This window comes from Ruegeria sp. SAZD011, assembly GCF_059612545.1.
This window is the reverse complement of the sequence record NZ_JBXWQU010000031.1, coordinates 220,539-267,115: the sequence shown is the minus strand read 5'-3', so window position 1 is coordinate 267,115 and position 46,577 is coordinate 220,539. Positions and strand designations below refer to the sequence as shown.

The 46,577-nt window shown below is 65.5% G+C and carries 44 protein-coding genes (1 of these 44 only partly in view); 26 read left to right on the top strand and 18 right to left on the bottom strand.

Annotation, left to right across the window (positions count from 1 at the left end; translation table 11 throughout):
• From AC2FLM_RS17320 to pedF, 4 genes are all read right to left on the bottom strand, one after another.
• On the bottom strand, positions 1 to 149 hold a 149-nt coding region (locus AC2FLM_RS17320), incomplete at its 3' end, for a 2Fe-2S iron-sulfur cluster-binding protein (RefSeq protein WP_496859291.1).
• A 50-nt stretch (positions 150 to 199) separates the two neighbouring features.
• Positions 200 to 727 (bottom strand): SRPBCC family protein, encoded by a 528-nt coding sequence (locus AC2FLM_RS17315; RefSeq protein ID WP_234144954.1) that lies wholly within the window; start codon positions 725 to 727, stop codon positions 200 to 202.
• 115 nt (positions 728 to 842) lie between these two features.
• Entirely contained in the window at positions 843 to 1,754 is a 912-nt protein-coding gene (locus AC2FLM_RS17310) for a substrate-binding periplasmic protein (RefSeq protein ID WP_496859290.1), read from the bottom strand.
• 2 nt (positions 1,755 to 1,756) lie between these two features.
• On the bottom strand, positions 1,757 to 2,431 hold the full coding sequence (gene pedF / locus AC2FLM_RS17305; RefSeq protein WP_496859287.1) for a cytochrome c-550 PedF: 675 nt from the start codon (positions 2,429 to 2,431) through the stop codon (positions 1,757 to 1,759).
• A 156-nt stretch (positions 2,432 to 2,587) separates the two neighbouring features.
• Between pedF and AC2FLM_RS17300 the strand changes: the two genes are divergently transcribed.
• The 15 genes from AC2FLM_RS17300 to pqqE all read left to right on the top strand — a co-directional run bounded on the left by AC2FLM_RS17300 (position 2,588) and on the right by pqqE (position 16,950).
• Complete coding sequence (locus tag AC2FLM_RS17300; protein ID WP_496859286.1) at positions 2,588 to 3,769, top strand: ABC transporter substrate-binding protein; 1,182 nt, start codon at positions 2,588 to 2,590, stop codon at positions 3,767 to 3,769.
• A 5-nt stretch (positions 3,770 to 3,774) separates the two neighbouring features.
• Positions 3,775 to 4,731 (top strand): YVTN family beta-propeller repeat protein, encoded by a 957-nt coding sequence (locus AC2FLM_RS17295; RefSeq protein WP_496859285.1) that lies wholly within the window; start codon positions 3,775 to 3,777, stop codon positions 4,729 to 4,731.
• A gap of 13 nt (positions 4,732 to 4,744) precedes the next feature.
• Positions 4,745 to 5,191, top strand: coding sequence for a hypothetical protein (locus tag AC2FLM_RS17290; RefSeq protein WP_496802794.1), 447 nt, complete (start codon positions 4,745 to 4,747; stop codon positions 5,189 to 5,191).
• Positions 5,188 to 5,919 carry an ABC transporter ATP-binding protein gene (locus tag AC2FLM_RS17285; RefSeq protein WP_496859284.1) on the top strand — a complete coding sequence of 244 codons (732 nt, stop codon included), beginning with the start codon at positions 5,188 to 5,190 and terminating at the stop codon, positions 5,917 to 5,919. The genes AC2FLM_RS17290 and AC2FLM_RS17285 overlap by 4 nt, the downstream gene beginning before the upstream one ends.
• Complete coding sequence (locus tag AC2FLM_RS17280; RefSeq protein ID WP_234137965.1) at positions 5,916 to 6,707, top strand: ABC transporter permease; 792 nt, start codon at positions 5,916 to 5,918, stop codon at positions 6,705 to 6,707. Before AC2FLM_RS17285 ends, AC2FLM_RS17280 begins: the two co-directional genes overlap by 4 nt.
• Before the next feature lie 115 nt (positions 6,708 to 6,822).
• Complete coding sequence (locus AC2FLM_RS17275; protein ID WP_234218803.1) at positions 6,823 to 7,230, top strand: c-type cytochrome; 408 nt, start codon at positions 6,823 to 6,825, stop codon at positions 7,228 to 7,230.
• Between the two features lie 290 nt (positions 7,231 to 7,520).
• Complete coding sequence (locus tag AC2FLM_RS17270) at positions 7,521 to 9,299, top strand: PQQ-dependent methanol/ethanol family dehydrogenase (RefSeq protein WP_496859283.1); 1,779 nt, start codon at positions 7,521 to 7,523, stop codon at positions 9,297 to 9,299.
• A gap of 223 nt (positions 9,300 to 9,522) precedes the next feature.
• Complete coding sequence (locus AC2FLM_RS17265; protein WP_234138120.1) at positions 9,523 to 10,227, top strand: response regulator; 705 nt, start codon at positions 9,523 to 9,525, stop codon at positions 10,225 to 10,227.
• A gap of 30 nt (positions 10,228 to 10,257) precedes the next feature.
• Complete coding sequence (locus AC2FLM_RS17260; protein WP_496859282.1) at positions 10,258 to 11,427, top strand: FIST N-terminal domain-containing protein; 1,170 nt, start codon at positions 10,258 to 10,260, stop codon at positions 11,425 to 11,427.
• A gap of 6 nt (positions 11,428 to 11,433) precedes the next feature.
• The gene (locus tag AC2FLM_RS17255; RefSeq protein WP_234169829.1) at positions 11,434 to 13,647 is read left to right on the top strand and encodes a hybrid sensor histidine kinase/response regulator; all 2,214 of its coding nucleotides are present in this window, start codon (positions 11,434 to 11,436) and stop codon (positions 13,645 to 13,647) included.
• An 85-nt stretch (positions 13,648 to 13,732) separates the two neighbouring features.
• Entirely contained in the window at positions 13,733 to 13,840 is a 108-nt protein-coding gene (gene pqqA, locus AC2FLM_RS17250) for a pyrroloquinoline quinone precursor peptide PqqA (RefSeq protein WP_011047241.1), read from the top strand.
• Positions 13,841 to 13,867: 27 nt separating this feature from the next.
• Complete coding sequence (pqqB, locus tag AC2FLM_RS17245; RefSeq protein WP_496859281.1) at positions 13,868 to 14,755, top strand: pyrroloquinoline quinone biosynthesis protein PqqB; 888 nt, start codon at positions 13,868 to 13,870, stop codon at positions 14,753 to 14,755.
• Positions 14,752 to 15,477, top strand: a complete 726-nt coding sequence (gene pqqC, locus AC2FLM_RS17240; RefSeq protein ID WP_234137959.1) for a pyrroloquinoline-quinone synthase PqqC — start codon at positions 14,752 to 14,754, stop codon at positions 15,475 to 15,477. Before pqqB ends, pqqC begins: the two co-directional genes overlap by 4 nt.
• Positions 15,474 to 15,761 (top strand): pyrroloquinoline quinone biosynthesis peptide chaperone PqqD, encoded by a 288-nt coding sequence (gene pqqD / locus AC2FLM_RS17235; protein ID WP_234137958.1) that lies wholly within the window; start codon positions 15,474 to 15,476, stop codon positions 15,759 to 15,761. The genes pqqC and pqqD overlap by 4 nt, the downstream gene beginning before the upstream one ends.
• A 94-nt stretch (positions 15,762 to 15,855) precedes the next feature.
• The gene (gene pqqE, locus AC2FLM_RS17230; RefSeq protein WP_496859280.1) at positions 15,856 to 16,950 is read left to right on the top strand and encodes a pyrroloquinoline quinone biosynthesis protein PqqE; all 1,095 of its coding nucleotides are present in this window, start codon (positions 15,856 to 15,858) and stop codon (positions 16,948 to 16,950) included.
• Here the strand turns inward: pqqE and AC2FLM_RS17225 are convergent.
• Entirely contained in the window at positions 16,947 to 17,840 is an 894-nt protein-coding gene (locus AC2FLM_RS17225) for an alpha/beta fold hydrolase (RefSeq protein WP_496859279.1), read from the bottom strand. The two genes, pqqE and AC2FLM_RS17225, sit on opposite strands and share 4 nt — an antisense overlap.
• Positions 17,841 to 18,074: 234 nt before the next feature.
• Between AC2FLM_RS17225 and AC2FLM_RS17220 the strand changes: the two genes are divergently transcribed.
• Positions 18,075 to 19,583, top strand: coding sequence for a fumarate hydratase (locus tag AC2FLM_RS17220; RefSeq protein ID WP_496859278.1), 1,509 nt, complete (start codon positions 18,075 to 18,077; stop codon positions 19,581 to 19,583).
• A 34-nt stretch (positions 19,584 to 19,617) separates the two neighbouring features.
• On the opposite strand, the gene AC2FLM_RS17215 is transcribed toward AC2FLM_RS17220, so the two are convergent.
• The 6 genes from AC2FLM_RS17215 to AC2FLM_RS17190 form a co-directional block, all read right to left on the bottom strand.
• Positions 19,618 to 20,859 carry a permuted SH3 domain-containing protein gene (locus AC2FLM_RS17215; RefSeq protein ID WP_234144943.1) on the bottom strand — a complete coding sequence of 414 codons (1,242 nt, stop codon included), beginning with the start codon at positions 20,857 to 20,859 and terminating at the stop codon, positions 19,618 to 19,620.
• Positions 20,860 to 20,864: 5 nt separating this feature from the next.
• A complete protein-coding gene (locus AC2FLM_RS17210; RefSeq protein WP_496859277.1) occupies positions 20,865 to 23,228 on the bottom strand; it encodes an ABC transporter permease in 2,364 nt (787 codons plus the stop codon).
• Positions 23,229 to 23,235: 7 nt separating this feature from the next.
• Positions 23,236 to 23,943: an ABC transporter ATP-binding protein gene (locus tag AC2FLM_RS17205; RefSeq protein ID WP_234218820.1), complete on the bottom strand. Its 708-nt coding sequence runs from the start codon at positions 23,941 to 23,943 to the stop codon at positions 23,236 to 23,238.
• 151 nt (positions 23,944 to 24,094) lie between these two features.
• Positions 24,095 to 24,712 carry a 3-isopropylmalate dehydratase small subunit gene (gene leuD, locus AC2FLM_RS17200; RefSeq protein WP_496859276.1) on the bottom strand — a complete coding sequence of 206 codons (618 nt, stop codon included), beginning with the start codon at positions 24,710 to 24,712 and terminating at the stop codon, positions 24,095 to 24,097.
• Positions 24,712 to 26,118: a 3-isopropylmalate dehydratase large subunit gene (gene leuC, locus AC2FLM_RS17195; RefSeq protein WP_496859275.1), complete on the bottom strand. Its 1,407-nt coding sequence runs from the start codon at positions 26,116 to 26,118 to the stop codon at positions 24,712 to 24,714. The genes leuD and leuC overlap by 1 nt, the downstream gene beginning before the upstream one ends.
• Positions 26,115 to 26,933: a GntR family transcriptional regulator gene (locus AC2FLM_RS17190; protein ID WP_496859274.1), complete on the bottom strand. Its 819-nt coding sequence runs from the start codon at positions 26,931 to 26,933 to the stop codon at positions 26,115 to 26,117. The genes leuC and AC2FLM_RS17190 overlap by 4 nt, the downstream gene beginning before the upstream one ends.
• A gap of 93 nt (positions 26,934 to 27,026) precedes the next feature.
• Between AC2FLM_RS17190 and AC2FLM_RS17185 the strand changes: the two genes are divergently transcribed.
• The 7 genes from AC2FLM_RS17185 to AC2FLM_RS17155 all read left to right on the top strand — a co-directional run bounded on the left by AC2FLM_RS17185 (position 27,027) and on the right by AC2FLM_RS17155 (position 35,335).
• A complete protein-coding gene (locus AC2FLM_RS17185) occupies positions 27,027 to 27,593 on the top strand; it encodes a tautomerase family protein (protein WP_496859273.1) in 567 nt (188 codons plus the stop codon).
• Positions 27,590 to 29,284, top strand: coding sequence for a hydantoinase B/oxoprolinase family protein (locus AC2FLM_RS17180; RefSeq protein WP_496859272.1), 1,695 nt, complete (start codon positions 27,590 to 27,592; stop codon positions 29,282 to 29,284). The genes AC2FLM_RS17185 and AC2FLM_RS17180 overlap by 4 nt, the downstream gene beginning before the upstream one ends.
• Entirely contained in the window at positions 29,281 to 31,347 is a 2,067-nt protein-coding gene (locus AC2FLM_RS17175) for a hydantoinase/oxoprolinase family protein (protein ID WP_496859271.1), read from the top strand. The genes AC2FLM_RS17180 and AC2FLM_RS17175 overlap by 4 nt, the downstream gene beginning before the upstream one ends.
• Positions 31,344 to 31,964 (top strand): cysteine hydrolase family protein, encoded by a 621-nt coding sequence (locus AC2FLM_RS17170; protein WP_496859270.1) that lies wholly within the window; start codon positions 31,344 to 31,346, stop codon positions 31,962 to 31,964. The genes AC2FLM_RS17175 and AC2FLM_RS17170 overlap by 4 nt, the downstream gene beginning before the upstream one ends.
• A complete protein-coding gene (locus AC2FLM_RS17165; protein ID WP_496859269.1) occupies positions 31,961 to 32,824 on the top strand; it encodes an isocitrate lyase/PEP mutase family protein in 864 nt (287 codons plus the stop codon). The genes AC2FLM_RS17170 and AC2FLM_RS17165 overlap by 4 nt, the downstream gene beginning before the upstream one ends.
• Positions 32,808 to 34,196, top strand: a complete 1,389-nt coding sequence (locus tag AC2FLM_RS17160; RefSeq protein ID WP_496859268.1) for an FAD-dependent oxidoreductase — start codon at positions 32,808 to 32,810, stop codon at positions 34,194 to 34,196. Before AC2FLM_RS17165 ends, AC2FLM_RS17160 begins: the two co-directional genes overlap by 17 nt.
• Before the next feature lie 134 nt (positions 34,197 to 34,330).
• A complete protein-coding gene (locus AC2FLM_RS17155) occupies positions 34,331 to 35,335 on the top strand; it encodes a pyridoxal phosphate-dependent aminotransferase (RefSeq protein WP_496859267.1) in 1,005 nt (334 codons plus the stop codon).
• An 84-nt stretch (positions 35,336 to 35,419) separates the two neighbouring features.
• Here the strand turns inward: AC2FLM_RS17155 and AC2FLM_RS17150 are convergent, their stop codons facing one another.
• Positions 35,420 to 36,403: a 3-hydroxybutyryl-CoA dehydrogenase gene (locus AC2FLM_RS17150; protein ID WP_496859266.1), complete on the bottom strand. Its 984-nt coding sequence runs from the start codon at positions 36,401 to 36,403 to the stop codon at positions 35,420 to 35,422.
• Between the two features lies 1 nt (position 36,404).
• Entirely contained in the window at positions 36,405 to 37,484 is a 1,080-nt protein-coding gene (locus AC2FLM_RS17145; protein ID WP_496859265.1) for an NAD/NADP octopine/nopaline dehydrogenase family protein, read from the bottom strand.
• Positions 37,485 to 37,691: 207 nt separating this feature from the next.
• Between AC2FLM_RS17145 and dctP the strand changes: the two genes are divergently transcribed.
• The 3 genes from dctP (at position 37,692) to AC2FLM_RS17130 (ending at position 40,653) form a co-directional block, all read left to right on the top strand.
• The gene (gene dctP, locus AC2FLM_RS17140) at positions 37,692 to 38,720 is read left to right on the top strand and encodes a TRAP transporter substrate-binding protein DctP (protein ID WP_234218839.1); all 1,029 of its coding nucleotides are present in this window, start codon (positions 37,692 to 37,694) and stop codon (positions 38,718 to 38,720) included.
• 64 nt (positions 38,721 to 38,784) lie between these two features.
• Positions 38,785 to 39,288, top strand: a complete 504-nt coding sequence (locus AC2FLM_RS17135) for a TRAP transporter small permease (protein WP_234218840.1) — start codon at positions 38,785 to 38,787, stop codon at positions 39,286 to 39,288.
• 27 nt (positions 39,289 to 39,315) lie between these two features.
• Entirely contained in the window at positions 39,316 to 40,653 is a 1,338-nt protein-coding gene (locus AC2FLM_RS17130; RefSeq protein WP_234218842.1) for a TRAP transporter large permease, read from the top strand.
• A 234-nt stretch (positions 40,654 to 40,887) separates the two neighbouring features.
• On the opposite strand, the gene AC2FLM_RS17125 is transcribed toward AC2FLM_RS17130, so the two are convergent.
• The 5 genes from AC2FLM_RS17125 to AC2FLM_RS17105 all read right to left on the bottom strand — a co-directional run.
• Positions 40,888 to 41,784, bottom strand: coding sequence for a sulfotransferase domain-containing protein (locus AC2FLM_RS17125; RefSeq protein WP_496859264.1), 897 nt, complete (start codon positions 41,782 to 41,784; stop codon positions 40,888 to 40,890).
• Between the two features lie 208 nt (positions 41,785 to 41,992).
• Positions 41,993 to 42,766 (bottom strand): aspartate/glutamate racemase family protein, encoded by a 774-nt coding sequence (locus AC2FLM_RS17120; protein WP_234218845.1) that lies wholly within the window; start codon positions 42,764 to 42,766, stop codon positions 41,993 to 41,995.
• A gap of 100 nt (positions 42,767 to 42,866) precedes the next feature.
• The gene (locus AC2FLM_RS17115; RefSeq protein ID WP_496859263.1) at positions 42,867 to 44,411 is read right to left on the bottom strand and encodes an indolepyruvate oxidoreductase subunit beta family protein; all 1,545 of its coding nucleotides are present in this window, start codon (positions 44,409 to 44,411) and stop codon (positions 42,867 to 42,869) included.
• On the bottom strand, positions 44,408 to 46,555 hold the full coding sequence (locus AC2FLM_RS17110) for a thiamine pyrophosphate-dependent enzyme (protein ID WP_496859262.1): 2,148 nt from the start codon (positions 46,553 to 46,555) through the stop codon (positions 44,408 to 44,410). Before AC2FLM_RS17110 ends, AC2FLM_RS17115 begins: the two co-directional genes overlap by 4 nt.
• A gap of 6 nt (positions 46,556 to 46,561) precedes the next feature.
• Positions 46,562 to 46,577: the final stretch of a MarR family winged helix-turn-helix transcriptional regulator gene (locus tag AC2FLM_RS17105; RefSeq protein ID WP_234218850.1), read on the bottom strand. The gene runs 464 nt beyond the window's last position; the window shows 16 of its 480 coding nt (coding positions 465–480); the start codon falls outside the window, past its right edge; its stop codon occupies positions 46,562 to 46,564.

Sequence of the window (46,577 nt, the reverse complement as noted above, 5' to 3'; positions counted from 1 at the left end):
ACCCCGTCAACATGCACCACGCATGCCCCGCACTGACCCGTGTCACACCCAACATGCGTCCCCGTCAGCGACAACCCGTCCCGCAAAAAATCAACCAGCAAATCACGGGACTCTACCGACCCCCGCATGCTGCGCCCATTCACGACCATCTCTATCTCAGACACGATAATCCTCCCTTGTCGTTCTCTCATGCACCGGTTCAGCCGGAAATAACCCGCTTGAACCACCCCTTTTTCCTGACCTCGCCGGACCCTTCCGCGACCTCCGGACTATCGGTCTCACCCGGTCCCTCGACCACTTCCTGAAAGCGGGTGAAGAACTGGTCGGCCATCTTGCGCGCGAAACCGTCGATGATCCGGCTGCCCAGCTGGGCCAGCTTGCCACCAACCTTGGCCTCGACCTCGTAGGACAGGACGGTGGTACCGTCCTCGCCCGCCTCAAGCCGCACGCGCGCCGCGCCCTTGGCAAAGCCCGCGGCCCCGCCCTTGCCCTCGCCGGTCAGGGTCAGGCTTTCGGGCGCCACCATGTCGGACAGCGTCACGCCGCCCTTGAACGTGGCTTTTACCGGCCCGACCTTTTGCACCACCGTGGCCTCGAACCCGTCCTCGGCGTTGCCACTCATCTCCTGGCAGCCGGGTACGCAGTCCTTCAGCACATCGGGCGAGAGCAGCGCCTCCCAGACCGTTTCCCGGTCCGCCGCGATCACCTTTGAATCGCTCAGTTCCATGTCGTTCGTCTCCGTCCGTTGCGACCACGCTACGCGGCGCGGTCGGGTTGTTCCATTCGACCTTGGGTGTAGACGTCCCCGGAAGGGCCGCCTGCGGGGCGCGTCGATCGCCCTGTCAGCGCAGCTCGGGTGGCGAAAAGGTCAGCCCGTAACTGCGGAAAATCTCTTGGATCCGACCGTCGCCTATCCCGGCAACGATAGCATCGTCGACGGCATAGGCCAGCGGGCGATAGGCGAAATGCACCCCCACCCCGACCGTCCAGCTGCCTGTCGCAAAGCCCGGCAAGGGCGGGCTGTGCACATCCAGATCCGCGGTCAGTCCATGTTCCAGTTGCGCCAGCGGCCCCATCGCGGTCTTGACCTCGCCCGCCGCCAGCCCGGCCATCGCCGCACCCATGTCGGGATAGCGACGGATATTCCCGCGCAGCTGGCCGCCGGGAAAGGCGGTGAGGTAGAAATCGGCAATCGAGTCGTTCTCGACCCCAACCGTGTCAAAGCGGAAATAGGCCGGAACCGGTTTGTCCTCGGGATACTCTGCCTTGCCAAAGGCGATCCCCATCCGCTCCACATGGTATTGTCCTGTGAACACCACCTGTTCGACCCGGCAGGCAAAGTTGCTGTCATAGGGCACATGCAGCATCACATTGGCGACCCGCCCGCCCACGATGGGCCCCTTCCAGATCCAGTTGCGCAGATCGGCCTCGAGGTTCTCGCCCGCCGCGACCAGGGTAAAACGGGCCTCGACCCCCAGTTCCCCGGCGATCAGGCGGCCCAGATCGATATCGACACCCTTTGGCGCGCCATTCTCTTCCCAGCTCCAGGGTGGATAGTCCTCGTAGACGGCGAAGGATATCCAGCCGCGTTCCTGGATCGTGTCCAGATCGGCGCCGACGATATCGCGGCTGGCATTCTGAGGGCGGGCCTGGGGCACGTGATCGGCGCAGCGGGTCTGTGCCCAGGCCGGCGCCAAGCCGGTCCCAAGCAGCAACACCGCCAGCGCGACCCGCAGCGTCGCCGCCCGCGCCATGCTCAATGGGCCGCCGACAGGCCGATGGTCAGCGCCTCGGCAGCGGCGGTGAAATCAGGCGCGTTGCCCGAGATCAGGGTCGCCGCGCGCGAGGCGGCGCTGTCGGCCACCGGCGCGCCCGAGGCGGTCTCGACCTCGGCGGCGATCTGGGTCAGTTCGGCAGCCAATGCGGCCACATCGCCCTCGCCCGCCGCAAGCTGGTCGCGGATCTCCTTCAGGCGCGGCGTATGGGCGTCGAGCGCCCCGTCGTCGGGCCGGGTCTCGATATAGGTGCGGATGGCCCAGGCGGCCTTTTGGCCAAGCAGTTCGCCAAAGCCGGGCATCTTGGTGATCCCGTTCTGGGTATAGCCATGGCGGAACCGCTCGACATACCATTCATCGCCGTATTCGGCGGCCTCGAGATAGCGCAGGTCCGGCGCCAGACCGCCCGACACCACGCCCAGCCCATGGCAGCGCGCGCAGTTCTGGTTATAGCCGGAATCGCCGATCCGGATGGCGGCGGCCCAGACCTCTTCTCCCGCCGTCTCGGCGCGATAGGGGTTCTCGATCAGCCATTCCTCGCCCACATCAGGCAGGGCGTCGGTGTTGACGGGTTGCGGTGCGACGTCTCCATGCGCCAGCGCCATCCCCGCGCTCAGGCACAGGCCCAATGCACCTGCTTTTGCAGCGTTGATCATCTGCGGTCCTCCAGTCTCCTCGTTCGGGGCTGGTGATAACGCCTCGAACCCTGCGCTGGTATTCGACCTTGGTTTGATCTGCCGGGGAATGTGGACTTTGGTCGAATAGAACCGTCCCGCACGCGCGCTCTAGCCTTGGCCAACAAGGGAGAGAGAATGCGCGTGCAAAGCCTGCTGAGACCGATCATCGCAGCACTGGCGATGGGAATGGCCGCCCTGCCCGCCTTGGGCGAGGTGCAGCTGCGCGTGGCCTATCTGCGTCAGGAGGTCGAGCGTCCGCCGGTCCTGTCCAATCTCGATCCCGAGCCCGCCGGGCTGGGCCTGGACGGCGCCCGGCTGGGGCTGGAGGACAACCGGACCAGCGGTCGATTTCTGGGCCAGACCTATATGCTCGACACCTATGAGGTCGCGATCGGCGGCGATCTCGAGGCGGCGGCGCGCTCGGCGCTGGCCGAGGCGCGGATGCTGGTCATCGACGCCCCCGCCGAGGCGGTGCTTCGCATCGCCGATCTGGCCGAGGCGCAGGGCGCGCTGTTGTTCAACGCCGCTGCCGAAGAGAGCGCGCTACGCGATGCCGACTGCCGCGCCAACCTGTTGCACACGGTGCCCTCGCTGGCGATGCGGGCGGATGCGCTGATGCAGGTGTTGCAGCGCAAGCGGTTCTCGCGGCTGGCCATGATCACCGGCCATGGCGCCCCAGACCTGGCCTATGCCGAGGCGCTCCGTCGCTCGGCGGCCAAGTTCGGCCTCAGGATCGTGGCCGACACACCCTGGCCCTTTGACGCCGACATGCGCCGCAATGCCAGCCAGGAAGTGCCGCTGTTCACCCAGGATTTCGCCGAGCATGAGATCCTGCTGGTCGCTGACGAGATCGGCGATTTCGGGCGCTATATCGCCTATAATACCTGGTCGCCGCGCCCGGTGGCCGGGTCCGAGGGGCTGGTGCCCGTTGCCTGGTCTCGGGTGGTGGAACAATGGGGCGCGGCACAGCTGCAATCGCGGTTCTGGGACCTGACCGGCCGAGACATGCGCCCGCGCGACTATGCCGCCTGGGCGGCGCTGCGTGTGCTGGGCGAGGCGGTTACCCGCACCAACAGCACCGATCCCGCCACCCTGCGCGCCTATATCCTGTCGGACGCGTTCGAACTGGCCGGGTTCAAGGGCCGCCCGATGAGCTTTCGTCCCTGGAACGGCCAGCTGCGCCAGCCGATCCCGGTGGTCACCGAGCGCGCGGTGGTGATGCAGGCCCCGGTCGAAGGCTTCCTGCACCAGCGCAGCGAGCTTGACACGCTGGGCCTCGACGCGCCCGAATCCCGTTGCACCGCGTTTCAGGAGTGAGCCTCATGCGGACTGCCCTTGCCCTTTTCGCCCTGACCCTCGCCGCGCCGCTGGCCGCCGAGGAAATCTGGGTCACCAATGAAAAGGATGACACGATCAGCGTGATCGACGTCGCCACGCTCGAGGTGGTGCGCACCATCGCGACCGGCGAACGGCCGCGCGGCATCACCTTTTCCCACGATTTCAGCCGGGTCTATATCTGTGCCTCGGACAGCGACACGGTGCAGGTGATGGACCCCGAGACGGGTGAGATCCTGCACGACCTGCCTTCGGGCGAAGACCCCGAGCAATTTGTCCTGCACCCCAATGATCGGCATCTCTATATCGCCAACGAGGATGACGCGATCACCACCGTGGTCGATACCGAAACCCGCCGGGTCATCGCCCAGATCGACGTGGGCATCGAACCCGAGGGCATGGCGGTCAGCCCCGATGGCCGCATCGCCATCACCACCTCTGAAACCACCAACATGGCGCATTGGATCGACACCGAGACGCGACAGCTTTTTGCCAATACGCTGGTCGATGCCCGCCCGCGCCACGCCGAATTCGTGCATGACGGGGCCGAGCTGTGGGTCAGCTCCGAGATCGGGGGCACCGTGACCGTGTTCGACGTGGCCACCCAGGCAGAAAAGGCCAAGATCGCCTTCGAGGTCAAGGGCGTGCATCCCGACCGGGTGCAGCCGGTCGGGTTCGAGCTGACGGCGGATGAGAAAACCGCCTTTGTTGCGCTTGGCCCATCGAACCATGTGGCGGTGGTGGATACCGAGACCTATGAGGTCGTCGATTACATCCTTGTGGGCCGCCGGGTCTGGCACATGGCGTTCAACAGCGACAAGTCGCTCTTGTTCACCACCAACGGCGTTTCGGGCGACGTGACGGTGATCGACGTGGCCCGCCGTGAGGCGGTCAAATCCATCAAGGTCGGGCGCTTCCCCTGGGGCGCCGCCCTGCGCCCGTGAGAGGAAAGGACACATGATGCTGAAACCCTGTCTTGCCGCCCTTCTGGTTGCGGCCCTGCCCCTGAACGCACAGGCCGACGGCGACGACGGTCGGCTGGGTCTGGCCGGGCTGCTCTCGGCCAAGAACAAGGAAGACCTGCCGCCGATCATCCTGTCGGCCGGGATGCCGCTGGCCGATGCGCCTTGGGTGCTGCAATCGGGCACCTATTACGAGTTCGAGATCCAGGGCGACGGCAGCCAGGAGCTGGCGCTGGTGGGGCCTGAGTTCTTTCGCGCCATCTGGATCGACGAGATCGTGGTCGAAGGTCTGGAGATTCGGCCGCTGGGCCTCGACTCGGTCGAATTCGACGAGGCGGGCGAGATGGAGATAGGCTTTGTCGCGATCAAGCCGGGCCGCTATTACCTGAAGGTACCGGGCAGCACCGGCGAAACCCAGCGGTTGGAGATCACCATCAAGTGACAGGGCTAAGCGTCCGAAATCTCGACTATTCCTATGGCAGCCGCAAGGCGCTCGACACCGTCAGTTATGACTTGGCGCCGGGCCGGTTTGCGGCGTTGCTGGGGCCCAATGGTGCGGGGAAATCGACGCTGTTTTCCTTGCTGACCCGGCTTTTTACCACACGTTCGGGCCGGATTTCGGTCGCCGGGCATGACCTGTCTAAGAATCCGCGCGCGGCGCTGGCGCGGATCGGGGTCGTGTTCCAGCAGCCGACGCTGGATCTGGATCTCAGCGTGATGCGCAACCTGACCTATTTCGCCGCCCTGCACGGGCTGTCGGGGCGCACCGCGCAAACCCGGATCGCCGCGGCGCTGGAGCGGCTCGACCTGAGCGACCGCGCCCACGAGCGCGCCCGCGACCTGAATGGCGGCCACCGGCGCCGGACCGAGATTGCGCGCGCCCTGATCCACGACCCCTCGGTGCTGCTGCTCGACGAGCCGACCGTGGGACTGGACGCGGCCAGCCGCAAGGCGATCACCGACCATGTGCATGCGCTGTCGCACGAACGGGGGCTGACCGTGCTCTGGGCCACCCATCTGACCGACGAGATCGAGGATGACGACCAGTTGCTGATCCTGCATCGCGGGCGGCTGTTGCAGGACGGCACCGCGGGCACGCTGCGCGGGGCGCTGCCGCTGCGTGAGTATTTTCTGGCCCAGACATCCGACCGCATAGGGGAACAGGCATGAATGCCGCGCTGATCGCCCTGCGCGCCATCGTGCTGCGCGAGGCGCTGCGCTTTGTCCGCCAGCGGGGGCGGTTCGTGGCGGCGCTGGTGCGGCCGCTGATCTGGCTGCTGGTCTTTGCCGCCGGGTTTCGCGCCGCGCTGGGCCTGTCGATCACGCCGCCCTATCAGACCTATATCACCTACGAGGTCTATATCGTGCCGGGCCTCTGCGGCATGATTGCCCTGTTCAACGGTATGCAATCCAGCCTCAGCCTGGTCTATGACCGCGAGATGGGGTCGATGCGGCTGCTCTTGACCTCGCCCCTGCCGCGCTGGTGGCTCCTGTTCTGCCGGCTGCTCGCCTCGACCGCCATTTCGATCCTGCAAACCTATTGCTTTCTGGCAGTGGCGGCGGCCTTTGGCATCCAGCTTCCGGTCTGGGGTTATGTCGCGGTGCTGCCGGCGCTGGTGGTTGCGGGCATCATGCTGGGCGCGCTGGGGCTGGCGCTGTCCTCGCTGATCCGGCAACTGGAGAATTTCGCGGGCGTGATGAACTTTGTCATCTTTCCGATGTTCTTTTTGTCCACCGCGCTCTACCCGCTGTGGAAGATGGCCGAAAGCTCGACCCTTTTGCGCGATATCTGTGCGGTGAACCCGTTCACCCATGCGGTCGAACTGATCCGCTTTGCGCTCTACGGCCAGTTCAACGGACCCGCGCTGGGCTGGACCGTGCTGGCGGGGGCGGTGTTTCTGGGGCTGGCCTTTTGGGGGTATGACCCGGCGCGCGGCCTGCTGCGGCGCAAGGGTTGAGCCGCCTCACCTTCGACCAAAGAACAAGGGAAAACCGCTCCAGCGCTTGCTAAGACTGCGGCAGGAAACGCGCGCTTGCACCCGCCCCGGCGGGGACCTCATTCAGGAGTGAGAAATGAGACCTGTTTCCTATGCGCTGGCGCTGATGATGGCGGCTTCGCCCGCCCTGGCCGACACCAAATTCGAACAGATCAAGATCGAGGCCGGCGCGGCGCTCTATGATGCCGAATGCCGGCGCTGCCATGCCTCGGACAGCGATCACGAGAGCTATGGCCCACCGCTGGAAAACGTGCTGGGGCGCGGGGCCGGTACCTATCCCGACTATGATTATTCCATCGCGCTCGAGGCCTCGGGCATCGTCTGGACGCCAGCGGCGCTGCGCGCATGGATGGAGGACAATACCGGCTTCATGCCCGGCACAAAGATGCGCCATGTCGGGATCGAGGACCGCACCGTGCAGGATTTCATCTTGGCCTATCTGGCCAGCCTCAGCACCCGCGACCCCAAGAAGATCTCGGACTGAACCCCGGACCCCGACGCCGGACAGGACGGTCCGGCGTCGGGGTGAACATGAGTTCTTTTTTGTTCAAAATCAATATATAAAACCGCAAACCTTCGGCAAAAGATGAACCCGTGTCGTGCATACTGACGGGCGCGGCTTGCCTTTGGTCATGCCCCCTCCGACACACCTCTGGTTGACCCTACGACCTTTGTTCAATTTCGCGCGAGCGGCTTCGTTCCAATAATACCGCTCAGCCAAAAACCCGAGGTTTGGGGTGGTTCGGCTTGGAGAGGATGCAAGGGAGGAAACCGATGAACAAGATCATCATGGCCGCAGTGGCGGGCCTGGTCGCGACAGCGGGCTGGCACAGCACCGCGCTGGCGGCCGGTGTCACCGAAGAGGACCTGGCCAATGACACGGCCAACACGTCCAGCGTATTGACCAACGGCATGGGCCGGCATTTGCAGCGCTACAGCCCGCTGGACATTCTGAACAAGGACAATGTCAAGAACCTGATGCCCGCCTGGGCCTTCAGCCTGGGTGGCGAGAAACAGCGCGGGCAGGAAACCCAGCCGCTGGTCCATGACGGCGTGATGTATATCACCGGCTCGTACAGCCGGATGTATGCCATCGACGTCAACACCGGCGAAGAGCTCTGGCAATATGACGCCCGCCTGCCCGAGGGTATCCTGCCCTGCTGCGACGTGATCAACCGGGGCGGCGCCATCTATGGCGACAAGATCTATTTCGGCACGCTCGACGCCCGCATCGTGGCGCTTGACCTGAAAACCGGCGATGTCGTCTGGAACAAGAAGATCGCCGATTACAAGGCAGGCTACTCCTATACCGCCGCGCCGCTGATCGTGAAGGGGCTGGTGATCACCGGCAACTCGGGCGGTGAGTTCGGCATCGTCGGCGAAGTGCAGGCACGCGACGCCGAGACCGGCGAGATGGTCTGGACCCGTCCGGTGATCGAAGGCCACATGGGCACCTTCAAAGGCGAAGAAAGCACCATGACCGGCACGCTGAACGCGACCTGGCCGGGTGACATGTGGAAGACCGGTGGCGGCGCCACCTGGCTGGGCGGCTCCTATGACGCCGAGACCGATACGCTGGTCTTTGGCGCCGGCAACCCCGCCCCCTGGAACAGCTGGCTGCGCGATGCCGGTCAGAACAACGATGGTTCGGGCGACAACCTCTATGCCGCCTCGCGCATCGGCATCAATCCCGACAATGGCGAGATCAAGTGGCATTTCCAGACCACCCCGCGCGAAGGCTGGGACTATGACGGTGTGAACGAGGTCGTGGCCTATACCGACCGCGACGGTAACAAGCGCTGGGCCACCGCCGACCGCAACGGGTTCTTCTATGTGCTGAACCGTGAGGACGGGAAGTTCGTGCGCGGCGTGCCGTTCGTCAAGGATATCACCTGGGCCTCGGGCCTGGATGAGAACGGGCGCCCGATCTTCAACGAAGACAACCGCCCCGGCGACCCGGCAGCGGCGGCCGATGGCGCCAAGGGCGAGGTGATCTTTGCCTCTCCCTCGTTCCTTGGCGGCAAGAACTGGATGCCGATGGCCTTCAGCCAGAAGACCGGCAATTTCTACGTGCCCTCGAACGAATGGGGCATGGATATCTGGAACGAGCCGATCACCTACAAGAAGGGCGCGGCCTACCTGGGCGCGGGCTTCACCATCAAGCCGAACTATGAGGACCATATCGGCAGCCTCAAGGCGATCGACCCCGATACCGGCGAGTTGAAGTGGGAGTTCAAGAACGACGCCCCGCTTTGGGGTGGCGTGATGACCACTGCCGGCGGGCTGGTGTTCACCGGTACGCCCGAGGGCAAGTTCATCGCCTTTGACGACGAAACCGGCGAGGTCCTGTGGTCGTTCCAGACCGGTTCGGGCATCGTCGGCCAGCCCGTCACCTGGGAGATGGGCGGCGAGCAATATGTCTCGGTCATCTCCGGCTGGGGTGGCGCTGTGCCTCTCTGGGGTGGCGAGGTTGCCAAGAAGGTGAACTATCTCAACCAGGGCGGCACGCTCTGGACCTTCAAGCTGCCCAAGCAGCTGGCCGCCGCGAACTGACGGCATCGCCATTGACGCAAACGCGCGCCCCCCGGGCGCGCGTTTTTTGTTGGCTTGCCGTTTTCCAAGGGAAAACGGCTCGGAAAACAATGTTTTCCGGCCCGGAATTCTTGCAGAATTCCGCCATCGCCAGATGGTAGGACCCGGTATTAGACCTTTGGCCAATGGCGTTTCGCCGCACCCGCGTTACAGTTGTAGCATGAACAAAACTATGGATCGGATCATGCAGACCCAGGCAGGGACATCGCCGGCGCAGCCGCTTCGCTCCGCCCTTATCGTCGACGATCACCCACTGTTCTGTGATGCCCTGTCGATGACCCTGCAAGCCGTGTCCGGTATCCGTACCGTGCAGACGCTGGCCCGGCTCGAGGAGGCGCTGGACTGGCTTGGCAACCACCCTGCCCCCGACCTGGTCATCCTCGACCTCAACCTACCCGATGTCGAAGGGCTCGACGGGCTGGTCCGCATCCGCACCGCCGCCCGCGCCCCGGTCATCGTGGTTTCTTCCATGGCCGACAACCGGGTCATTTCGGGCGTGATTCAGGCAGGCGCGGCCGGTTTCGTGCCCAAGCATTCGCAACGCGAAGTGTTTCGCACCGCCATCGAAACCGTCTCGACCGGCGCCGTCTTCACCCCCGAAGGCTTTGTCGATATCGCCAGTGATGGGGGCGACGGGCCCGAGATCGAGGATGCGCTGGCCCGCCTCTCGGCGCTGACCAACCAGCAGGCCCGCATCCTGCAACTGGTCTGCGAGGGCAAGCTCAACAAGCAGATCGCCTACGACCTGTCGATCGCCGAAACGACGGTCAAGGCGCATGTCACCGCCATCATGCGCAAGCTCGGGGTGCAAAGCCGCACCCAGGCGGTGCTGATCGCCAAAAAGACCAGTTTCTCGAGTTTCTTGCCAGAGGCGCAGAAACAGGCATAACCTGCCAGTCGGGAGAAAAGGGAGGAGCGCTTGGACCTCAGTCAGGGTCCGATCCGCGCGGCACAGGCTGCGCCGCTGGTGTTGTGCACCGCCTCGGTGCACCACGACCATCCGCATGCCGTCGAGGCCTTGGCCGAAGCATTGGGTCCGGTCGAACTGGAACTGCTGCTTTTGATGGCCTCGCCCCAGGCGGATATCCCTGCCCTTCTGGCCCGCGCCGCCGTGGTCCTCCCCGGTACGCGGATTGTCGGCTGCACCACGGCAGGCGAAATTTCGGCCGCCGGCTATACCGAGGGAGAGATTGTCGCCATCGGCATGCCTCGGGCCTATTTCAAGGCGCAGACGATGCTGATCCCCGATCTCCTCGACTACGATCCCCAGGCCCTGATCGACCGGATGATCCAGACCCGCAACGACTTGGCCGTTGCCCAGCCCGACTGGGGACACGAGTTCAATTTTCTGCTGATCGACGGATTGTCAACGCTCGAGGACCGGCTGGTCTCGGATCTGGCCATCGGGCTTGGGCCGGTACCGCTGTTTGGCGGATCGGCGGGCGATGGCGAACGGTTCGGTGCCACCTTCGTGTTCCACGAAGGCCGCGCCCACAGCAACGCCGCGGTGCTGATGCAGGTCCGAACCCGCTGCCCGATCCAGGTGTTCAAGACCGACCACCTGTCGCCCACCGAACAACGCATGGTGGTCACCGGCGCCAATCCCGACCGGCGGCTGGTGCACGAGCTCAACGCCGAACCGGCCGCGCGCGAATATGCGCGCATTCTGGGCAAGGATCCCGAACAACTCACGACCTTTACCTTTGCCGCCCACCCGGTCGTAGTCCGGATCGGGGGCCAGCATCATGTGCGCTCGATCCAGCGGGTGGCCGAGAATGGCGACCTGGTATTCTTCTCCGCGATCGACGAGGGGCTGGTGCTGACCCTGGCCGAGGCGCGCGACATGCGCGAGCATCTGCGCGAGGAACTGTCCCGCCTTTCGACCGATGGTCCGCCCGCGGTGATCCTGGGCTGCGACTGCCTGTTGCGGCGGATGGAGGCGCAGCAGAAACAGGTTCTGGGTGCGCTGTCAGACATCCTGCGAGAGAATCGTGTTGTCGGTTTCTCGACGTATGGCGAACAGTTCAACTCGATGCATGTGAACCAGACGCTGACCGGCGTGGCCATCTACCCACCCGACGATTTGTGAGGCCCCATGCCGGGATCGCTGCTCAACCCCGCCGACACGCCGGACCGGCAGATCGAGAAGCTGGTCAAGATCAACGCCGCGCTGATGCGCCGGGTGGAACAGGCCACCGACGCCTCTGGCGCGGCCTATGCCCAGTTCGAGCGCGCCGCCCTGCTCGAGGAAGAGGTGCGCAACCGCACCCGCGACCTGGAACGCGCTCTCGACCTTCTCAACGACTCCAACGCCCGCCTGGCCGAGGCCAACCGCGCCACCGAAGAGGCGCGTTCGAACCTGGCCAATGCCATCGAGACGGTGCAGGAGGGGTTTGCCCTCTTCGATCCCGACGAGCGGCTGGTCATGTGCAACTCGCGCTTTGGCCTGCATATGCCTGATATCCGAGACCGGTTCCGCCCCGGCATCACCTTTCGCCAATATGTCGATCTGGTCAGCGGCTCGCGCTATCTGTCCCTGCCGGAAAACAAGACACCGCGCGACTGGGCGGCACAGCGGATGCGGCGGCACACCGACGATCATGTCATCTTCAACGTCCGCATGGTCGGCAGCCGCTGGGTTCAGGTCAGCGAACATCGCACCCCCGATGGCGGCACCGTGATCCTGCAAACCGATGTCAGCGACATCATGCGACTGGAGCGGCAGGAACGCGACCGGATGCTGGACGATCAGGCGCGGCTGATCCGCGCCACGCTGGAACATCTCGATCAGGGCGTGTGCATCTTCGACAATCAGGGCCGGCTGGCAGGTTGGAACCAGCGGGTGGGGGAGATGCTGTCGATCCCGGCCCGGCGCTTTTCGATGGGGGTGCGGTTTTTCTCGCTATTCGAAGGCTTTACCCGCAACGCCTCATATTCGAACGGCATCACCGAGGAAACCATCCGCGCCTGGATCACCGCCACCGACGGCCGCCCGCCGATCGGGTTCGAGATCCGCCAGGGCGAGAACAAGACCCTCTCGGTACATGCCCAGGAGATGCCGGACCGCGGTTTTGTGATCTCGTTCAGCGACGTGTCCGCAGAACGCGCCGCGGTGCGCGCCATCCGACAAGCCAACGAATTGCTCGAGGCGCGGGTGGCCGAACGCACGCTGGAACTGGCAGACGCCCTGTCCGAGGCCGAGCGCGCCAATGCCTCGAAATCGCGCTTTGTCGCGGCGGCCAGCCACGATCTGCTTCAGCCCCTTTCGGCGGCCAAGCTCTACATGGCCTCGATCGAGCCGGGTCAGGACCCCACCCAGATTCACCAGATCGCCGACAAGGCCCGGCGCTCGCTCGACAGTGTCGAGACCATTCTCGAGGCGCTGCTGGATATCTCGACCCTCGATTCCGGCAAGGCCGAAGTGCATCGTGCCCCGGTGCCGCTGGGGGTGATCCTGGCACAACTGGCCGAAGAACTGGGCCCCACCGCCCGCGCCAAGGGGCTGGAGTTGCGGGTGATCCCGTCGGGCGCGGTGGTGCTGTCGGACGCTACCTATTTGCGCCGCATCGCGCAGAACCTGATCGTCAATGCCATTCGGTACACCCGCAAGGGCAAGATCGTGGTGGGGGTAAGGCGGCGGGGCAAATCGGTGCGGCTCGAGGTATGGGATACCGGACCGGGCATTGCCGCCGAACAGCGTGATATCATCTTTCGCGAATTCCAGCGGCTCGACGCCGCCGCCTCGGCCGCCGAGGGGATGGGGCTGGGACTGGCCATTGTCGAGCGGGCCTGCGCCTTGCTCGGCCATCCGCTCGATCTGGTTTCGACCGTGGGACGCGGCTCGGGGTTTCTAGTAGAATTGTCGGTGGCGCCGACACCGGATTTCACCAGTTTCCGCCGCACCTCCGGCCCTGCACTGGCTCCGTCGGGGCTGAACGGCCTGATCGTGCTGCTGGTCGAGAACGATGCCGAATTGCGCAACGCGCTGACCATCGCGATGGAAGCCTGGGATGTCTGTGTCCTGCCCTCCGCCTCGATCGCCGAGGCGCTGGCGCTAATCGACGACGAAGGCATTCAGCCCGATGCGGTGATCGCCGATCTGCAACTGGACCGGGGCGAGATGGGGACCGTGCTGCTCAACATGATCCGTACCCGTCTCGGGCCGGTACCGTCATGCATCATCACAGCCTCGCGCTCTCCGGCGGTGATCGACATCTGCGTGCAGCAAGGCTGGGAGCTGTTTCACAAGCCGATCGCGGCCGAAGCCCTGCGCGGATTTCTGTCCGGGGCCACCGCCAGCACATCCTGACCGACATTCGACCAAAGGAGCATTTGCCAGTCCGGCCCCACGGGGTAGGCTGACTGACAAGACAATCAGCCAGTGGAGGTGAAAAATGGCTTGGACGGCTCCGAAGCTTCGTGAAGTGAACTGCGGCATGGAAATCAACATGTACGCCCCGGCAGAGGATGAAGGCGGTCGCGGCACCGACCCGATCCTGTAACCACGACCCCGCCGCGGAGGCCCGAAGATGAAGATCGTCGTTCTGGGTGCCGCGGCCGGTGGTGGCTTGCCGCAATGGAATTGCGGCTGCGTCAATTGCAACGATGCGCGTGCCGGGCGACTCAGGTCGTCCGGCCAATCGTCGTTGGCGGTATCAGCTGACGGATCGCGCTGGTCGATCCTGAATGCCTCGCCCGATATCCGCCAGCAGATGCAGGACCGGGCCGTGCTGCACCCGCAAGGCCTGCGCGGCTCGCCCGTGGCCTCGGCGCTGGTGACCAATGGCGATATCGACCATATCGCCGGGCTCTTGTCGCTGCGCGAGCAGACGCCGTTTGATCTGTTTGCCACGGCCGGTATTCACGAGGTTCTGGAGGGCAACCGTATCTTTGACGCGCTGGCCCGCGACAAGGTCGCCCGCCGCCGCGTCGCTCTGGACACGCCCTTTGCGCTGCATGACGGGCTGCAGGCCATGCTGTTCGCGGTGCCCGGCAAGGTGCCTCTGTTCATGGAGGGCGAGACCGTCGATACCGGGTTGATCGGCGAACAGACGGTCGGCGTGCGCCTCAGCGACGGGCGCAGCACCGCCTATTACATCCCCGGCTGCGCCCATGTGCCCGACGATCTGCTGGACCGGCTGTCGGATGCCGATCATCTGCTGTTCGACGGCACGCTTTGGGACGATGACGAGATGATCCGCAGCGGCACCGGCATCAAGACCGGGCGTCGCATGGGACATATCCCGATCTCGGGCGACGATGGTTCGCTGCTGCGGCTGGCCGGCCTCACAGCGGGCAAGACCTATATTCATATCAACAACACCAATCCGGTCTGGCGCGAGGACAGCGCCGAGCGCGCCGAAGTGGCGCGACAGGGCTGGCAGGTGGCCCATGACGGATTGGAGATCGTGCTATGAGCCGCAAAGACCTTGAGGCCCGGCTGCGCGCCATCGGCGCCGAACGCTATCACGACAAGCATCCGTTTCATCACAAGCTGCATGGCGGCGACTGCACCCCCGATCAGGTACGCGCCTGGGTGATCAACCGATGGGCCTATCAGGCGGCGATCCCGATGAAGGACGCGGCCTTTCTGTCGCGCTGCGCCGATCCCGATATCCGCCGCGCCTGGCGGTCGCGGATCGAGGATCACGATGGCGGTGTCGACAGCGGCGGCGGGCTGCGGCGCTGGTTGAAACTGGCCGAGGCAGTGGGGCTCGACCCCGATTACGTGGCCTCGGGGCGCGGTATCCTGCCCGCCACCCGCTTTGCGGTCGAGGCCTATATCCACTATGTCCGCGAACAACCTTTGTTGCAGGCGGTGGCTTCGTCCCTGACAGAACTGTTCGCGCCGAAAATCCACGAGAACCGGATCGAGGGGCTGCTCAGGCACTATGATTTCGCCGACGACACCAGCCTGAGTTACTTCCGCAAACGCCTGACCGAGGCGCCGCGCGACGTGGCTTATGGGCTGGGCTGGGTGCTGGACCACGCGGATACGCCCGAGAAGGCCGACATGGCCTGCGCGGCGCTGATCTTCAAGACGGATGTTCTCTGGGCGCAGCTCGACGCGCTCTGGGGCGCCTATGTCGACGGCCATGTGCCTCCCGGCGCATGGCGCCCCGGCGAGGGCATGGCATGACGCTGGCACTGGCCCCCACCGACCGCCCCTATCTGCCGCGCGGCGTGCGGTTGGTGGCGGACCGGGTGCGCGGCGGCCTTGTGCTGCTGGCGCCGGAAAAGGCAGTGGCGCTGGATGCGGTGGGCGAGGCGATCCTGTCGCGCGTGGACGGGCAGACCAGCCTGGCGGCGCTGGTCGACCAACTGGCGGCCGCCTATGACGCGCCCCGGGCAGAGATCGAGAAGGATGTGCAGGCCTTTCTGCAAGGCTTGCGCGCCCGCATGTTCCTGATGGTGTCGCCATGACGGGGCGGCGTTTTCCGGCACGGAAAACGATCCGGAAAACCACCGGTTTTCCGGGCCGGAATTCGTGCCGAATTCCGGCGGCGAGGCGTCCGGCATGAGTGTTCCCGCCCCCATCGCCATGCTGGCCGAGCTGACCCATCGCTGCCCGCTGGCCTGCCCCTATTGCTCAAACCCGCTCGCGCTCCACGGCAAGGAGAACGAGCTGAACACTGAAACCTGGGCGCGCGCCTTTGGAGAGGCTGCCGAATTGGGGGTGCTGCAACTGCATCTCTCGGGCGGCGAACCCGCCTCGCGTCCCGATCTCGTCGACCTGACGCACGCGGCCCATGAGGCAGGGCTCTACACAAACCTGATCACCAGCGGCATCGGTCTGACCCCCGCGCGGCTCGACGCGCTCGAGGCCGTGGGCCTCGACCATATCCAGCTGTCGCTGCAAGGCACCACGCCCGAACTGGCCGACCGCATCGGCGGCTACAAGGGCGGATTTGCCCGCAAGATGGCAGTAGCCGCCGAGATCAAGGCGCGCGGCATCCCGCTGACCCTGAACGCGGTGATGCATCGCCACAATCTCGACGACCTTGAACGCACCATCGAATTGGCCATCGAGCTGGGCGCCCGCCGGCTCGAAGTGGCCTGCGTGCAGTTCCACGGCTGGGCCACGCGCAACCGGGCCGCGCTGCTGCCCAGCCGCGCCCAGACCGAGGCTGCCAAGCGGATCGTGGCCGAGGCCGAGGCGCGGCTGCGCGGCACGCTCGCCTTCGATTTCGTGCCACCCGACTATTACGCCGATTATCCAAAAGCCTGCATGGGCGGCTGGGGTTCGGCAGGTTTGAACATAGCGCCCGATGGCACCGTGCTGCCCTGTCACGCGGCCGAGACCATCCCGCATCTCGACTTTGACCGGTTCCCCGATAAAACCCTGCGCGAGATCTGGTATGACGGCGCCGCCTTCAACGCCTATCGCGGCACCGACCATTTGCCCGAGACATGCCGCAGCTGCGAGCGGGTCGGAATTGACTTTGGCGGCTGCCGCTGCCAAGCGCTGGCGCTGGCCGGCGACGCGGCGGCGACCGATCCTGTCTGCTCCCGCTCACCCGATCACCACAAGGTCACCGCGCTGCTCGAGACCGCGCTGGCCGAGGGGGACGCGGCAGAGTTCACCTATCGCCGGATGCCGCGCAAAGGTTAGGCGCGCGCCAGTGCCCGCGCATCCAGCACAGCTTGCGCCCAGTCACGGGGCCGCTCCTGTGGCAGGTTGTGGCCCGCACCCTCGAAAACCCGATAGTCGAACGGGCCGGTGAACTGTGTCGCATGCCCTGCGGTTCCGGCGTTCACGCCGTCGCGGTTGCCGTCGATTGCCACCGTCGGCACGCTGATCCTGGGCTGGGCCACCAGCTGCGTCTCGATATGGGCATAGGCCGGATCACCCGGCACCAGGCCGAAGCGGTGGCGATAGGAATGGATCACCACGTCAACAAAGTCCGGGTTGTCGAAGGCGTCCGCCGTGCGGTCGAACTCTGCCGTGCTGAATGCCCATGTGGGCGACCACATGCGCCAGAGCGTTCGGGCCAGCGCGCGGCGGTCCCGTTCCAACCCGCGCCGCCCGCGCTCGGAATGAAAGTAGTACTGGTACCAGAAACTTGCCTCGACCTCGGGCGCCTCGGGCTCGCCCGAACGGGGGATGTTCTGGATGTTGTAGGAATTGCCGCTCACCAGCGCCTCGACCCGTTCGGGCCAAAGCGCCGCGACAATGCAAGAGGCGCGCCCGCCCCAGTCATAGCCCCCCAGCACCGCGCGCCCGATCCCCAGCGCATCCATCAGCGCCAGAAGATCGGCGGCCAGCGCCGCCTGCTCGCCCGAGCGGGGCGTGTCGGGCGACAGGAACCGGGTCGGGCCATAGCCGCGCAGCCAGGGCAGGATCACCCGCGCCCCCGCCGCCGCCAGCAGCGGCGCAGCCTCGGCATAGGTCTGCACGTCATAGGGAAAGCCATGGCTCAGGATACAGGGCCAGCCATCGGTGGGCCCCGTCTCCAGATAGGTGACCGCGAGCACGCCTGCGGTAACGGTTCGCTGCTGCATCTTCGCCGCCCTTCCTGTTTCGTGACCACTGCGGCAGGCTGCGCCAGTGCGCCACAACAGGCAAGCCCCGATTGGGGCGCGAGGCCGCACCGGGCATATCCCTATGGCAGCACCCCCCGGAATCGCGCTAAACCCCGCATAAACCGGCCGCTTTGCGTGGCCAGACACCTAAGACCAGGCAACCCGGCAACCCGCGCGCCCCCGGCGCGGCCCGCCGCACCCAGGAGGACCGACATGGGCGTGATCCGCGAAAGCGACATGATCGAAAGCATCGCCGAGGCGCTGCAATATATCTCGTATTACCACCCGGCAGATTTCATCGGGGCCATGACCAGCGCCTGGGAGCGCGAGGAAAACCCCGGCGCCAAGGCCGCGATGGCCCAAATCCTGGTCAACTCGCGCATGTGCGCCATGGGCCGCCGCCCGATCTGTCAGGATACCGGCGCCGCCAATATCCACGTCAAGGTGGGCGTCCAGGCCAAGACCGATTTCAGCCGCTCGCTGCAAGAGATCTGTGACGAGGGCACCCGCCAGGGATACCAGCGCGACACCAACCCGCTGCGCGCCAGCGTGGTGGTCGACCCGTTCGGCGCCCGCAAGAACTCGGGCGACAACACGCCCTGCATGCTGACGGTCGAGATGGTCGCGGGCGACACGATCGAGGTCGAGGTCGCGGCCAAGGGTGGCGGATCCGAGAACAAGTCGAAATTCACCACGCTCAACCCCTCGGGCAATGTGGCCGACTGGGTGGTGCAGACGGTCGAGACGCTGGGTGCCGGCTGGTGCCCGCCGGGCGTGCTGGGCATCGGTGTGGGCGGCAATGCCGACAAGGCGATGGCGCTGGCGAAACAGGCGCTGAGCGAACCGCTCGACATGTCCGACCTGCTGCGCCGCGGCCCCTCGGACAAGACCGAGGAGCTGCGGTTGGAAATCTATGACCGTGTCAACGCGCTGGGTATCGGCGCACAGGGTCTGGGCGGCGTGACCACCGTGCTTGATGTCAAGATCAAGAGCTTCCCGACCCATGCGGCCTCGCTGCCCGTGGGGTTGATCCCCAACTGCGCCGCCACAAGGCATGTGCATTTCACCCTCGACGGGTCGGGGGCCGCTGAATTCACCCCGCCCTCGATGGACCTGTATCCCGACATCCTGCTGGATGCGGCCGGGGCGCAGGCGACGCGGCTCAACCTCGACGATCTGAACGACAGCGCGCTGGCGGCGCTGGAGCCGGGACAGACGCTGCTGCTCTCGGGCACGCTTTATACCGGCCGCGACGCCGCGCATAAGCGGATGGTCGACATGCTCGACAAGGGCGAACCGCTGCCCGTCGATCTGAAGGGCAAGGCGATCTATTACGTCGGTCCCGTCGATGCGGTGGGCGACGAGGTGATCGGCCCGGCGGGCCCGACCACCTCGACCCGGATGGACAAGTTCACCGACCGTATCCTGGGCGATACCGGACTCAAGGTGATGGTCGGCAAGGCCGAGCGCGGCCCGGTCGCCATCGAGGCGATCGCCAAGCACAAGGCTGCCTATCTGATCGCGGTGGGGGGCGCGGCCTATCTGGTGTCCAAGGCGATCAAGGCGGCCAAGCCGGTCGCGTTCCAGGACCTCGGGATGGAAGCCATCTACGAACTCAAGGTCGAGGACATGCCAGTGACCGTCGCGGTCGACACCAAAGGCAATTCGATCCACCAGAGCGGCCCGGCCAAGTGGCGCCGCGCCACTGCTGCGGGCAGCTGAGGCACATGGCGCGCGGGGCGATCCCGCGCGCCGCTCAATCAAGTTGGCGCTGTGCCAGCTTCGCGCCCTCGACCAGTTCCGCCGAGGGGAACAGTACCACCCGCGCGCCGGACTTTAGCCCAGACAGGACTTCGGCCTCGCGCCCGTTGTTGCGCCCGGCCTCGATCTCGCGCAGCACCGCGCGCCCCTCTTCGACCGCAAAGACTGCCCAAGCGTCGCCATGGCGGAAGATCGCCGCCGAGGGCACGATCAGCGCATCCGCGCGCTCCCAGACAACAATCCGCACCTCGACACGATAACCATGGCCCAGGTTCTCGCGCTCGTCGCTGGGCGTCTCGAACTGGATGATGACCTGTACCCGCTGTTCCTCGACCCCGAGGGCGGAATGCTTGGTATAGCCATAGGGGTCGATCCGGGTGACAAGCCCGGCCAGATCGCGCGCGCCGCCCCAATTGGTGATGATCACCCGGTCCCCGGTTTGCACCTGCACCGCGTCCGAGGAGAGCAATTCGGCCATCACTTCCAGATCGCCCTCGATATCGCCGATCTCGAGGATCGGGGCACCGGCCGGCAGGGTCGTCTCACTCTTCTGAATCACCTTCAGGATGGTGCCGTCGATGGGCGCGCGCAGCGGAATACTGTGGCCGTCGGGGTTGCGCTCGGAGAGCGCGGCCCCCAACGCCGCGTCGTCAAATCCGATCAGCTGCGCGCGGGCATTGGCCAGTTCCGCCTCGCGCATGGCGATGGCCGCGCCCACCGTGTCCAGATTGGCGCGCGCCACCCGCGCCTCCTGCTCGGCCCGTTGCAGGGTGACCTGACTGGTCACGCCGCGCTCGACCAGCTTGCCGGCGCGTTCCAGCTCGCTTTCGGCAAAGTCGCGCTTGGCCTCGGCCGCGTTCAGGTCTGCATGGGCCAGCCGCAGCGCCGCCTCGGCGGCGGTGACGGCGGCATGGGCCTGTTCGCGGGTGCGTATATCCAGCGCCGAGGGGTTGGCGGGGCGCATCTGCGCCACCACGGTCTTGCCACGCTCGACCACCTCGCCCGGCTCGACCGTGACGCGCTGCAACTCGCCCGCAACCGGAGACGAGACCACATAGGGCTCCTTGACCCGCGTGCGCCCCTCCTCGTCGATGGTGAGCACCATGCGGCCCTGCCGGACCTCGGCCATATCCACCAGCATCGGGCGCGGCCAGAAGGCGAAGGCCAGGAACCCGGCCACACCAAGGGCGGTTGCGAGGGTCAGAACGCTGCGGGATCGTCTTTGTTGCCGGGCCACTCTCGTCACTCTCTGTTTTTCAGCGCCAGGATCAGGTCGGTCCTGTCGATATCGCGTTTCACCAGCCAGCCCGACGTAAGCGCCGCGATCAGCACCACGATCATCGCCTGGCCGAAACCGGCCAGTCCGAAACTGGCCGGGATCTGATACAGGTCGGTACTGAACCCCGCCGAAATCGCGAAGCTCAGCCAATAGCCGCCCAGCGCGCCAAGCGGCATCGCCAAGAGCACCACCACCGCGAGCTCTCCCAACAGGACAAAGGCGACCTCGCCGCGGGTAAAGCCAAGTACCCGCAACCCCGCTAGATCGCGCTTGCGCTCTGCCTGGGCCACCCGCGCGGCATTGTAGATGACACCGAATGTGATCACCCCGGCGATCACCGCCATGACATAGCGCATGGCGCCGGCGCCCTGATCCATCATCTTGCGTAGCGCGGCGCGGCTTTCGGATTTCAGCGCAACCCCCGCCACCATGGGCCGGTCCTTGAGGGTCCGATAGATCTCGTCGCCCTGCGCTGGGTCCACCCGCAGAAAGGCACCCGAGATGCGCAACGGCTCTTTCAGCAGCCGGTTCAGCGCGCCGATCTCCATATAGGCGGGCGAGCCGATCAGGCTTTCCGACACGCCGCTGACTGGTACCTCGACGATGGGGCGGCGGCCCTCGCGCACGTCGAGGGTCAGCCGGTCGCCTGCCTGGATATCCAACGCGCGGGCAAGGCCGGTGGACAGGATGATTCCATCTGCACGGATCGGAATATCGGCCATATCGGCATCGACCGCGCGATAGAGGCGTGGTGCCACGGTCATGCCGTTGACTGCGCCGCGATAACTGTGGCGCCCGTTGCGCAGAACCGCGCTGACCACGCGGATCGGCTCCACCTCGATCACGCCGGGAATGGCGGCAAGGTCGTGGCGGCTCTGCTCGGCGATGGGGTGGATGAAGGACACCGTGACATCGCTGCGGTCGATGACGCCGAAACTCATCTCGACCATGGTGTCATAGCTGGCCAGCAGAGAGGCCATCGCCGCCCCCAGCGCGGTGGCCGCCCCCACCCCGGCAATCGCCCCCCCCATGCGCAGCGGCTGACGTGCCAGTCGGCGCAGCACCATCCGGGTAGGCTGGTCCAGCACCCGGCCCATCCAGCCCCCCAACGGGCGCGCGCGGCTATAGTCGGCAGGCGCGGCGGCGCGCATCGCCACCGCCGGAGTCAGGGCAAAGACCCGCCGCAGCACCAGGAGCCCGCCGGCCGAGGCCGCCAGAACACTGACGGCAAACCCGATGGCGAAGCTGGACGGGTCGAGCCGGAACAGCAGAAAGGGGAACTTGTAGTAGAGCATGTAGAGATCGACCATCCAGCGCCCCGCGAGGATGCCCAGAACCCCGCCCAGCAGCGCGCCGCCCACCGCGATCACCAATACCATCTTGAGGTAATGCGCCCCCACCTCCCAGCTGGTATAGCCAAAGGCCTTCATCAGCCCGATCTCCTTGCGCTCGGCATCCACCAGGCGCGAGATCACGATATAGAGGAGGAAGGCCGCCACCGCCATGAAGACCGGCGGCACCGTGGCCGAAGTCTGCCGGATACCGTTGATCTCTTCAGCCACGAACTTGTTCGAAGGCAGATCGTCCAGATGATAGGCGCCGGTGCCGCCGTAGCGGTCAAGCAGCCGGTCGACCTCGGCCATCACCGCCTCGGGCTCGGTGCCGCGCGACAGCGACAGAAGCGCCTCGTTGAACGCGCCATCCATGTCAAAGGCCGCCTCGAGCGCCGCGCGGGTCATCCAGAGCACCGCGAAACGGCGATCGTCGGGCACCAGTTCGCCCGGCGCGGTTGTATAGAGAAACTCGGGCGAGACGGCGAGGCCGGAAATCGCGAACTCGTGCCGCGCCCCGTTCATCGTGGCGCTGATGCGGTCACCCGGCCGCAGCCCATGCGCCTTGGCAAACCCCTGTAAAAGAAGGATTTCGTCGGGCCGCTCGCGCGACAAGCCGCGCCCGTCGGTGACCAGCACGTCGTTCAGCCGGGGGGCGCCCTGAGCGGGCAGCGAGGCAACCTGTGCCCGCACCGGCACCGCCGCGTCGGGCAGATCGATCAGCGCCGCGCCGACAACCCGGGTTTCGACCGCCGCGACACTGTCGATCTTGCTCAGCTCGGCCGCCGTATGGACCGGCGCTCGGGTGACCGGGGCAAAGATCTCGGCCAGCCGGTAGCGCTCGTAATAGGCCCGCCGTGTTTCGTCGAGACTGCGCACCAGGCCTGTTTGCATCACCTGAAGCAGCACACCCACCGCCACCACCAGGGCGATGGCGACGGCCTGCCCCTTGATCCGCCACAGATCGCGGCCGAGTTTGATGCTCAGCGGTGACATCGCCCCCCTACCATTCGATCTGCTCCGGGGTCAGCTTGGTCTCGTTCACCTTGACCTCGATCACCTGCCCGTCGCCGAACCGGATCACCCGGTCGGCCATTGCCGCCTGCGAGGCCGCATGGGTGACCACTAGAACCGTGGCACCCAACCGCTCGTTCACCTCTTTCAGCACCTTCAGCACCGCCCGGCCCGTGGTGCTGTCCAGCGCGCCGGTGGGTTCGTCGCAGAACAGCACCTCGGGCTGTTTGGCCACCGCGCGGGCAATCGCCACCCGCTGCTGTTCACCGCCCGAGAGCTGGGCGGGAAAGTGGTCGGCCCGCTCGGCCAGCCCCACCAGTGCCAGCGCGGTGTCGGCCTCCATCGGATTGCGGGCAATCTCGGTCACCAGTTCGACATTCTCGCGCGCGGTGAGGCTGGGCATCAGGTTGTAGAACTGAAAGACAAAGCCGACATGGTCACGCCGATAGCGGGTCAACTCGCTGTCCGACATGGTGGTCAGCTCGCGATCGCGGAATTGCGCCGTGCCCTCGCTGGCCCGGTCGAGCCCCCCGATGATGTTGAGCAAGGTCGATTTCCCGCTGCCCGACGCGCCCAGCAGGACCACGAATTCTCCCTCGGGAATGTCGAGGCTGACACCCCGCAGGGCGTGGACGGCGGTTTCACCCTGACCATAGGTCTTCCTGAGGTTTCGAATGGTAAACGTGTTCCCGGTCAAGACCGCACCTTTCGGCTGCCCTCAGGCCGTCCCCGTCCGGCGACATGGCCCGTCGCGGACCAGTCTAGGACCGCAAGGCGCGATACGGCAAGGTTGGTGGACCGGCTTGGGCCGGGGTGGCGGCGATACATCGCATACCAGGAACCGTTCCCTAGGAGCGGTCCATTCCCCGCGATGGAAACCGGCCGGGCTCGGCCAATAGCCGCGCTCGATAGGCGGCTATCTCCGGCGCGTGCTGACGGGTGAGGTCGATATCGTCCCAGCCGTTGAGCAGTTTGGTCCGCCAGACCTCGTCCAGTTGGAACGGCACCGACACCCCGTCGATCGTCAACACCCGGGACGCGAGATCGGCGACGCCCTGCCCCGCACGCGTCGACAAGGCCTTGGACAGCAATTCGGCGTCAGCCTCGGTGACAAGCGCAGGGAGCAAGCCGTTGTTCACCGCATTGCCTGCGAAGATATCCCCGAAACTCGGCGCCACAACCACGCGCACCCCGGCGTCGACAAGGGCATAGACCGCTGCCTCGCGAGACGAACCGCTGCCAAAGTTGCGCCCGGTGATCAGGATGCAGGCGTCGGGATGGGTATTCAGCGGAAAGGCCGGGTCAAGCTCTCCGCCCGGCGTGCGGCGCACATCATGCAGCAGGAAGCGGCCATAACCCTGCGCACGCGGGGTCGACATGAACCGCGCCGGGATCAACTGGTCGGTGTCGATATTGGCCATCGGCAACAGCACCGCCTTGCCCCGTTGTGCGCTCCATCCGGCCATCAGATCGCCCTCCCCTGCAACAATGGCCTGACATCGCACAGCGTTCCGGTCACCGCCGCCGCCGCCACCATGGCCGGCGACATCAGATGGGTGCGCGCGCCCTTGCCCTGGCGGCCGCGGAAGTTGCGGTTGGTGGAAGAGGCGCAGCGCTTGCCCGCCGCGACCAGATCGCCGTTCATGCCGACGCACATGGAACAGCCCGACGCCACCCAATCCAGCCCGGCTTCGGTGAACACACGGTCCAGCCCCTCCTGTTCGGCCTGCGCCTTGACCCGCGCCGATCCGGGCGAGACCAGCCCCGGCACCCGCGCCTTGCGCCCGGCCAGAACCGCGGCGGCGGCGCGAAGATCCTCGATCCGGCCATTGGTGCAGGAGCCGATGAACACCTGGTCGACAGGCGTACCCGCCAGGGGACGGCCCGGCGCCAGCCCCATGTAGTCGAGCGCGGCGCGCGCCGCCTGCACCTTTGTGGGCGGCAGGGTTTCTGGGTCCGGAACGGACGCGTCGATGGGCAGGGCCTGCTCCGGGCTGGTGCCCCAGGTCACGATGGGGGCGATCTCCTCGGCCGAGAGGGCGACATCGCGGTCGAACCGGGCATCTGCATCGCTGGCCAGGGCGTGCCAGTTGTGCAGCGCCTTTTGCCAGTCATCGCCACGGGGCGCATAAGGACGGTCGCGCAAATAGGCAAAACTCACCTCGTCCGGGGCCACCATGCCCATGCGCCCGCCGCCTTCGATGGTCAGGTTGCACAGGGTCATCCGCCCCTCCATCGACAGGCCGCGAATGGCACTGCCCGCATATTCCACAGCGTGGCCCTGTGCCCCGTCGGCGCCAAACCGCGCGATCCAGTTCAGCGCGATATCCTTGGCCGACACCCCCGCAGGCAGCGTGCCATCGACAGTGATCCGCATCGCCTGCGGCTTGCGCTGCCAGATGGTCTGGGTCGCCAGCACATGGGCCACCTCGGTGGCGCCGATGCCGAAGGCGAGCGCACCAAATGCGCCGTGGGTCGAGGTATGGCTATCGCCGCAGGTGATCAGCAGGCCGGGCAGCGTCAGCCCCTGTTCCGGCCCGACCACATGCACGATGCCCTGATCGGGATCGTTCAGATCAAAAAGCCGCAGCCCATGCCGGGTGGCGTTGCCACGCAGGGTCTCGATCATCCGGGCAATCGCCGGGTCGGCAATCGGACCCGCCCGGCGCGTCGGCGCATAGTGATCGACCACCGCGAATGTCAGGCCGGGTTCGGCCACCGGCAAGGCACGCTCGGCCAGCCGGCCAAAGGCGTGGTGCGATCCCTCGTGCACCAGGTGCCGGTCGACCCAAAGCAGCGATGCGCCATCCGTGCCACGATGCACCTCGTGTATCGACCAGAGCCGGTCCAGCAGGGTCAGCGGCGCGTTCATCGGGGTGTTTCCTCCAGCGGGGTGATGGCCGGTTCCCAGTAGCGGCCGCTTGCATGGTCCACACGCGTCAGACTCATGTCGAGCCGGAACATGTCGGGGCGGTAGAGGCCGGAAAGGAATTCGACCCCCCGCCCCTCGGCATCGCGCACGACCCGGTCCAGCGACAGCAGCGCGGTCCCTTCGGGCAGGCCCAGCGCCGTGGCCACCTCGGGGCCTGCAAGAGTGGCTGACACCGACTGCCGCGCATCGGCGATTTTCACGCCATTGCGCTCCAGCAGCACATGCAGCGGCTCGCGCGAGAGATCCTCATCCGATATCCCCGCCGCGATACGCGAAGGCACGAAGGTCGTCAGATGCGAATAGGCTGTCCCACCGATGCTGCGGGTCCGCCGGGCGATCTGCACCGGCTCGCCCGGCGCCAGGCCCAATGCGCGCGCCACATGCTCGGGTGCCTGATCGATCCGGCTCGACAACAGCCGCACTTCGGTCCGGCGCCCGATCTCGACCAGTTGCGGCAGAAGAGTCGAGAAATCCATGGTCACGGGCTGCGGCGCGGCCGCACGGGGCCGGACCCGGGTGCCGCTGCCCGCGCGCCGCGACAACAGCCCGTTTTCGGCCAAGGCGTCCAGCGCCCGGCGAACCGTGACACGGGATACGCCATAGTCTTCGGCCAGTTGCTCCTCGCCCGGCAGCTTCTGGCTCGGCCCCAACCGCCCGGCCGATATCTGTTCCAGGAGAGACAGGTACACGCGGCGCGATTTGGCGCCTGCGGGTAACCGCGCCCCGCCCCTTGTCTGCGCCTGCACCTCTGCCATTTTCGGCCCGACCCAAAGGAAAGAATTGCCTCTGACTATATCCCGGTTAAATGTATTATCAATGATACAGCTTTCATCCGCGGGAGGGATGCTATGCCGGTGGTCGAACTGCACCTGATCAAAGGGTATGGCGAAGAGGACAAGCGAAGGCTTGGCCATGCGCTGACGGATGCGGTGCGCTTCGTGCTGCCGGCGCCGCTGGATGGGGTCACGGTGATGATCCACGAAATGGCCCCCGACGCCTATTACCGCGGCCGCGACACGAAAACCCCAGCCCCCGCCCTGCCCGACCCGGCCGAGGTGGTGCGCGCCTATTTGTCGGCAATGGAGGCGCGCGATCTGGACGCCGCCCGCGCGATGCAGGGCGACGGGTTCACCATGTATTTCCCCGGCACCGGCCCGATGACCGACCTTGCTGAGCTGATCGACTGGGCGCGTCCCCGCTACAGCTTTGTGACCAAGACCTATGAGGGGTTCGACGCCATGCCCGGTGCGGGCGACATCTCGGTCGTCTACTGCCGGGGAACGCTGTCGGGCGAATGGCTGGATGGCACCGCCTTTTCCGGCATCCGCTTCATCGACCGGTTCGAACTGGTGGCGGGCCGGATCACCCGGCAGGACGTGTGGAACGACATGGGCGAACTAAGGGGGCGGGCATGAGCGAGATTGACCCGATCACGCTTTCGGTTCTGGCCGGGCGCATGGAACAGATCGCCGACGAGATGGACGCGACCCTGTTCCGTGCCGCCTTCAACCCGATCATCGCCGAGGCGCATGATGCCAGCCATGGGCTTTACCATGCCGAAACCGGCGACACGCTGGTGCAGGGCAAATCGGGCCTGCCGATCTTTGTCGGTGTCATGTCCTTTGCCGTTAAGGCGGTGATCGAGAAGGTCGCCGCGGATGGCGACCTGGCAGATGGCGATATCTTCATCTTCAACGACGCCCATATCGGCGGCACGCATCTGAGCGACATGCGCCTTGTGCGCCCGTATTTCCGGGATGGGAAACTTTTCTGCTGGCTGGCCTCGGTCGGGCATTGGCATGATGTAGGCGGCGCTGTGCCGGGCAATTACAACCCGGCAGCCACCGAAGTGTTCCAGGAGGCGTTTGTGCTGCCGCCCGTGCGGCTGGCGCGCGCGGGTGTGGTCAACCAGGACATCATCGACATCCTGCTGCGCAACACCCGCCTGCCGCAATCGGCGCAGGGTGATCTGAACGGCCAGCTGGGCGCGCTGGATCTGGGCGTGCGTCGGATGGATGAACTCCTGGACGAATATGGCGCGGGTACGGTCGATGCGGCGCTCGACGCGCTGGGCATCCGGGCCGAGCGGCTGATGCGCTCGGAGCTGGCAACCATTCTGGACGGGCGTTGGGAGGCCGAGGATTTTCTCGACAACGACGGGATCGACGACACACCGCTGCCGATCCGGGTGGCGCTGGAGATCAAGGGCGACCGGATGCATCTGGATTTCACCGGCTCTGCTCCGAAATGTGCCGGGCCGGTGAATATCGCGCTGCCCACCACGATCGCCACGGTCTATGTAGCCATCAAGCACATCTTCCCGCTGCTGCCCGCCAATGCGGGGGTGATGCGGCCCATCGAGGTCACAGTGCCCGAGGGCTCGATCCTGTCGGCGGAATTTCCGGCACCCACCGGCGGCTATACCGAAACCATCCTGCGGATGATCGACGTGGTATTCTGTGCCTTTGCCCAGGCGGTACCCGATCGGGTGGTGGCCAATGCCTACGGCACCATCAACGCGCTTTCCATCGCCGGGCGGCGCAGCAATGGCAAGCCCTGGGTGATGTTCAGCTTTTACGGCGGCGGCCATGGCGGATCGCCCGAAAGCGACGGGCTGAACCACGGCAATGCGCCGATTTCCACCGCGACCATCCCGCCGCTGGAAATCCTTGAGGCCGCCTATCCCGTGATGTTCCGGCAATGGGCGCTGAGACGCGACAGCGCAGGCGCGGGGCGGCATCGCGGCGGGCTGGGCGCGGTCTATGAAATCGAGGTGCTCGAGGAAAACGGCGCCGAAGGGTTCCTGTTCGGCGAGCGCGGGCGCTTTGCGCCCAAGGGCGTGGCCGGTGGCGAGGAAGGGGCGCTGAACGTCTTCACTTACCAGCAGGGCGCCGACTGGCCACACCCGCCGCTGGTATCCAAGATGCGCGGCATCCGCCTGAAACAGGGCGAGGCGGTGCGGCTGGAAACCCCCGGCGGCGGCGGCTATGGCCCAGCTGCCGAACGCGACCCGGCCGCCGTGGCGCTGGACGTGGTGCGCGATTTCCTGAGCGAGGCCGAGGCCGACCGCCTCTATGGCTCAACCTGGCGTGAGGGCATGCGATGAGCGGCAAGATGATCGGCGTCGATGTCGGCGGCACCTTCACGGATATCTTTGTGCTGGACGAAAGCGACGGCACCGCCCGCGTCGGCAAGGTACCGACTTCGCGCCCCGACCAGTCATCGGGATTCCTTCAGGGCATCACCGAGGCGGTTGCCGATATCGGCGGTGTTGGCGTGGTGGTGCATGGCACCACGGCGGGCACAAATGCGCTCTTGGAGCGCAAGGGCGCGCGGACGGGCGTGATTTGCACCCAAGGCTTGCGCGACGTGCTGGAGATGCGCCGCCGCGACCGGCCCCGCACCTGGGGGTTGCGCGGCGATTTCGAACCGGTCGTGGACCGGCGCAACCGGCTGGAAGTGCCGGAACGGACGCTGGCCGATGGCACCATCCGCACACCCGTTGACCTGGATGCGGTGCGCCGCGCAGCCCGGCAATTGCAGGATCAGGGCTGTATCGCTGTCGCTATCCTCTTTGCCAACGCCTATGCCAACCCCGCCAACGAGGCCGCCGCCGTGGCTGCCCTGCGCGAGATCTGGCCCAACGAACATGTCTCCGCCTCCTCGGAAATCCTGCCCGAGATCCGCGAATACGAGCGGTTCTCGACCACCGCGCTCAACGCCTATCTGCAACCCGAGGTCTCGGGCTATCTGGGGCGGCTGGGGGCGGCGCTGGACAAGGGCGGGTTCGGCGGCGAGTTCATGATCGTGCAGTCAAATGGCGGCGTGATGGATGTGGACACCGCCTGCCGCTTTCCGATCCGCACGGCGCTGTCTGGCCCTGCTGCGGGGGTAATCGCGGCGGGCTATATCGCCCGCTCGGCCGGGTTCGACAACGTGATCACCGGCGACATGGGGGGCACCAGTTTCGATGTCTCGCTGATCGCCGAGGGGCGCTCGATGCTGGCGCCGCAGACCTCGATCGATTTCGGCATGGTGGTGCGGACCCCGATGATCGAGATCACCACCATCGGGGCGGGCGGCGGCTCGATCGCCTGGGTGGACAAGGGAGGTCTGTTAAACATCGGTCCGGAAAGCGCGGGGTCCGATCCGGGGCCGGTGGCCTATGGGCTGGGCAATGATCGCCCCACCGTGACCGATGCCAATGTGGTGCTGGGCCGCATCGACCCCGACAACCCCATTGGCGGCAAGCTTGCGCGCCTCGACGTCGAGGCAGCGGCACGCGCCATCGACCTCCATGTCGGCCAGCCGCTGGGCCTCGATACTCTGGCCGCCGCCGAGGCGATCCTGCGGGTGGCCAATTCGCGCATGGCCGGCGCCTTGCGGCTGGTCAGCATCGAGCGCGGTTTCGACCCCAAGAAATTCGCCTTCATGCCCTTTGGCGGCGGCGGTGCGCTGCATGCGGGCGCGATGCTGGCCGAGGTCGGGATCGCGCGCGCCATCGTGCCGCGCTATCCGGGCGTGACCTCGGCACTGGGTTGCGTCATCGCCGACATGCGGCAGGATTTCGTGCAGACCCTCAACGCGATGCTCGACGGGCTGGATACCGGCATGCTGGGCGCGGTGATGCAGGATCACCACGACCGTGGCATGGCGATGCTGAAGGCCGCCGGCACCCGCTTCGAGGCGCGCGAAGCGAGCTTCGAGCTCGACATGGCCTATATCGGTCAGACACACACGGTATCCGTGCCGATCCCGGTGAGCGTGGCAGACGGCAAGGTACAGCCGCCGACGCAAGCCCAGATCGCCGCGGCCTTCGACAGTGTCTATCGCGACACCTTCGGGCGTCTCCTGCCCGGCGGGGTGCGGCGCATCCTGAACCTGCGCAGTGCTGTGACCGGTAAGCGGCCCAAGTTCGACCTGGCCACGCTTGCCCCGACAGTGACAGACCCGGCCCGGCCGAAATCCTCTCGCAAGGTGCATTTCGGCTCCGATTGGCATGAAACCGCGATCTATGACCGGCTGTCGCTGCCGGTCGGAACCGAGATCGCCGGCCCCGCGATCCTGGAACAGCCGGACACCACCGTGCTGATCGAACCGGGCCTTGTGGGCCGGGTCGACCCTCTGGGCAATGTCATCATCGAAACCGGACCAGAGGCAGGCGCATGAGTGATCCAAAAGGCTGGACCCTGGCGCAGACCGCGCTGTTGACCATCGACCTGCAAAACGACTTTCTGCATCCCGAGGGCGCCTATGGCCGGGCCGGTCAGGGCGCCGCCGCCATCGCCGCCCTGCCCGCCCGCATCGCACCGCTGGCGCGGGCGCTGAGGTCAAAGGGCGGGCTATACATCTCGGCCCAGTTCACGCTGGTCCCCGGACCGGGTGGCGAACCCCTGATCTCACCGCATCTCAAGGCGCTGCGCCCCTTCCTCACTCAGGGCGATTTCGCGCCCGGCAGTTTCGGGCACCAATTGGTCGATACGCTTCAACCCGCAGACTTCACGGTTGAGAAAGTGGCCTATTCCGCCTTCTACCAGACCCGACTGGAATACATCCTGCGCGCGATGGGCATCCGCCAGTTGATCGTCGGCGGCATTGTCACCAATGGCGGCGTCGCTTCGACCCTGCGCGACGCACATCTGCGCGATATCGACACCGTGATGCTGAGCGACGGCTGCGCCGCCTTCAAGGGCGAGGTGCATGACGCCACCCTGCTGTCGCTGGGCACCGTCACGCATCAGATGACCTGCGCCGAGGCGCTGCGCTGGCTGGAGGGCACGCCGTGACGCTCAAGGCAAGACTGGCCGGGGATGGCATCGTGCTGGCGCCCGGCATCTATGACGGGCTGACTGCGCTGATCGCCGAACAGGCGGGGTTCGAGGCGCTGTATCTGAGCGGCGCGGCGGTGGCCTATACCCGGCTTGGGCGGCCCGACATCGGGCTGACCTCGGTGACCGAGATGGCCGAGACGATGACCCTGATCGCCGACCGCACCAACCTGCCGGTGATCATCGACGCCGATACCGGCTTCGGCAACGCGCTGAACGCCCAGCGCACCATGCGCCTGTACGAGCGTGCCGGGGCTGCGGCCTTGCAGGTCGAGGACCAGACCTATCCCAAGCGCTGCGGCCACCTGAAGGACAAGGCGCTGATCCCGGCCGCCGAAATGGCGGGCAAGATCGCCGCCATGGCCGACGCGCGCCGGTCCGACAAGACGCTTATCATCGCGCGCACCGATGCGATCGCGGTCGAAGGCTTCGACGCGGCGCTGGCGCGGGCCGAGACCTATCTGGCCGCCGGGGCCGATGTGCTCTTCGTCGAGGCACCACAGAGCGAGGCGCAACTCGCAGGTATCGCTGAACGGTTCGCGGCGTGTGTGCCGCTCTTGGCGAACATGGTCGAAGGCGGGGCGACGCCGATCCGCTCGGCCGAAGCGTTGCAGGCGCTGGGCTTTCGCCTCGTGATCTTTCCCGGCGGCATCGTGCGGGCGCTCGCCCATACGGCGCACGACTATTACACCAGCCTGCGTGCCCATGGCACCACCTCGCCGTTCCGGGACAGGATGTATGATTTTGCCGGTCTGAACGAGGTAATCGGAACCGGTGAAATGCTGAAGCGCGGCAAACGCTATGACCCCGGACAGTGACCCGCATATCGCGCCGCCGCCCGCGCGCTTCGACATCGCTTGCCAGACGCTGATCATCGGCGCCGGGGCGTGCGGGCTGGTGGCCGCGCTTGCGGCGCGCGAAGCGGGGCAAGAGGTTCTGGTGGTCGAGGCCGACGCCCTGCCGCGCGGCTCGACCGCGCTGTCGGCGGGACTGATACCAGCGCCCGGCACCACGATGCAGCGCGCGGCAGGGATCGAGGACAGCGCCACACTCTTCGCGCAGGACATCCAGGCCAAGGCCAAGGGTCAGAACGATCCTGATCTGGTCGAAACCCTGGCCGCAGGGGCCGGAGCGGTCATCGACTGGCTGGCCGAGCAACATGGGTTGCCCTTCTCGGTTGTCACCGACTTCGACTATCCCGGGCACAGCCGCCGCCGGATGCACGGCCTGCCCGGCCGCTCGGGCGAAGAGCTGATCGACGCGCTGCGTCAGGCCTGCGAGGCGCAGGGGATAGACATCATCTGTTCCCGGCGGGCGCATATCCTGCATATGGAAGACGGCCGGGTGCGCGGTGTCACGGTCTTTGGCCCCGATGGCAGCGGCGAAACCATCGCCTGCGACCGGCTGATCCTGGCCTGCAACGGGTTTGGTGGCAATCGGACGCTAGTGGGCCGTCACATGCCCGAGATCCACGAGGCGCTCTGGTTCGGGCATGACGGCAACCGGGGAGAGGCAGTGCTGTGGGGCGCCGCGTTGGGGGCCGATCTGAAACACCTCGGGGCCTATCAGGGGCATGGCAATGTCGCCCATCCGCACGGCATCCTGATCACCTGGGCGGTGATCACCTCGGGCGGTGTGCAAGTGAACCGCGACGGGGAGCGGTTCTGGGATGAAAGCCAAGGCTATTCCGAAGCCGCCCGCGCGGTGATGGCGCAACCCGGAGGCGAAGCTTTTGCAATCTTCGACGCGCGTATCGCGGGTATTGCGCGCCAGTTCGAGGATTTCCGCCGCGCCGAAGCCGCAGGCGCGATCCGGCAGGCCGATACGCCCGAAGCACTGGCACACCTGCTTGGCCTGCCGCCAGATACGCTGGCACAAACCCTGCGCGACCTGCCCCGCGACAAGACGGACCAATTCGGGCGGACATTCGCGACACTGCCACTTGTCCCGCCCTATTGCGGCGTGCGGGTGACGGGGGCGCTGTTTCACACCCAGGGCGGGCTGCGCACCGATACGCAGGCGCGCGTGCTGCGCCGTGATGGTACGCCGGTTCCCGGCCTATTCGCGGGCGGCGGCGCGGCCTGTGGCGTCTCGGGCAGCGGCGACAGCGGATATCTGTCCGGAAACGGCTTGCTGAGCGCGGTGGTGCTGGGCTGGATCGCGGGATCGTGTCGCGAGGCTGTGTCTTGAACCTGCCAGCAAATCGCCATCTCCTATAGCAAAACAACACCGAGGAGCCCATGCGACCGACGCCATATCTTGCCCCGATGCCCATTCGGGGTCGCATCAGCAGGCCACAGCCCAAGGGCTTACCGGTCATCAACATGGGCTTCAACGAGCTGCCCTATCCACCGCTGACCGCGATCCGCGCCGCGATGGACGAAACCGCCGCGCGGGCGCAATCCTATGGCAGCCCGCATTGTGACGCGCTGCGCGATGCCTTGGGCGCGGCGCATGGGCTGGACCCCGAGCAGATCGTCTGCGGCAACGGGTCGGAGGAGTTGCTCGACGTTGTCGCGCGCTGTTTTGCCCGGCCCGGCGACGAGATCCTGATCTCGAAGTTCGGGTATATCCAGTTCGCCCTGACCGCCAACCGGGTGGGCGCGACATTGGTGAAGGCGCGCGAACGTGACTACACCAGCGATGTCGATGCCCTGCTGGCAGGGGTGAGCGATCGCACCCGGCTCTTGTTCCTTGCCAATCCGAACAACCCGACCGGCACCATGCTGGAAATGGAGGCGCTTTCCCGGCTCGCCCGCGACCTGCCTGCGCAGGTCGTGCTGGTGCTTGACCTTGCCTATGGCGAGTTCGCCGCACCCGACTATTGCGCGGCGGTTCACAGGTTGGCGGCAAGCCAGGAAAACATCGTTGTCACCCGAACCTTTTCCAAGGCCTATGGCCTCGCCGGGGCGCGCGTTGGCTGGTGCCACGCCCCCGCGTGGATGGTCCCCGTCCTCTATGCCGCGCGCGGCATGGGCACGGTCAATGCCTTGGCGCAAGCCGGGGCGGTGGCGGGTCTTGCCGACCCTGAGGCGATCCAGCAGCGGGTCGATGAGATCGTGTCCGAACGCGCGCGTCTAGCCGGTGCACTGGGACAGTTGGGTTTGGTCGTGCCCCCAAGCCGGACCAACTTTCTGATGGCCCGTTTCCGGGACGGCGATGCGGCCCGGACCGAGGCGCTGGTCGAGCATCTGTTCGCGGATGCCGGGATCGTCGTCAACCGCACTCGCGAGGCGGGGCTGGAGGCTTTCTTCCGCTTCTCGCTGTCGCTGCCCGCGCATAACGATCTGCTGCTGGAGAGTATCCGCAGGTTCATCGGGCAGGGATGAACCTGCAACGACGGCGCGGGCGGCACCGGTGCCTTTTGAGTATTTTTGACCAGAAAGAAGCAGGATGCGGGATGCGCCTCCGATCTAGTCGCCCTTGACCGGCATCTTGTCGAGATGGCGCAGCATGGCGGCAAAGGCGCCGATACGCTCCCTCTGATAGGCGGCGACATCGAGCCCGTCATAGTCGAGGAAACCACGCCCGTCGCGCAGGCCCCGCCGGCCCTCGGCCATGTTGGACTCGATGATATCGGGCGCGGCGAACCGGCCTTGCCCGGTAGCGCGCGTCATGTAGTGGCTGGCGTGGTAGAGGATGTCGCCGCCGCCCCAGTCGATGAATTCCAACAGGCCCAGCACCGCGAACCGGAAGCCGAAGCCGTATTTCGTGGCCTTGTCGATATCGGCGCTGCTGGCAACGCCTTCCTCGACCAGGCGCGCGGCCTCGTTCATCGCCAGCGCCTGGATACGCGGCACGATATAGCCGGGGCTGGCGGCACAGGTAACCGGCACCTTGCCGATCCGCTCCAGCAGGTCGATCAGGCGGGCGGTTATCGCCGGATCGGTGGCATCGCCGGGCGAGACCTCGACCAGCGGCACCAGATAGGCGGGGTTGAGCCAGTGGGCGTTGAGGAACCGTTCGGGCGGGGTGACAAACCCCTGAAGGTCGTTTGACAGGATGGTCGAGGTGGTCGAGGCGATCACCGCATCTGCATCCGCGTGGCGCGACAGGAGATCGAAAACCTCGCGCTTGGCCTCCAGCGTCTCGGGCACGCCTTCGAAGATGAAGGGCACCCCGGCCAGCGCCGTCGCCAGATCGTCGTGGCCTATGACCTCGACACGGGCCAGCATGCCCTCGGCTTCGTTTGCCTGCATCAACCCCACATCTGCCATCAGCGCAAAGGTCGCGCGCAGTTCAGCCCGTATCTCGGCCCGGAGCCGGTCGAACTCTGCCATCGGCCGCGGCTTGGCGTCGATCAGGCGGACCGGGTGGCCGGAATAGACGAAGGCCACGGCCATGCCCCGGCCCATTCTCCCTGCCCCGACAGCGGCGATGGTTTCCCGCGCCGCCATCTCAGGCCCCGTCCCGCAGCATGGTCTGCAAAGCGGCGCGGTTCATGTCGGCCAACCCGAGTTTCTCCAATGTCCGGCCGCTCTGGCGGAAATCGTCGTCGCAGATCGCCGAGCCCAGCGCCAACAGCCCCGTCGCCGTGGGCGCGGGCACCCCGGCCCAATCGGCGACCGAGACCAGCAAGGCCAGCCCCACCGCCACATCCTCGCGCATGTAGCGATGCTCGGTCAGCACCAGATGCTCGCGCCAATCGCCGCTGTCGACCAGCTTGTCATGGGCGAGGTTGCCGTACATCCAATCCGAGGTTTCATAGTGATCGGCCAGCGGGAAATGCGGCGCGCCATAGCCCAGTGCCTCGCGCACGGCAATACGTTCGGCATCAAGCCGCGTGGTGACCCGACGGATGGCGGGCTGGGTGCCCTCGTTGTGAATGTCCCAATGGTCGAAATGCTCGATCGGGCCTGCGTTCATTGTGATCAGCGGCGGGTGGATGATGGGGCCTGCGTTCATCAGCGCCCCGGACAGCGCATCGCCCGCCGGTTCGACCGCAGGATAGGCCCGCGCAAGGATCGAATGCGCATGTTCCGCATTACGCATCGGATAGACCCCGGTCGGCAGGCGGGTGGCGCGGGTGGTGATGGCAACGGTATCTGCGCCGTGCAGCCGCGTCAGGTAAGGCAGGGTGCCGGTCTCGGCCCAGCTGACGTCGGCATGGTTCCCGGCCTTGCGAACGATGTCGGCCATTATCCAGCTACCAAAGCTGCCCGGCGGAAGAAACACGACCTGTCCGTCCGCCAGATGCGGTGCCATGGCCGCCGCGATATCGGATTGTGCCGTGGCAGGTGTCGGGCAGACGATCAGATCGGCGCCTCGGATTGCTTCGCCGATGTCATCCGTGACAATTGAAATGCGAATCGGACGCGCGCCCTCGAAATCGTTGAGTGTGATGACATTGCCGCGCGCCCTCAGCTCTGCCTGCGCAGACGCATTTCTGCGCCAGAACCGTATGTTGTGTCCCTGCGTTGTCAGATCAACCGCCGCGGCGGTCGAGCCGTTGCCACCGCCTAGAACTGCAATCTCCATCGCCCTCTCCCGCACCGATAGTTGCTGGAGCAGATTACATACATGAAAAATCATATATCAAGGATATTTCTATTGCATTGGGCCCGATGGCCGGTCTTACATGAAAATGCATAGAAGTCGGGGCAGACCGACCTAACTTCACCTTAAGGAATGTACCGCCCGACAGAAGGCGGTTTATCCTCCGTCGGATCAACAGGGAGTTGTGACATGAAAATCTTCAGCGGGCTTTCCAGAAAAGCCACTTATCTGATGGCGGCGGCTGCAATCGCCGTCATGGCTGCCCCGATGTCGGCCAAGGCCGAGGACCGGGTCAGCGCGGTCCATGCGTTCCCCGAGTTTCTGGTTTACACCAAGACCTTTCTCGCAATGGTCGCGGATATCAACGAGCGCGGCAAGGGCGTCGTTCAGATCGACGTACGCGGCGGCCCCGAGGCGATCGGCATGTTCGAGCAACCCGCCGCCGTGCGTGACGGCGTGGTCGACATGGTGCACACGCCCGGCAGTTTCTATGGCGCCAACGTGCCCGAGATCGACGCAATGGTCGCCTCGCGCGTGACTCCGATGGAGGCCCGGGCCAATGGCGGCGCTGCACTGATGGACAAGGCACATCAAGAGCGCTTCAACGTCCGCCACCTGGGCTGGATCGATGGCGGCATCAAGTTCCACATCTACATGAACAGCGAGCCCAAGTTCCGTGACGATGGCATCCTGGACCTGACCGGTGTCAAGCTGCGCGACAACCCGATCTATCATGCGTTCTTCGAGCAGCTGAACGCCACCACCGCCTCGATGCCGGCAACCGAAGTCTATTCGGCGCTTGAAAAGGGCGTTGTCGACGCGGCGGCCTGGACCGAGATCGGCATTCCGCAGCTCAAGTGGAACGAGTTCCTGAAATACCGCGTCGATCCCACCTTCTACAACACCGATATCGGCGTGATCTTCAACCTCGACGCCTGGAACGCGCTTTCGCCAGAAAGCCAGAAGCTGATCGAAGAGGTCGTGATCGAGTGGGAGGGCAAGTCCTATGCCGACCGTCAGGCGGAAGTCGCCGCCGACGCCAAGACCCTTGCCGATGGCGGCATGACCTTCGTCGCTCATTCCGCCGAGGCGGGCGAGGTCTATCGCAAGATGGCAGACGACTCCGCCTGGGCTCGGATGTACGAGCGTATTGACGGCGGCGGCGCCGGTGCCGAGACCTACAAGGCCCTGCGCAAGACCTATGCTCTGGACGAATAAGACTGATTGAAGGCAGGCCGCCGCGCCCAAGCGGCGGCCTGCCCCCAACGAACAGAGCCAGGACATGATGCGTCTGATCGACCGTATTTGCGACCTGCTGGCCATATTGGCCGGTATCTACCTTGTGGGGATCATGTTCGGGATCGTGATCAGCGCGATGGCGCGTACACTGAACCTGTCCGGGTCCTGGTCCAGCCATATCTTCACGTTCACCGAATTCGGCCTGCTCTATATCGTGATGGCCGCCTCGCCCTGGTTGGTCCGCCACCGGGGGCACGTCTTTATCGAACTTCTGAGCGCGGCGCTGCCACGCCGGATGCAGCGATCCTATAGCCGGGTGATCTCGGCGCTATGTGTCGTGATCTGCCTGACGCTGGTCTGGTACACTTGGGGCGCAACGGCCCGAGCCTGGCGTTTTGGCGATGCCGAGATGCGCAGCCTCGATATGCCGAAATACCTGCTTCTGGGCGCGATGCCGATCGGGTTCGGCCTGATGGCGGCACAGTTTCTCCGCTTCGTCTTTGGCCCCGTGACCATGCATACCGGCGAAGCGGGCGTGCACGAATGACAATCAAGAGCAAAAGAGGCGCAGGCAATGGAATGGTATGAGGCGCTCGTCTTTCTGCTGGGCATGATCCTGTTTTTCATGGCGCTCGGCATTCCCGTGGCGCTGGCCTTTCTCGCGGCCAACATGATCGGTGCGGCCTATTTCATGGGCGGGCGCGGCGATATCGCCAGCCAGATGGCGCGCGGCATCGGGCAATTGGCCAACAACGCGATCCCCACCGTCACCTCTTTCAACCTGATGCCGGTGCCGATGTTCCTGCTGATGGGCGAGATTTTCTTCTTCACCGGCCTCGCCAATCGCATGTTCGGCGCGGTCGACCGACTGATGGGCAAGCTGCCCGCGCGCCTGTCCTTTGTCACCGTGGCGGGCGGCACCGCCTTTGCCACGCTTTCGGGGTCATCCATGGGCTCCACCGCGCTGTTGGGCTCCTTGATGGTGCCCGAGATGCAGAAACGCGGCTACAAGAAGCACATGGCCATTGGCCCGATCCTGGGCACTGGGGGCCTCGCGATGCTGATCCCGCCCTCGGCGCTGGCGGTGCTGCTGGCGACGCTGGCAGAACTGGATATCGGCGACCTGCTGATCGCAGGCATCATGCCCGGCCTGATGCTGGCAATCTTCTACGCGGTCATGATCCTCGGCATGGCGCTATACGACCCCAACGCTGCCCCCGCCTACGAGGTCGAAAGCTCCAGCTGGACCGAGAAGATGCGCCTGCTCTTCGTCGACATCCTGCCGATGGTGTCCATCGTGATCGGCGTGATCCTGGTGATCATGTTCGGCATCGCCACACCGTCGGAAAGCGCGGCCTTCGGCTGCCTCGGCGTCGTCGTGCTGGCAGCCCTCTATCGCTCGCTGACATGGGAGGGGATCGTCAAATCCGTGGCCGGCGCTCTCAAGGTGACCACCATGGCGCTGCTGATCATCTTCGGCTCGGCCACCTTCTCGGCGCTCCTGGCCTTCTCCGGGGCCTCCTCGGGGCTGATCCGCTGGGCCACCGGGTTCGACCTGGAACCCACCACGATGCTCCTGATCATGTTCGCCATCCTGCTGGTTCTGGGCATGTTCATGGACCAGCTCAGCATGATGCTGCTGACCGTGCCGATCTTCTTTCCGCTGGCGCAGACACTGGGGTTCGACCTGATCTGGTTCGGGGTGATCGTGCTGCTCGCGCTCGAGATCAGCTTCACCACACCGCCCTTCGGCCTGCTGCTCTTCGTGATGAAGGGCGTTTCGGCCCCGGGCACCAGCATGCGCGACATCTACGTGTCGGCGATCCCTTTCATCGGTTGCTCGATGCTCTTGGTGGCATTGCTGATCATATTCCCCGGTATCGCGCTCTGGCTTCCGGGGTTGGGGCAGTAGCGGTTACAGGCAACCGGCCAAAGCGCGCGTAAGTCAATCGACTGGAGCCCACTTATCGCGGGGGGGCTCCAGTGCACCGCTTGAGAGCCCGGCATGCGCAGCGAGATAAAGGAGCGGCCTCATTGCTGACCAAAAGGACATTCGCTGGCCGCCTCTCCTGACAATGCCTAGCGGGACGAAGCCTCTGTTAAGCGTTTGTATATGACCGAAGCGTCAGATCAAATGACGACAACCTCAAGGTTCGCGTTGATCCCCCCAGTTCAACCAGGCAGCGTCCTCGGGCGACAGGAGCGAAGCGCAACGTTCATGATAGCGTGCGAGTTCATTGTCACTTAGGCGGCCTTCCCACTTGTTGGATGTGCCGGACGCAAAGAACTTCGCTTGGTCGACGAAGGGCGACTCTTTGTGAAAGCGTCTTTCGCTGGATTCGGCGACCTTGCGCATGTTGGCAAACGTATTTGCCTCTGTCAGCGCAGCCAGAGTTTCCGGTGTCAAATCGATTTCCAGAATTCGGGCAAGCCGCGCAATCTGTCCGTGCAGATCTTTGCTCAGATCGGCGTAATGGAAGAAATGCACGTTTCCCTTCCCCTCACGCGCTCTGGCCTGCTGGTAGTGATGTATGATGGAGCGCACTGTAAGATCATCCGTGCCCGTATCGGTCAGTGGTCCCTCAACAAACCTGCTGAAACCTGCCGGGATATCGTCGGGGAACATCTCTAATAGAGGACCCGCGTCTTTCATGTTCTCAACATGGCTCCGAAAGGAGAAATGGGCATCGACCGGATGACGATACACAACGAGATAGGTCGGCTCTGAACCATATGAGATGCCGTCCATGGGCGTATGGCTTTTGAGGCAGCGCCGACGCGTCAGGCTGGTTTGTTTTGCGGCGATTGCTTTTCGGTCGCGAAATCCGCAATCGAGCCAAGGCGCTTCTTCTCTGTTGCCGGCATCCGGAACGACCCTGCCATGTATCAGCATCATGACGATATTCAACGTCCATGTCGTGCCGCATTTAGGGGGCGTACAAACAATCACATCGTTGGGCCGCAGCTGAAATTCATCCCATATGTCGGTATTCGTGACCGGGCCGAGATAATCGCGGAGACGTTCTGTTTGGACTGTCTGCATTTGGCTTCCCCCAAGTCCGTAACCCCACGTTAGTCGACCAGCATCAAACCGCAAAGCAGTTTGAGCGTCAGGGATATGAGGTGAACAACCTCGACTATGGGCCCAAATCCGCCCGCTGCCTCTTAGGGATCAATGCCCGCAAAGGGCCGCAAAACGTGTCGCAATATGAAGTGGGCGTACCGTTGCCTCCGCCAGCCCCCCCGTAGCCTCACAGCCCCTTGGGATGGGTCAGGAACTCTTCGATGATATGATCCGGCGCCTTGGTGTAATCGCCTACCCGGCTCACCCCTTGCCCGGTCAGCCGTTTCAGACCCACCGCCATCTCGGCCATCTTGACCGCGATCGGAATGCCGTTGACCACCGGCGCGCCGTCGATCTGATGATCATGGAACTGCGAGAACAGCAGCATCGGGATGCCGCCGCCAGGGATCAGAACATCGGTGCCCGCCGCCACCAGCGGGCGACCCTGTTCCTCGAACAGGCGCTTGACCTCGGCGGCCTTGTCCGCATCGCCATAGGCGCCCAGGATCTGCCCCGGCTCGAAGGTCATCGCATGCACGCCCGAGACCCGCTCGCGCAGCCCGTATTTACCGATCTGGTGATGGAACCACGGGATGAAGCGCGGATTGATGGTGACGATCCCAAGCCGCTGGCCCATCTGGCAGCACCACAGCATGGTCGCCTCGCCGAGGCCAATCACCGGGATATCCACAACCGAGCGTGCCTCGTAGAGGCCCGCATCCTGGAAATGGCCGACAATGAAGGCGTCATAGCCCTCGCGCTCGGCCCGGATCGCGTTACAGATCATCTCGCGTGCGCAGCGGAATTCCACCAGCGGATGGGCATAGCTGTCAAACGGCGTGATCCCGCGGATATCGACCTGTGTGTCCTGCGCCGACACCGCGTCCAGATGCGGCCCCAGCATGTCCCAGTACTCTGCCCCGTTCTCGTAATCCACATAGCTCTGATACCAGAGTTTCATCGCCTTCCTCCCTGACCCGCGCCGGTGCAAGCCGTGCGCATGCTCCTGCTTCTTTCTGGTTCAAAATACTCCAGAGCGCGAGGCAGAGCCTCGCAAGACATCACCCCGCAAAGGAGCGGACCGTCTGAAGTGCACCGTCCAGCGCCCGGCCTTCCTCATCCTGCAACGCCGCCTCACGAAGCCGCCGCATCCAGTCGGCGGCATCGTCGCGTCCCGCGACCAGTTCGACCCCTGCCATCACACGATCGAACTTGGACAGGCCCCGCGCATGGGTGTCGGAATAGCCCTTGATCAGCCTGCGACAGCGCAAGAGTTCCACCGCCAGATCGTAGTCGGCCTGCCGCGCCTCGGTCACCCGGGCCAGCCAGGTATTCAGATGCGCCTGTTCCTGCGCGTGCCGCAGGGTGCGACGACGATAGCCGCGCAACCCGGCCAAGAGATAAAGTTGCAGGAACCCGGTCACCCGGTCGCTACGGATGCGGCGGCCATGGCCGAACCAGCGATCCAGCCGCGCCATCCAGCGCGGCGAGGCGGTCACCCGCGCGCCCAGTCCCGCCGGCAGGAGCGAGGCGATTTCCTCGGCACGGGGGTGCAGAAACTCGGTCACCTGCATCTCCTGTTCCGGTGCGCGTCCCATTTCGTTGTCGATACGCGCGCGCCGGGCGGCCCGCGTCTTGCGCCCGGCCACCCCGATCACATCGTCATAGGCCATGGCATTGGCAATGTACTTGGCCGCCTCGTGGGTCAGCGCATGATCGCGGGTCGGGTCATCCATCGCCGCGACCCGGTGCAGGTGGTCCAGATAGGCCACGCCATAGGCGCAATCCTGAAACGCCACCACCTTTTGCAACCCCGCGCGGGCCATGTCGCGGGCGGGTTCCGGCAACGCCGACACCCGGTCCATGAGCGCGGCCCAGTCGGCCAAGGCCGAAGCCGGACCGGTTATCTCGGGCGCGCGTTTTGGTGCTTCTGCCTGCGGAGGCTGCGTCGCCCCCCGGACCGCTTCGAACCCGGCGGCAAAGGCGGCAAGGCTGGCCTCGACCCCCTTGCCCGAATGGCGGATTGCCGCCTCGAACGCCTCGCGCGGGAAGGGCAGCGCACCCGATCCCGCCAGCGCGCCAAACAGGCTGGCCGAGATGACCGACCCCTTGGCGACCGCCAGCCGCTCCATATCGGCACTCAGAAACCGCTGCGCGGCGATACCGGCTGCGGCCATCACCTCTTCGGCGCGCGCGATGCCGTTTCCCGGCACCATCTTTTCCGACACCGCCAGCGCCCGGTGTTCCGAGGCGATCAGCACGGTACGATCCGGGGTGACAAAGCCGCGCTGGATCGCCCGTCCCGCCTCCATCATCTCGGCGGCGATCAGGATGTCGACATCTCCGGCAGCGGGGGCCAGGGAAAAGACCGGCGCCGCCACACCCTCGGGGGCGATTTCGATGTAATAGATGGTGGCGCCGGTGCGCTGGGCCACGCCCGCGACCGAGGTCGCCTGTACCGCCCGGCCAGCGGCGCGGGCCACCGCCTCGATCCAGCCGGTCAGCACGCCGCCGCCCTGCCCGCCCACGGCCATGACCACCAGTTTGGTGATCGCGCGGGCGCTGTCGGCGCCCTGCGGGGTCATCACGCTATCCATCCGGGTCATGACACCTCTCCGAAATCAAGCACCCGCCGGGCACGGCGCGCTTGCAGCCATGTGATGATGCGACTGCGCCAGCCTGCCAAAAGCCGCTCCCACCGCCCCGGATTGTGCACCAGGTCCGCGCGATAGAACGAGGGGCACAGAACCGCGGCATCCGCCACCTCACCACAATTGCCGCAACCGACGCAGGTCTGGTCGATGCTGGCCACCGGATCGTCGCGCAGCGGGTCGTCCAGCAGCTTGAGCGACAGCGAGGGACAGCCCGAGAGGCGAATACAGGCGTGATCGCCGGTGCAGATGTCGGCATCCACGCCAAAGCGCGGCGCCTCGACCCGGCGCCCCTCGCGGATCGCCTGTGCCCGCAACGGTTTCTCGCGCCGCTGCCGGTTCAGCATGCATTCCGACGAGGCCACGATCAGTTTCGGCCCGTCATAATCGGTGGTCAGCGCCTCGCGGATGGTGTCGCGCATATGGCCCACGTCATAGGTGCGGTCGATCTGGCGCACCCATTTCACCCCTACCCCTTCCAGCGCCTTGGAAATCGGGTTTCCGGTGGCCTTGCTGGCGTTCTTGGCGCGCGAGGACAGCACATCCTGCCCGCCGGTGGCCGCCGAATAGTAGTTGTCCACCACGATGGCCACGCTGTCCGAGCGGTTGAACACCATGTTGCCTATCGAGGAGCTGAGCCCGTTATGCCAGAACCCGCCATCGCCGATGAACGAGACCGCGCGCCGCGCGCCGCCACCGTCAAACGCCGCGTTCGAGGCCGGGCCAAGCCCGTAACCCATGGTCGAACCGCCGATCTCGAAGGGCGGCAGGGCGGCAAAGAGGTGACAGCCGATATCGCCGGTGATCTGGTGCTTGCCCAGTTCCTGTTCGACCAGCTTCATCGCGGCAAAGATGGGCCGTTCCGGGCAGCCGGTGCAGAAGCCCGGCGGCCGGATCGGTACGGTCTGCGACAGGTCGGGCATCTCGGGCGGCGGCGCATTGGGGGCAATCACCTGCCCCGGCAACAGTTGCGGCGCGGTGTCCTTCAAGAACCCAGCGATCCCGTCGAGCATGATCTGGCCAGTATATTCGCCCGCCATGGGGAAGAGGCCCTTGCCAAGCAGGCGCACCTGCGACCCGGCCCGGTGCAGCATCGCGGCCAGCCCCTGTTCGATGAACTCGGGCTGCCCCTCTTCAACAACCAGCAGCGCCTCCTTACCCTCGGCAAACGCCAGAAACTCATCCTTCACCAGCGGATAGGTCACGTTCAACACATAAAGCGGGATGGCCGAGCGGCCCTCGATATCGGCCAGACCCAGCCGCTGGAGCGCGCGAATGACGCCGTTATACATGCCGCCCTGCACCACAAACCCCACGGGCGCGGTCTCGGGGCCGAACATCTCGTTCAGCCCCTGTTCGGTGATGAACCGCTCGGCCGCGGGCCAGCGGTTTTCCACCTTGTCGCGCTCATGCTGATAGGACATCGGCGGCAGCACGACGCGAGCGAAATCGCGGCGTGGCTCCGACAGCGCGTCGCGCACGCTGAGCGGCGGGCGCAGATTGTCGGCGCATGCGAACTGCCCCGTGACGTGGCAGGAGCGGATCCGCACCATCAGCATGACCGGCGTGTTCGACGCCTCGGACAGCTCAAACCCCTGTTTTACCGCCTGCACGATGGACGGCAGGTTCGGGCGCGGGTCGAGCAGCCAGAATTGCGATTTCATCGCAAAACCATGGCTGCGTTCCTGCATGATCGAGGAGCCCTCGCCATAATCCTCGCCCACGATCACCAGCGCCCCACCGGTGACGCCGGACGAGGCCAGATTGGCCAACGCGTCCGAGGCCACATTGACCCCCACCGCGCCCTTGAAGGTGACCGCGCCCCGGATCGGGTAATGGACCGAAGCCGCCAGCATGGCCGCAGCCGCGGCCTCGGACGCGTTCGCCTCGTAGCGCACACCCAGTTCGCCCAGCAGGTCCTGCGCATCGGCCAAGACGTCCATCAGGTGGCTGATCGGCGCGCCCTGATAGCCCCCCACATAGCCGACGCCGGATTCCAGCAGCGCCTTGGTGATCGCCAGAATGCCCTCGCCGGTGAAGGTCTCGCCGGCACCGAGTTTGAGGTCCTGAACCTCTCGTTTGAAGGATCGTTCCGCCATCGTACGTCAGATCTCGTGGATG

What these genes read in the sequence shown, in the direction of transcription:
- AC2FLM_RS17310 (WP_496859290.1), bottom strand. Translation starts at nt 1,754, where the DNA reads ATGGCGCGGGCGGCGACGCTGCGGGTCGCGCTGGCGGTGTTGCTGCTT.
- AC2FLM_RS17190 (WP_496859274.1), bottom strand. Translation starts at nt 26,933, where the DNA reads ATGGCAGAGGTGCAGGCGCAGACAAGGGGCGGGGCGCGGTTACCCGCA.
- pqqD (WP_234137958.1), top strand. Translation starts at nt 15,474, where the DNA reads ATGACGCTGGCACTGGCCCCCACCGACCGCCCCTATCTGCCGCGCGGC.
- pedF (WP_496859287.1), bottom strand. Translation starts at nt 2,431, where the DNA reads ATGATCAACGCTGCAAAAGCAGGTGCATTGGGCCTGTGCCTGAGCGCG.
- pqqC (WP_234137959.1), top strand. Translation starts at nt 14,752, where the DNA reads ATGAGCCGCAAAGACCTTGAGGCCCGGCTGCGCGCCATCGGCGCCGAA.
- AC2FLM_RS17315 (WP_234144954.1), bottom strand. Translation starts at nt 727, where the DNA reads ATGGAACTGAGCGATTCAAAGGTGATCGCGGCGGACCGGGAAACGGTC.
- AC2FLM_RS17155 (WP_496859267.1), top strand. Translation starts at nt 34,331, where the DNA reads ATGGGCTTCAACGAGCTGCCCTATCCACCGCTGACCGCGATCCGCGCC.
- AC2FLM_RS17150 (WP_496859266.1), bottom strand. Translation starts at nt 36,403, where the DNA reads ATGGCGGCGCGGGAAACCATCGCCGCTGTCGGGGCAGGGAGAATGGGC.
- AC2FLM_RS17120 (WP_234218845.1), bottom strand. Translation starts at nt 42,766, where the DNA reads ATGAAACTCTGGTATCAGAGCTATGTGGATTACGAGAACGGGGCAGAG.
- leuC (WP_496859275.1), bottom strand. Translation starts at nt 26,118, where the DNA reads ATGAACGCGCCGCTGACCCTGCTGGACCGGCTCTGGTCGATACACGAG.
- AC2FLM_RS17130 (WP_234218842.1), top strand. Translation starts at nt 39,316, where the DNA reads ATGGAATGGTATGAGGCGCTCGTCTTTCTGCTGGGCATGATCCTGTTT.
- AC2FLM_RS17125 (WP_496859264.1), bottom strand. Translation starts at nt 41,784, where the DNA reads ATGCAGACAGTCCAAACAGAACGTCTCCGCGATTATCTCGGCCCGGTC.
- AC2FLM_RS17185 (WP_496859273.1), top strand. Translation starts at nt 27,027, where the DNA reads ATGCCGGTGGTCGAACTGCACCTGATCAAAGGGTATGGCGAAGAGGAC.
- dctP (WP_234218839.1), top strand. Translation starts at nt 37,692, where the DNA reads ATGAAAATCTTCAGCGGGCTTTCCAGAAAAGCCACTTATCTGATGGCG.
- AC2FLM_RS17170 (WP_496859270.1), top strand. Translation starts at nt 31,344, where the DNA reads ATGAGTGATCCAAAAGGCTGGACCCTGGCGCAGACCGCGCTGTTGACC.
- AC2FLM_RS17115 (WP_496859263.1), bottom strand. Translation starts at nt 44,411, where the DNA reads ATGACCCGGATGGATAGCGTGATGACCCCGCAGGGCGCCGACAGCGCC.
- AC2FLM_RS17255 (WP_234169829.1), top strand. Translation starts at nt 11,434, where the DNA reads ATGCCGGGATCGCTGCTCAACCCCGCCGACACGCCGGACCGGCAGATC.
- pqqA (WP_011047241.1), top strand. Translation starts at nt 13,733, where the DNA reads ATGGCTTGGACGGCTCCGAAGCTTCGTGAAGTGAACTGCGGCATGGAA.
- AC2FLM_RS17220 (WP_496859278.1), top strand. Translation starts at nt 18,075, where the DNA reads ATGGGCGTGATCCGCGAAAGCGACATGATCGAAAGCATCGCCGAGGCG.
- AC2FLM_RS17210 (WP_496859277.1), bottom strand. Translation starts at nt 23,228, where the DNA reads ATGTCACCGCTGAGCATCAAACTCGGCCGCGATCTGTGGCGGATCAAG.
- AC2FLM_RS17270 (WP_496859283.1), top strand. Translation starts at nt 7,521, where the DNA reads ATGAACAAGATCATCATGGCCGCAGTGGCGGGCCTGGTCGCGACAGCG.
- AC2FLM_RS17180 (WP_496859272.1), top strand. Translation starts at nt 27,590, where the DNA reads ATGAGCGAGATTGACCCGATCACGCTTTCGGTTCTGGCCGGGCGCATG.
- AC2FLM_RS17290 (WP_496802794.1), top strand. Translation starts at nt 4,745, where the DNA reads ATGATGCTGAAACCCTGTCTTGCCGCCCTTCTGGTTGCGGCCCTGCCC.
- AC2FLM_RS17145 (WP_496859265.1), bottom strand. Translation starts at nt 37,484, where the DNA reads ATGGAGATTGCAGTTCTAGGCGGTGGCAACGGCTCGACCGCCGCGGCG.
- AC2FLM_RS17300 (WP_496859286.1), top strand. Translation starts at nt 2,588, where the DNA reads ATGCGCGTGCAAAGCCTGCTGAGACCGATCATCGCAGCACTGGCGATG.
- AC2FLM_RS17275 (WP_234218803.1), top strand. Translation starts at nt 6,823, where the DNA reads ATGAGACCTGTTTCCTATGCGCTGGCGCTGATGATGGCGGCTTCGCCC.
- AC2FLM_RS17280 (WP_234137965.1), top strand. Translation starts at nt 5,916, where the DNA reads ATGAATGCCGCGCTGATCGCCCTGCGCGCCATCGTGCTGCGCGAGGCG.
- AC2FLM_RS17175 (WP_496859271.1), top strand. Translation starts at nt 29,281, where the DNA reads ATGAGCGGCAAGATGATCGGCGTCGATGTCGGCGGCACCTTCACGGAT.
- AC2FLM_RS17225 (WP_496859279.1), bottom strand. Translation starts at nt 17,840, where the DNA reads ATGCAGCAGCGAACCGTTACCGCAGGCGTGCTCGCGGTCACCTATCTG.
- AC2FLM_RS17135 (WP_234218840.1), top strand. Translation starts at nt 38,785, where the DNA reads ATGATGCGTCTGATCGACCGTATTTGCGACCTGCTGGCCATATTGGCC.
- pqqB (WP_496859281.1), top strand. Translation starts at nt 13,868, where the DNA reads ATGAAGATCGTCGTTCTGGGTGCCGCGGCCGGTGGTGGCTTGCCGCAA.
- leuD (WP_496859276.1), bottom strand. Translation starts at nt 24,712, where the DNA reads ATGGCCGGATGGAGCGCACAACGGGGCAAGGCGGTGCTGTTGCCGATG.
- AC2FLM_RS17265 (WP_234138120.1), top strand. Translation starts at nt 9,523, where the DNA reads ATGCAGACCCAGGCAGGGACATCGCCGGCGCAGCCGCTTCGCTCCGCC.
- pqqE (WP_496859280.1), top strand. Translation starts at nt 15,856, where the DNA reads ATGAGTGTTCCCGCCCCCATCGCCATGCTGGCCGAGCTGACCCATCGC.
- AC2FLM_RS17295 (WP_496859285.1), top strand. Translation starts at nt 3,775, where the DNA reads ATGCGGACTGCCCTTGCCCTTTTCGCCCTGACCCTCGCCGCGCCGCTG.
- AC2FLM_RS17160 (WP_496859268.1), top strand. Translation starts at nt 32,808, where the DNA reads ATGACCCCGGACAGTGACCCGCATATCGCGCCGCCGCCCGCGCGCTTC.
- AC2FLM_RS17110 (WP_496859262.1), bottom strand. Translation starts at nt 46,555, where the DNA reads ATGGCGGAACGATCCTTCAAACGAGAGGTTCAGGACCTCAAACTCGGT.